The sequence below is a fragment of the Aquipuribacter sp. SD81 genome (assembly GCF_037153975.1).
In the GTDB taxonomy this organism is placed as follows: domain Bacteria; phylum Actinomycetota; class Actinomycetes; order Actinomycetales; family JBBAYJ01; genus Aquipuribacter.
This window is the reverse complement of sequence record NZ_JBBAYJ010000027.1, coordinates 1-54,688: the sequence shown is the minus strand read 5'-3', so window position 1 is coordinate 54,688 and position 54,688 is coordinate 1. Positions and strand designations below refer to the sequence as shown.

Here is a 54,688-nt window from a genome sequence, read left to right as displayed (position 1 = left end):
GCCCGGGTGGTGCTGCCGTGCGGGCCGGTGGAGGAGTGGCTGCACCACCGCCTCGCGGCGTGACCGGGTGCGGTCAGGCCGGCCGCTCGTCGGCGGGCAGGTCCTGGACCGACCGGGAGAGCAGGCAGAACTCGTTGCCCTCCGGGTCGGCGAGCACTACCCACGTCGAGTCCGCCGACTGGCCGACGTCGACGCGCCGGGCGCCGAGCGCCTCGAGCCGGGCCAGCTCGACCTCGGTGCTCGTGCCGTCGGCGCGCAGGTCGAGGTGGAGCCGGTTCTTGACCGTCTTGGCCTCCGGCACGGCGAGCACGTCGATCCGGGGCCACGACCGGTCCGGCGGGGCGATGCCGACGCCCTCCTCGTCCACCTCGACCACGCGCCAGCCGAGCACCTCGCACCAGAAGTCGGCGACCCGCCCGGGGTCGGTCGCGTCGATGGCCACCACGGCGATCCGGCTCGTCATGGCGCCGATGGCACCACGGGCCTACGACAGCCGCTCGTACACGACGGCCATGCCCTGGCCGCCGCCCACGCACATCGTCTCCAGGCCGATCGAGCCGTCGGTCACCCGCAGCGCGTTGAGCAGCGTCGTCGTGATGCGGGCGCCGGTCGCGCCGAACGGGTGGCCGTAGGCGATGGCCCCGCCGTGCACGTTGAGCCTCTCCTCGTCCACGCCGAGCTCGTCGGCGCTCGCGAGGACCTGGGAGGCGAACGCCTCGTTGATCTCCACGAGGTCGACGTCGGCCATCGTGAGGCCGGCGCGCTGCAGCGCCTGCCGCGACGCCTCGACCGGGCCGAGCCCCATGATCTCCGGGCTGAGCGCCGACACGCCGGTGGACACCACGCGCGCGAGCGGGGTGAGCCCGTGCGCGTGCGCGAAGTCGGAGGAGACGACGACCAGCGCGGCGGCGCCGTCGTTGAGGGCGCAGCAGTTGCCCGCCGTCACGGTGCCCGTCGCGCGGAACACCGGCTGCAGCGAGGCGACCTTCTCGTACGTGACGCCGGGTCGTGGGCCGTCGTCGGTCGTGACGACCGACCCCTCCGGTGTCGTCACCGGTGTGATCTCGCGGGCGACGTGGCCGGCCGCGATGGCCGCCTCCGCGCGGTTCTGGCTCGTGACGCCCCAGTGGTCCTGCCGCTCGCGCGAGACCCCGCGCAGGTGGGCGACGTTCTCCGCGGTCTGCCCCATGGCGATGTAGACGTCCGGCAGCTCGCCGTCCTCGCGCGGGTCGTGCCAGTCCGCGTCCATCTCGGCGGTGCGCGCGGTGCGGTCCCGGGCCGGCGTGAAGCGCGGGTTCATCGTGTCGTCGCCGAACAGGTCCGACCCGGCCACGCCCCGGTAGCGCGAGACGCACTCGACCCCGGCCGACACGAACGCGTGCCCCTCACCCGCCCGGATCGCGTGCATCGCCATGCGCGTGGTCTGCACCGAGGAGGAGCAGAACCGGTTGACCGTCGTGCCCGGCAGCCCGTCGTGACCGAGCAGCACGGCGACGACGCGCGCGAGGTTGGTGCCGTGCTCGCCGGACGGCTCGGCGCAGCCGAGGAGCAGGTCGTCGAGGTCGTCGGCCGACATGCCGGGGACCGCCTCGAGCGCGGCGCCGACGACCTGCGCGGCGAGGTCGTCGGGACGGACGTCGACGAGCGAGCCCTTGCGGGCGCGTCCGATCGGTGAGCGGGTCGCGGAGACGACGACGGCGTCGGTCATGCCGCGAGCCTACCCGCGGGGTTACCGACCGGTAACCAGCGGCTGGTGCGTGCCCGTGAGGAGCGCGACGGCGACCGGGACGACGTGCGCCATGACCCGCCGGTACCCCTCGGCCGAGGGGTGGAACCGGTCCTCGGCGAACAGCGGCGCCGGGTCCCGGCGCAGGTCGTCGGCGAGCAGCGCGCGCAGGTCGACGGGGTGACCGCCCGCGAGCAGCACGGATGCCGTCTGCGCGGCGGCGAGCTGTCGCGACCAGCGCCCGCCGAGCGCCCGCAGCGGCTGCGCGACCTGGGCGATGGTGCCGAGGTCGGGCGTGGTGCCGACCACGACGTGGGTGCCGAGCGCGGTGAGCCGGGCGACCGTCTCGCGCAGGAGCCGGGCCGCGGTCGGCGCCGGCACCCGCCGCTGCACGTCGTTGCCGCCGACGATGACGAGGACGACGTCGGGCCGCGGCGCCCGCGCGAGGAGCACGTCGGCCTGGCCCTCGAGCTCGGCGGAGATGCCGCCCGGGCGGGTGGACACCGTCAGCTGCACCTGCCGACCGAGCGCCCGGGCGACCCCGGTCGCGAGCAGGACGCCCGGTGTCCCGGCGGGGGAGTCGGCGCCGACGCCGGCGGCCGCGGAGTCGCCGAGCACCCCCACCTGGACGGGGTCGGTCTCGAGCAGGCCGTCGTCCGGCACGGGACCGGCGGCGTCGTACCGACCGTCCAACGCGTGCGGCGCGGGCATGCGCGGCTCGATCCACCGCTTGGCCAGGTGCGCCTCCGCGACGAGGACCCCCACGCCGGTCACGCCGAGCAGCGTGAGGCCGCCGCCGCCGATCGCGACGGCCTGCGTGAGGCGTCGGAGCCCCGGGCGCACGCTGCCCATGCCGGTCTCCATCGGCACGGCGGGACCGTGACGTGAGCCCGACCGCTCAGGATCGCTCCGGGAGAGCAGCCACCTCACGTCTCCCCGGGTCACGTCCCCAGCCTAGGAACGGCCACGGTGGGGCGCCCACCGGGTCTGGGCCCTCGCAGGGCTCTGCCACGATGGGCCCGTGCGCTACGCCAGCTCCGTCGTCGACCTCGTCGGCGGCACCCCGCTCGTCCGGCTGAACTCGGTGACCGCGGGCCTGTGGGAGGGCGCCGGTTCCGGGCGCGGCCCGCTCGTGCTCGCCAAGGTCGAGTACCTCAACCCCGGCGGCAGCGTGAAGGACCGCATCGCGCTCAAGATGGTCCAGGCGGCCGAGGAGTCCGGCGCGCTGCGCCCGGGCGGCACGATCGTCGAGCCGACGAGCGGCAACACCGGGGTCGGGCTCGCGCTCGTCGCGCAGCAGCGGGGCTACCGCTGCGTGTTCGTGTGCCCGGACAAGGTGAGCGAGGACAAGCGCAACGTGCTGCGCGCGTACGGCGCGGAGGTCGTCGTGTGCCCCACGGCCGTCGAGCCGAGCCACCCGGACTCGTACTACTCCGTCTCCGACCGGCTCGCCCGCGAGCTGCCCGGCGGCTGGAAGCCCGACCAGTACTCCAACCCCGCCGGCCCGGCCAGCCACTACGAGAGCACGGGCCCCGAGGTGTGGGACGACACCGAGGGCCGCGTCACCCACTTCGTCTGCGGCGTCGGCACGGGCGGCACCATCACCGGCACCGGCCGCTACCTCAAGGAGCAGAGCGCGGACCGTGAGGGCGGGCCCGTGCAGGTGGTTGGCGTCGACCCGGAGGGCAGCGTGTACTCCGGCGGCACCGGTCGGCCGTACCTCGTCGAGGGCGTGGGCGAGGACTTCTGGCCGAGCGCGTACGACCCCGAGGTGCCCGACGAGATCGTCGCGGTGTCCGACGCGGACTCCTTCCACATGACCCGCCGCCTCGCCCGCGAGGAGGGCCTGCTCGTGGGCGGCTCGTGCGGCATGGCCGCGGTCGGCGCGCTCCGCGTCGCGCAGCGCCTGGCGCGCGAGGGCCGCGACGACGCGGTGGTCGTCGTGCTGCTGCCGGACTCCGGCCGTGGCTACCTGTCGAAGATCTTCGACGACCGCTGGATGTCGTCGTACGGGTTCCTGCCCGCCGAGGGCGGCCGCACCGCGGGCGACGTGCTGCGCGCCAAGGCGGGCGACCTGCCGGCGCTCGTCCACACCCACCCGAACGAGACGATCCGCGACGCGATCGGAATCCTGCGCGAGTACGGCGTCTCCCAGATGCCCGTCGTCAAGGCCGAGCCGCCCGTCACCAGCGGCGAGGTCGCGGGGGCGGTGACCGAGGAGCACCTGCTCGAGCTGGTCTTCACCGGCCGGGCGAGCCTGGCCGACCCCGTCGAGGCGCACATGGACTCCCCGCTGCCGCTCATCGGGGCCGGGGAGTCCGTCGACGCGCTGCGCGAGGCCCTCACCCTCGGCGACGCGGTGCTCGTGGTCGACGACGGCAAGCCCGTCGGCGTGCTCACGCGCCTGGACCTGCTCGGCTTCCTCGCGCGGTGACGGCCGGCGTCGAGGGCCGCGCGGGCGCCCTGCTCCTGCGGCCGCACTCGCGGGGCGAGGAGCCGCGACCCGGGCCGTCGCGCACGAGCGGGCTCGCCGCGACGCGCCACGCCGACCTCGTGGCGGGCACGCAGGTGCTGCACGCCGACCTGCACAACCACAGCGACCTGTCCGACGGGGCGGGCCACGCCGACGACGCCTTCGCGTGCATGCGCGCGTCCGGCCTCGACGCCGCGGCCCTCACCGACCACGCGGGCTTCGCCGACCCCGACGCGCTCGAGCGGGTCCGCGAGGTGGTGCCGTGGGCGGGCATGCCGGTCAAGACGATCGAGCAGGCGGACTTCCTGCGGGCGACGGAGATCGCCGAGCGCTTCGACGACCCGGGCGGCTTCACGGCCGTGCGCGGCTTCGAGTGGACGACCCCGCACCTCGGCCACGTCAACGTGTGGTTCAGCGAGGAGTGGCTGCCGCCGGACGACCGGCTCGGCGTCGCCGGGCTGCACGAGTGGCTCGTGGCCTCTCGCTCCGGCGACGACGCCCTGTTCGGCTACAACCACCCCGGTCGGGAGCCGCTGCGCTTCGACGCCTTCCGCCACGAGCCGCGCCTCACCGAGCGCATGGTGAGCCTCGAGGTCTTCAACCGCGACGACGACTACCTGTTCGAGGGCTACCGGCTCGGCCAGGCCAGCCCCCTGCTGGAGTGCCTGGACGCGGGCTGGCGGCCCGGGCTGCTCGGGGTCTCCGACGAGCACGGGCGGCGCTGGGGCTTCGAGCCCGGGCGCGGCCGCTCCGGGCTGTGGGTGCGCTCCTGGGACCGCGCGGGCGTGCGCGAGGCGCTGCTCGCGCGGCGCTTCTTCGCCACGCGCGAGCCCGGCCTGCGGCTGGACTGCGTCGTGGAGGCCGGCGACGGCTCCGCGCCCGGCGCGGGCGCCGTCCGGATGGGCGGCGCCCTCGACGTGCCCGGCGGCACGACGTCGCTGACCGTGTCGGTCGACGTCGAGACCGGACCCGAGCACACCGGCCGCGAGCTCGAGGTCCAGGTCCTCACCCGGGGCCTCACGGTGCCGACCGTCCTCGCCGTCGCGCCCGCCCGCTCCGGTCAGGTGGCGGAGGTCGCTGTCGACCTGCAGGGCGGCTGGGACGCCGAGGAGGTGCCGTGGCTCGTCGTGCGGGTCGCGGACCCGACCCTCCGCAACCTGCAGCCGGGACCGTCCGGTCACCCGAGCAACAACCGGGCGCTCGCCTACGCCAGCCCCGTCCGGCTCGTCACGCCCTGAGGTCACGCCGTCCCGGGTCGCGCCGATTCCCTCAGCATGCTGAGAATTGGAGATGACGGACCGCACGCCCGCCGCCGCCCACGTCGTCGGCACGCCGCACGAGCCGGAGGTCGACCCGGCGCACGACACGACGGGGTCCCTCGCGCACCTGCGGCGGGACAACGTCGTCGCCGCCGTCCTGCACGCCGTGCAGGCGGTCGTCGTGCTCGCGCTCGCCACCGACTTCACCCTGCCGGTCACGGCGTCGTACCTCGCGGGCCCGCCGGGGGCCGGACGGTACGAGACCGTCACGCTGTTCGACTCCCCGCTCGCGCTGGGCGTCGCGCTGTTCCTCGCGCTGTCGGCGTCCTTCCACGTGCTCGTGTCGCTGCCGCGGGTGCACGAGCGCTACCTGCGCGGCCTCGCCGACCACCACAACTTCTATCGCTGGGTGGAGTACGCGCTGTCGTCGTCGGTCATGGTCGTGCTCATCGCGCAGCTGACCGGCATCGCCGACGCCGCCGCCCTCATCGGCCTGTTCGGCGTCAACGCGTCGATGATCCTCTTCGGCTGGCTGCAGGAGCGCTACGAGGAGCCCGGCAGCGGCCGGTGGCTGCCCTTCGTCATGGGCTGCGTGGCCGGGGCCGTGCCGTGGCTCGCGATCCTGCTCTACGTCGTCGCGCCAGGGGCGACGTCCGGCGCCGAGCCGCCGACCTTCGTCTTCGCGATCATCATCTCGCTCTTCCTCTTCTTCAACTCCTTCGCCGTCGTGCAGGGGCTGCAGTACGCCCGCGTCGGCCCGTGGCGGCGCTACGTGGTGGGGGAGCGGACGTACATCCTGCTGAGCCTCACGGCGAAGTCCGCGCTCGCGTGGCAGGTGTTCGGCGGGACGCTCGCCGGCTGAGCGGCCCGCCCCGGGCACACTGCGCCGGTGACCGAACCCGGCGTCCAGGCGCCCGTCCGTCCCGAAGCGCCCGGGGCGCACCTCGGCCGCGGGTGGACGCTCGTCCTGCTCGGCATCGCGCTGTTCGTCGTCAACGCCGGGGTGTCGCGGCTCGCGCTGACCAACGGCGTCGACCCCGTCCCGCTGGCGGCCGTCCGGATCGCGGGCACGGCCCTGGTGCTCCTGCTCGTGCTGCTGGCCACCGGGCGCGCCTCCCGGCTCCGGCTGCGCGCCCGGGAGGTGCCGCTGCTGCTCGCCTACGGCCTCGGCGGGGTGGGACTCGTGCAGGTGAGCTACTTCGTCGCCATCCAGCGGCTGCCGATCGGTCTCGCCCTGCTGCTGGAGTACCTCGCGCCGCTGCTCGTGGCGCTCGTCGCCCGCTTCGTGCTGCGCGAGCGGGTCAGCGCCCTGCTGTGGCCCGCCCTCGCCCTCAGCCTCGGCGGCCTCGCCCTCGCCCTCGGGCTCGGCGGCGACGTCGAGCTCGACACCGTAGGGGTGGTGGCCGGGCTCGTCGCGGCCGGGTCCTTCGCGACGTACTTCCTGCTCGGGGAGCGCATCGTCCGCACCCGCGACGCGCTGTCGACGACGTTCTGGGGCTTCGCCGTGCCGGGGCTGCTCTCGCTCGCCTTCGTGCCGTGGCGCTCGCTCGGCGGCTGGACGGGGCAGCCGGTCGCGCTGCCCGACGCGCTCGGCGCAGGTGAGGTGGCGCTCGTCCTCGTGGTCGCGTGGGTCGTCGTCCTCGGCACGCTCTCGCCCTTCGCGGCCGAGACGGCCGCGCTGCGGTGGATCCCGGCGACCCTCGTGACCGTCGTCGCCACCCTCGAGCCCGTCGGGGCCGCCGTGCTCGCGTGGTGGTGGTTCGGCGAGGCGCTCACCGCCCTGCAGGTCGTCGGTTTCTGCCTCGTGCTCGGCGGGGTGGTGCTCGCGCTCGTCGCGCGGTCGTCGGCGGGGACGGGGGACCGGCCCGACGCCGTCCGGGGCGGAGGTGAGGGAACGCCCTTCGGGCGCGGCGCGCCTCGACTACGGTCCGCGAGGAGGTGGGGGACATGCGTGGTCTCGTGGTGCGCGCGCTCGTCGCTGCGCTGCTGCTGCCGGCTGCCGTCGCGGTGGGCCTGGTCGGCCTGGTGGGACCGGCGACGGCCGACGTCGGCGCCGCGCTCGCCACCGACGGCGACCGCGAGCAGCCGCGCCCCCGCGTCTCGCACGTGCTCGGGGGGCGGCTCGGCGACGGCGGGCCGGCGACCGAGGCGCTGGTCACACCCGCCCCACGCGCGCTCGCCGTGGAGCCCGACGGCACGCTCCTCGTGCAGGAGCAGTCGACCCGCCAGCTGCGCGCGCTGGACCCGCGCGCAGGGACCGTCGACGTCCGCTACGGCACGCCCGGGCCCGACGTGGCGGCGTCGGGCACCACGTGGGACGTGCCGGTACCCCCCACGTGGGACGCCCGGGACGTGGGACTGCCGGCTGCCTCGCAGCTGACGCGTGCGGACGACGGCGTCCTGTGGCTGCTGCGCGGCAACCAGTACGTCGCCACGATCGACTCCCGGCACCGGCTGAGCGTCCGCCGCCCGCCGCAGGTCGGTGCGGCCTGGTGGGTCGACCCGAGGCTCGTCCTGCGCGACGGCTCCATGGTGGTGGACATCCGGCGCGGCCCCGACGGCCGCAGCGGGACGACCGGCCTGCTGCCGCCGGGGTGGGTCGACGGGACCGTGCCGGCCCCGCTGTCCGGCACGTCCGCCGGCACGTTCGCGGAAGGACCCGACGGCGCGCTGTACGAGGCGCGCATCTTCGGCATCTACCGCCACGACCGGACGGCCGGGCTCCCCCCCGTCCTGGTGGCCGGCAGCGGTCCCGGCGGTGGTCGGTACCCGGAGCCCGGCGAGGCGACGGACGGTCCCGCGCTCGGTGCCCCGATGCACGCGGCGGCGCTCACGGCCGGTGACGGCGTGCTCGCCTACCTGGACGAGACCGCCCTCGCCCCCAGGGAGCTCTCCGTCCGGGTGGTCGACGGCGGTTCCGTGCGCACCGTCGCGGACCACGCCGACCTGACCGGCGACCGGTCCGACAGCGACTGCGGCACCGCCGCCCTGGCCGTGCGCGGGGACGACGTCGTCGTCGCGTGCGACCACGCGCTGCGGGCCTTCGCGGTCGACGGGTCCGACCTCGGGACGGGCGGCCGGGTCCTTCTCGGCCGTCACGACCTGCACCGCTTCGGCTCGCCGGACGGCACCCCCTCGGCCCGGGTCGGGCTGCCGGAGGGCGTCCACCGGCTCGTGCACCACCCGCTCGACGGCGACCTCGCGGTCGTGAGCGCCGTGGACGTCCGTCGCGAGGTGCCCACGCCCTCAGGCCCGGTCGTCGAGGTCGTCGCCGACGTCCGGGACGCGGCCCGCGGCCTCGGGATCGAGGCCACCTACCTGCGGGACCGGGTGCAGTGGACGGCCGACCTCGCCCCCGACGGTCGGGTCGTCGCGGTGCTCTGCGGGCCGCAGGAGTGCTGGCTGCGGGCCCAGCAGCCGGACGGCACCTGGCGGACGCTCGCCGGGGGCGGGGCGGAGCTGCCCGTCGCGGGCGCCGCGGGAGCCGCCACCCGGCTGCAGCCCGTGGAGTTCCTCAGCACGACCCGCCGGCAGCCCATGGTCGTCGACCGGGAGCGGGGCGAGGTCGTCCTCGTCACCCGGGTCCGCGGCGGACAGGGGGCCCGGCACGCCGTCGTGGTCGTCCCCCTCGACGGTACGCCGCTGCGGACCCCCGTGCTGCCCGGCTCCGGCGACGTGCCGGACGTCGACGCGTGGCTGCAGACCGGTCCGCTCGCGGTGTCGCCCGCCGGGCTCGTGCAGCTGAGCGCGCCGTCGTCCGCGCAGCGGCTGCGCACCGTCGACACGCAGCGGGGGCTGCTGACCGAGTCCGCCACCTTCCTCGTCGGCGGGGCCTCGGTCGCGGAGGCCGACGACGGGACGCTGTGGTCGGGGCAGCCGACGTGGTCCGGTCGCGCCGCGGCGCTGGACCGCTACGTCGTCGGCACCGGCCGGGGAGCCGGGGGAGCGAGCGCCGACGTGCTGCAGCGTGGCGGTGCCCGCGCCGACGGCGCCCTGCTCCCGGTGCCCGACGGTGTGCTCGTCGCCGGTCAGCAGGTCCCAGGGGCCGTGCACCTCGTCGACGTGTCGCCCCTGCCGCCGCTCGCCCCGCCGGGCGTCACCGCCGTGGCGGGCGACGAGCGGGCGACGGTGAGCTGGCAGGAGGCCGACGGCGAGGGCCTGAGCGTGACCGGCTACACCGTCACGGTCGAGCCGGGAGGGCGGAGCCTGCAGACCGGGCCCACCGCCCGGTCCGCCGTCGTCACCGGGCTGACGAACGGCACCGCGTACCGCTTCGTCGTCACCGCGACCAACGCCGCCGGGCCCGGGGCGCCGTCGGCGCCGTCGCCCGCGGTCACCCCGGTCGACACGACGCCACCCGGCCCCGTGCGCGGGCTGTCGAGCACGCCGGGCTGGGGCAGCGTCGCGCTGCGCTGGTCACCGCCGGCGGACCCCGACTTCGCCGGGGTGACGGTCGTGACGCGCCCGGGCCGGACGGCGCCGTCGTCGCCGAGCGACGGGCGGGTCGTCTACCGCGGCAGCGCGACGCAGGTGACGGTCACCGGTCTTGCGCAGGGCGGCTACCACGCGGTGGCGGTCTTCCCCCGCGACGCGGTCGGGAACACCGGTCGCCGGGCGGTCGGGGTGTGGCACGGCAGCAGCGTCACCAGCACCGCCACGCGCCGGTCCGCGGTGTACGGGCAGACCGTCGCCGTCGACGCCGTCGCGCGGCGGACCGACGGCACGGCCCTGGCCGGGGTCCCCGTCGAGCTGCACGTGCGGAAGCGGGGCGCGACCGGCTGGACGAGGGTCGCGACGGCGACGACGTCGGCGTCGGGCACCGCGCGGCTGCAGCACCGCCCGTCGTGGCACGCCGACTACCAGGTGCGGGTGCCCGGCCGGGGCTCCGTCCTCGGCTCCGGCGGGCCCGCGCACCGGGTCGACGTCGCGACGGCGGTGTCGAGCGCGCTCAGCCGCGCGACGGCTCCCCGGGGCGGCACCGTCGAGGTCGCCGGCACCGTGTCGCCCGCGCACGCCGGGAGCACGGTGCACCTGGAGCGCCGGGTCGCCGACGGCTGGCGCCGGGTGACCTCCCAGACCCTGTCGGGCACGAGCGGCTACCGCTTCCAGGTGCGTCGCACGACCGCCGGCAGCGAGGCCTACCGCGTGGTGGCGCCGGGCGACGCCGACCACGCGACCGGCACGAGCGCCGTCCGCACCGTCCGCTGGACCTGACGGGTCAGGCCTCGGGCAGCTGCGCCCTCGCGACCTGGCCGTGCGCGGCCATGTCGTAGCCGACCTGGCAGAAGCCGTGGTTGCAGTACCCGTTCGGGTTCCGCTGCAGGTACTGCTGGTGGTAGTCCTCGGCGTAGAAGAACTCGCCGGCCTCGGCGGCGGGACGGATCTCGGTGACGACCTGGCCGTAGCCCTCGGCGCTCAGCGCCCGCTGGTAGCGCTCGCGGGACTCCCGCGCGGCCGCCAGCTGTGCGTCGGTCGTCGTGAAGACGGCCGAGCGGTACTGCGTGCCGACGTCGTTGCCCTGCCGGTTCGGCGTCGTCGGGTCGTGGTTCTCCCAGAACTCCTTGAACAGCCGCTCGAGCGACACCACGGCCGGGTCGTACACCACCATCGCCGTCTCGGTGTGCCCGGTGCGCCCGGTGCACGTCTCCTCGTAGGTGGAGTTGGGCGTGTAGCCGCCCATGTAGCCGACGGCGGTGGTGTGGACGCCGTCGAGGCGCCAGAAGATGCGCTCGGCGCCCCAGAAGCAGCCCATCGCCACGTACAGCACCTCGTGGCCCTCCGGCCACGGCGGTGTGAGCGACGTGCCCTTGACCACGTGCCGGCCGGGCACGGTGACGGGCGTCGGGCGGCCGGGCAGGGCCTGGTCGCGGGTCACGGGGGTGGCGGTGCGGGAGCCGAACAGCATGCGTCCTCCTCGGTCGCGCGTGGGCCGCGCGTCGGTGTCACCAGGCTCAACAGGCGCGCGGGCCGTGTCGTTCCCGTGTGGTGGGATGAGACGGTGACCGGGGCGAGGGCGGTGACCGGCGGGGGTGGGACGGCGCGCGGCCCGGCGGGCGGTGGCCCGCCGGCCGCGTGGGTGGCCGTGCCCGCGCTCCTCGGCCTCGCCGCCGTCCTGCTCGCGGTCGGGCTCGGGCCCGTCCCGCTGTCCGGCGACAGCCCCGCCGACCGAATCCGCCCGCTCGAGGTCGCGCAGCCGACGGCGGACCCCGCGGGCGAGCGCGTCGTCGACGTCGACCCGCCCCGCTACGGCGACGCCGTCGCGGGTGTGCCGCTGGAGGTCGCCGCCGCCGTCGTGGCGACGAGCCTCGCGCTCGCGCTGCTCGTGCGCTCGCTGCTGAGCGCCCGCCGGGACGCGCCGGCCGACAGCGCGGACGGCGAGGACGACGGGGGCGGCCCGCCCGACGAGGCCGTGACGGCCGACCCGGACGCCGCCGCCCTCGCCGCCGCGGCCCGCAGCGGCCTGCTGCGGCTGGCCGACGTCCCGCCCGGGCACCTCGCGGACGTCGTCGTCGCGTGCTGGGCGGAGCTCGAGCGCGCCGCCACCGGCACCGGCGCGGCCCGCCGCTGGACCGACACCCCCACCGAGTTCGCCGCGCGGCTGGCCCGCAGCGCGCCCGGGCTCGACCGCGCCGCCCTGGAGGGGCTGCGGCGCACGTACTCGCGGGTGCGCTTCGCCGCCCCGGGCACGCCGGCGCGCGAGGTGACGCCGGCGGAGGCCGACGCGGCCCGTGCCGCGCTCGCCTCGCTGCTGCGAGCCGTCGAGGTCGGCGCGTGAGCCCCGTCGCGTGGCCCGTGCCGAGCCTGCGGCGACGGCTCGGCGCCCTCGCGCTGGCGGCGGCGACGGGCGGGCTCTGCTGGTTCGTCGGGATAGGTGCCGGCCGCGCGGTCGGGCTGTGCGTGCTCGTGGCGGTGCTCGCCCTCGCCGTCCGGTTCGAGGAGCCGCTCGAGCAGCGCTGGCCCGACCGGCCCGCCCCGCGCACGCGCCCGGGCCGGCAGGAGGTCGCCCTCACCGCACGGCAGGTCGAGGGCGCCCGGACCGACGCGGGGGACCGCGCCCTGCTCGCCGAGCGGCTGCGCCGCCTCGACGCGCGGGCCGGGGCTCCCTCCGCCCTCGACGACGTCCGGCGCGCGGCCGGGCTCGCCCGCCGCGGCACGACCGGCACCCCGAGGAGCAGCCCGTGACCGACCCCGCCCCGCAGCCCCTGCCCGCCGGAGAGGTCACCCGGCTCGCGACCGGCGTGCTCGACGCCGTCGGCACCGCCGTCGTCGGCATGCGCGAGCCGCTGCGCGTCGCGCTCGCCGCCGTGCTGGCCGGGGGCCACGTGCTGTTCGAGGACGTGCCCGGGCTCGGCAAGACCCTCGCCGCCCGCAGCCTCGCGGCCGCGCTCGGGCTGCAGTTCGCCCGCCTGCAGTGCACGCCGGACCTGCTTCCGTCGGACGTCACCGGCTCGTTCGTCTGGGACCCGGCCACCCGCGACTTCGCGTTCCGTCCCGGCCCGGTGTTCACCGGGCTGCTGCTGGCCGACGAGATCAACCGGACGAGCCCGAAGACGCAGGCCGCGCTGCTGGAGGCGATGCAGGAGGGACAGGTCACCGTCGAGGGGCGCACCACGCCCCTGCCCCGGCCGTTCCACGTCCTCGCCACCGCCAACCCCGTCGAGTACGAGGGCACGTACCCGCTGCCCGAGGCGCAGCTCGACCGGTTCCTCGTCCGCCTCGCCGTCGGCTACCCCGACGCGGCGCAGGAGGGCGACGTGCTGCTGCGGCGGGTCGGCCGCCGGCAGGAGGCGGTCGAGGTCCCCCGCGTCGTGGACGCCGGCACGCTGCGCCGGATGCAGGCCGGCGTCGAGCAGGTCGACGTCGAGGCGGACCTCGCCGCGTACTGCGTCGCCCTCGCCGCGGCGACCCGGGCCCACTCCGCGGTCGAGGTCGGCGCGTCGCCGCGCGGGAGCCTCGCGCTGCTGCTCGTGGCCCGGGGTCTCGCGGTCCTCGACGGCCGCACCGTCGTGCTGCCGGAGGACGTCAAGGCCGCGGCGCCCGCGGTCCTGGGGCACCGCCTCGTGCTCGGGGTGCAGACGTGGTCCGGCGGCGTGACCTCCGCCGCGGTCGTCGAGGAGGTGCTCGGCTCCGTCCGGACGCCCGCGACGGTGCCGACCCGGTGACGGCGTGACGGCCCGCTGGCGCCCCACCGCGGCCCTGCGCCGCGCGGTCGCCCTCGGGCTGGGCGGCCTCGGTGCGGGGGCCGTGCTCGGCTCCCCGGAGGCGGCCGCGCTCGCCGTCCCCCTCGCGCTGACGGCCGCGCTCGCCCTGCGCCCGCGCGAGGCGCCGGCCACGGTGGTGGCGGACGTCCGGGTGCCGCGGACGGGGGCCGTGGGCGAGGGCGTCGACGTGCGGCTCGAGGTGCCCGCGGTGCCGGGGGGCGACCTCGCCGTCGTCGTCGCGCCGGACGGTCCGGTCGCGCTCGCCGTCGGCCGCCGCCCGCGCACCCTCACGGGCCGGCTCGACCCGGGCACGTGGGGCCGGCACGCCGTCACGCGGCCGGACACGCTGCTCGTGGCCGCCGACGGCCACCTCGCCGTCGGTCCGAGCGCCGGCGCCGTCCGCGACGTGCTCGTCGTGCCCGCCGTGCCGCCCGCCGCCGCGGGGCCGCTGCCGCCCCGCGGCACGACGGTCGTCGGCCCGCACCGGACGCGGCGCGCGGGGGACGGCAGCGACCTGCACGCCGTCGACGAGTTCCGGCCCGGCGACCGGCTGCGGGCGGTCGACTGGCGGGCCACCGCCCGGCGCGGGCAGCGCCCTGACGGCCTGCGCCTTCACGTGCGGCGCACGTCCGTGGACGCCGACGGCGACGTCGTGCTCCTGCTCGACACCCGCGGCGACCTCGGTCGCGACGTCGCCTCGTGGTCCGTGCCCGTCGTCCTCGCCGGTGGGGCGGTGGAGCCCGGCAGCAGCCTCGACCTCACGGTGACCACGGCGGCGGCGCTCGCGGCCGCGCACCTGCACGCCGGGGACCGGGTCGCGACCGTCGACCTCACCGTGCCCGCCGCGTCCGTCCGAGCCGGCGCCGGTCGCCGCCACCTGCGCCGGCTCCGCGTCGCGCTCGCGGGCACCACCGCGAGCGGGACGGCCGTCGGCGGGCGGGCCGGGTACGCGGCCACGACGCTGCCCCGCCGGCTGCTCGAGCAGGTGCCGGGACGCGCGCTCGTGGTCGTCCTGTCGCCGTTCCTCGACGACCGGGTCGGCGACCTCGCGCTCGCGCTGCGCCGGCACGGGCGCACGACCGTCGGCGTCGACTGCATGCCGGAGGACCTCGTGGCCGACCGGCGGGGCCCCGCCGGTGCGGCGGCCCTCGCGCTCGTCCTCGCCGAGCGGCGTGCGCGGCTGGCCGCGCTCGCCCGGGCCGGCGTCCCGGTGCTGCCGGCGGGCGCGGACCTGCCGCTCGCCACGCGTCGCCTGGTGCGCGAGCGCGTCCGGGCGGGGGCCGGGTGAGCCCCGCACCCGCCGGCACCGGGCGGACGGTCTCCGGCCTCGTGCCGCGCCTCGTCCTCGTGCTCGCGGCCGCGCTGGGCGCGGCGGCGCAGGTGGCGGGCCGCGACTGGCCCGGCGGCTCGCCGCTGCCCGCCCTCCTGCCCGTGCTGCTCGCGCTGGCGGTGGCGTGGCGCCCGTCGCTGCCGCTCGCGACCCCGGTCGTGCTCGGGCTCGGCCTGCTCGCCGTCCTCGCGGGCGGCGGTCTCGACGCCCGCGACGCGCTCAGCCTGCTCGCCGTGCACGCCACGCACCTCGCCGCGTCGCTGTCGGCGGTGCTCCCGCGCGGGGCGCGGCTGGAGGTCGCCGCCGTGCGGGCGACGTGGCGCCGGTCCGTGCTCGTGCAGGCGGTCGGCCAGGGCGTGCTGCTCGTCGGCGCCGCGGTCGGGTGAGGGCCGCCCGACCGCACATGAACTACCGTCTCGCCACGTGCCGGACGCCCCGCCCCCACCGAGCCGGCTCGCGCGCGCCCGCCGGCTCGCCGGGGACGAGCGCGTCCTCTTCGTCGGCGTCGGCGCCGTCAACACGCTCATCGGGACCGTCGCCTTCGTCGGCCTGCAGCTCACGCTCGGGCGGGTCGCCCACTACCTCGTCGTGCTCCTCGCCGCGCACGTCGTCAGCGTGCTGTGCGCCTTCGTGCTGCACCGGCGCCTCGTGTTCCGGGTGCGGGGCAACGTGCTCCTCGACCTGCTGCGCTTCGAGACCGTCTACCTCGGGGCGCTCGGGGTCAACCTCCTCGCCCTGCCGCTGCTCGTCGAGGTCGCGGGGCTGCCGGTGATCCCCAGCCAGCTGCTCGTCGTCTTCGTCACCGCGCTCATGAGCTACGTGGGGCACAAGTACTTCTCCTTCCGCAGGAAGCAGGCCGCGTGAGCACCGACCCGCTCGTCTCCGTCGTCGTCCCCGCGTACCGGAACGCCCGCTACGTCGCCCGGACCCTCGACTCCGTGCTCCGGCAGACCTACCGCCACCTCGACGTCGTCGTCGCCGACCACTCCTCCGACGACGGCACGTGGGAGCGGCTGCAGCCGTACGCCGACGACCCGCGGGTCAGGCTGCTGCGGACCGAGGCCGGCGGCGGCGCGGAGCGGAACTGGAACCGGGTGACCGACGAGGCGCGGGGGGAGCTCGTCAAGCTCGTCTGCGGCGACGACCTGCTCGCCCCGACGTGCCTGGAGCGCCAGGTGGCGGCGCTGCGGGCCGAGCCCGGCGCCGTCCTCGCCGCGTGCCGGCGCGACCTCGTGGACCCCGCGGACCGGGTGCTCGTGCGTGGTCGCGGGCTCGGCCCGCTGCGCGGGCGGGTGCCCGGCGCGCAGGCCGTCCGCGCGACGGTCCGGGCCGGCACGAACCTGCTCGGCGAGCCCGCGTGCGTCCTGCTGCGCACCGACGTCGTGCGGGCCGTGGGGGGCTGGTCGGCCCGCGACCCCTACCTCATCGACCAGGACCTGTACGTGCGCGCGCTGCGCCACGGCGACCTCGTCGCCCTCGACGAGGTCCTCGCCGCCTTCCGCGTGAGCGCGACGCAGTGGAGCGTCGCCCTGGCCGGCGAGCAGGCCCGGCAGGCGGCCCGCCTGCACGCCCGCGTGCACGCGGACTGGCCGGAGGCCGTCTCGGCCGCCGACGCCCGGCTCGGGTCCCTGCGCGCCGTCGGCACGGCCGGCCTGCGCCGGGCGGCCTACCTCGTGTGGTCCCGGCGGATGCGCGCGGCCCCCGGGTCCGGCGGCGGGGTCACGGACCTGCCAGGCGGCCGGTGACGTTGAACTCGTTGTAGACGAACAGCGACCCCGCCCACCGCGGGAAGGGGAAGGAGTAGCGCCGCTCGACCGCGAGCCCGTGGTCGCGCAGCAGCGCCTCCACGACGTCGAAGTCGCAGAAGCGCACGTGCGTGGGGTCGAAGGCCTGGCCGCGCTCCTGCGGGGTGACGACGTGGACCGCGCCGCCCGGGCGCACGTACGGCAGGTACGTGCGGAGGATCTCGTCGGCGGTGGCGGCGTCGACGTGCTCGACGACGTGGGCGAGGAGCAGGCTGTCGAAGCCGCCGCGCACCGCGTCCGGCGAGCCCGCGAACTCCTCGGTCGTCCACGCCCGCAGGCCCAGCGAGCGGCAGTGGGCGACGAAGGCGGGGTTGTGGTCGACGCCCACCCCGTTGCCGTCGAGGTGGGTGAGGTTGCGGCCCAGGCCGCAGCCCACGTCGAGGACGCGCCCCAGGCGCAGACGTCGCACGTTCCACCGGTACGGCGCCTGGACCGGCAGGACCCGCTTCCACCACACCGTCTGCAGGGCCACCAGCCGCTCGGTGTACGCCGCGCCCCGCGTGTCCGCCCCGTCCTGGCCCGGCTGCTCCATGTCGTGCCCGTCTCCCGTCGGCCGCTGCGTCCGCGGCCCATGCTAGGCACCCCCGCCCGCGGGGGGGCGGGACGCGCGCGGTGCGTGTGTACCCTCGCAGCCCATGGCCAGGGAGCCGGACGGCGGGTTCGTCCACGAGGTCTCGGTGGCCGTCCCGGTCTACCAGGGGCAGACGAGCCTCGTGCCCGTCGTCGAGGAGCTGCTGTCCCACGTCGAGCCGGCCACGACGCCGGACGGGCACGTGTGGCGCGTCGCGGAGGTGCTGCTCGTCCACGACAACGGCCCGGACGACTCGGCCGGCACCATCCGGGCGCTCGCCGCGCGCCACGACGTCGTCCGCCCGGTGTGGCTCAGCCGCAACTTCGGCCAGCACGCCGCCACGCTGGCCGGCATGGCGTCCTCCGGCGGGGACTGGGTCGTCACGATGGACGAGGACGGCCAGCACGACCCGGCCGACATCGCCCGCTTCCTCGACACCGCGATGCGGGAGCAGGCGGCGCTCGTCTACGCCCGCCCGACCAACCCGGCCCCGCACGGCAGCCTGCGCAACAGCGCGAGCCGGGCCGCCAAGTGGGTGTTCTCGAAGGTGCTGAGCCCCGACGCGCCCGTCCACTTCCAGAGCTACCGCCTCGTGCTCGGCGAGGTCGGTCGCAGCGTCGCGGCCTACGCCGGGGCGGGGGTGTACCTCGACGTGGCCATCGGCTGGGTGGCCAACCGGACGGCCTACTGCCCGGTGGTGCTGCGCGAGGAGCACGGCCGCCGCTCCGGCTACTCCTGGCGCAGCCTGCTCGCGCACTTCTGGCGCCTCGCGCTGTCCTCGGGCACCCGCGGGCTGCGCGTCGTGAGCGTGCTGGGGGTCCTCCTCGCCGTGCTCGGCGTCGCCCTGGCCGTCGTCCTCGTCGTCGCGAGGCTCGCGGGCGACGTCCCGGTCCAGGGCTGGACCTCGGTCATGGTCGTCACGCTCATCGGCACCGGGTCGGTCCTGCTGTGCCTGGGCGTGGTGGCGGAGTACGTGGGTGTGGCGGTCGGCATGGCGATGGGACGGCCCCTGTTCCTCCTCGTCGGCGACCCGGCCGCGGGGCCGCTCGGCGCGGCGCCCGCGGGACGGGACGGGCGGTGAGCGCACCCCTCACCTGGGTGGTGGGGGCGGGTGGCCTGCTCGGCTCGTCGGTCCTGGCGGCGGCGTCGGCCCGGGGGCCGGTGTGGTGGCCGCGCGAGCCGGTGCCGTGGGGCACGCCCGGGTGCGCCGACGCGCTCGCGGCGCAGGCGGCGGCCTTCGCCCGGGCGGCGGCGGGAGCCCCCTGGCGGGTCGCGTGGTGCGCGGGGACGGCCGTCCCCGGCTCGCCGGAGGAGCAGCTGCACGAGGAGGAGGCCGTCGCCGCCCGCCTGCTCGAGGCCCTCGCGCGCGTGCCCGGCGCGGGTGCGGTGTTCCTCGCCTCCTCCGGCGGAGGCGTGTACGCGGGCTCGAGCGGCCCGCCCTTCACCGAGCGCACCGAGCCCCGGCCGCTCGCGCCGTACGGCCGCAGCAAGCTGCGCCTGGAGGCGCTGGCGGAGCGGTGGGCCGCGCGCACCGGGCACCCCGTCACGCTCGGGCGGCTGTCGAACCTCTACGGCGCCGGGCAGGACCTCGACAAGCCGCAGGGCCTGGTCTCGGTGCTGTGCCGGGCCACCCTGCTGCGCCGGCCGGTGCCGCTGTACGTGTCGCTGGACACCGTGCGGGACTACCTGTGGGCCGACGACGCCGGCCGGACCGTCGTCGCGGCACTGGACGCCGACGCGGGCGCGGCCGGCCGCGCGGTCGTGCGCGTCATGTCGTCGGACCGCCCGACGACCGTCGGCCTGCTGCTGCGCGTGCTCGAGCGGGTCGCCGGGCGCCGCCCGCAGGTCGTGCACGCGACGTCGCCCGCCGCCCGGTGGCAGACCCGCGACCTGCGGCTGCGCTCGGTGCTGGCCGGCGGGCTCGACCTGGCGCCGCCCACGCCCCTGCCGGTCGGCGTGCTCCGCGTCTACCAGCACCTGCTGCGCCTGCAGCAGCAGTCCCGGCTCGCCTGAGCGGGGGCCGGCGCAGCGGCGTCCATAGACTCCCGGCATGCCGCCCGGACCCGTGCCCGGACCCGCGCCGAGACCCGCGTCCGAACCCGCCCCCGACGGCCGGTCGTCCTGGCGGGGCCGTGGCGCCGCCGTCGTCCTCGCCACCGGCGTGGTCCTCGGCGGCGTCCTCGTCCTGCTGTGGCCGGTGCTCGCCGCCCCCGTCAACGCCGACGACCGGTACTGGTACCTGCAGGCCGGGCCGCGGTCGGGGGGCACGTGGTACGGCCTGCTCGTCTACGGCTGGCAGGAGCTGCCGACGGCGGCGGCCAGCGGCCGCCTCGCGCCGCTGTCGTCGGCCTCGCGCCGGCTCGCCCAGCTCGCCGTCATGGAGGTGGGCGTCGCCACCGGCACGCCGGTCGTGGTCCTGCAGGGCGTGGTGAAGCTCCTCACCCTCGGGCTCGTCGTCTCCGTCCTCGTCGCCTTCCTCGCGGCCCTGCGCAGCCGCGGGCCCGACGGCTCGCTGCACGCGCTGCCGCGGCGCCACCTCGCGTGGGTCGCCCTCGCCGGGACCGCGCTGGCCGCTGCGGGCTCGCAGGCCCAGGCCCAGTTCCGCAACGGCTGGACGAGCTACGCGGTCCTCACGTGGGGGTCCCTCGTCGTCGTCGTCGGGGTCCTCGCCCTGCTGCTGGTCCTGCTGCGGCTCGTGGCCGCCCGCCCGCGGGCGGCGACCGTGCCGGTCGTCGTGCTCCTCGTGCTCGTGGCGGCGTTCCTCAACCTCAGCTACGAGCTCGTCCTCGTCACCGCGCCCGCCGCGCTGCTCGTGGTCCTCCTGCAGCCGGTCGGCGCACCGGGGGGGCGCCGCGCGGCCCTGCGCGCGCGGGCCGTCGTCGGGGGGTCGTTCCTCGGCGCCTTCACCGTCCTCTTCGTCGGCATCCGGGTGTGGCTGTCGGGGCTGTGCGAGGGCGCCGCCTGCTACGCGGGCACGCAGCCGCAGCTCGGTGCCGCGGCCGTGCGGACGATGCTGCTCAACCTCGTCGGCGCCGCGCCGGTGGGCCGCGCCGGCGAGCTGGAGCTCGACCTCGAGCGGGCGGGGCTGCCGACGGCCGTGCCGGGCGCCGCCGCGTGGTCGGTGCTGCTCGGCCTCGCGGTGGGAGCCGGGCTGCTCGTCGCGTGGTGGGCGTGGGTCGTGCGCCCCGCGGGCGGCGCCGCCGGGACGCGCCCCGGCCCCGGTGGTGAGCCGGTGCCCGGTCGCGTGCACGCGCGCACGCTCGTCGTCGGCGCGACGGTCCTCGCGGTCGTCGGGGTGGGGGAGGCGGTGCTCATGGGGCTGTCGGTGCAGGCGGCCGAGCTCATCGGCTCGCTCGGCCGGCCCTACCGGCACACCATGATCACGTGGACGACGGCCTCGTTCGCGCTCGCCCTGCTGGCCGTCGCGTGCCTCGTGCTGCTCGGCCCCCGGCGCGCGCGGGGCGCCGGCTCCGTCGGTGCGGTCGTCGTCGCCGTGGCGGTCGCGGTGCTCGCCGCGGCCGTGACGCCGGCCAACGTCGCGGCGACCCGGGCGACGCGGCTGCAGGGCAGCGTGCTCGCCACGGAGCAGGTGCACACGGAGGTGGTGCTCGGCGACGTCGGCGCGACCGCCGACGCCCGGCGCTGCGAGGTGCTCGGGCGCCTGCTCGACGGCGGCGGCGACCGGGCCGCGGTGGCGACCGCGGAGTGGGCGGACCGGTCGTTCCGGTACTACCACGACCGGCCGTTCTGCACCGCGGGCCCGCCGTGAGCGCCGCCCGGCCGGGTGCCGGGGCGGCCCGCGCGGGTGGCTAGCCTTCGGTGGTGACGTCTGACCGGGCCCCGGGCTTCTCCACCCGCGCGATCCACGTCGGCTCCGAGCCGGACCCGGCGACCGGGGCCGTCATCCCGCCGATCTACCAGACGTCGACCTTCGCGCAGGACGGCGTCGGCGGGCTGCGCACCGGGCTGGGCGTCGGCTACGAGTACAGCCGGTCCGGCAACCCGACCCGGACCGCGTTCGAGCGGGCCTTCGCCGCGGTCGAGTCCGCGGGCGGGGAGCCGACACGGGCGCTCGCGTTCGCCTCGGGCCTCGCCGCGGAGGACGCCGTCATCCGCACCCTCACGCGCCCGGGCGACCACGCGGTCCTGCCCGGGGACGCGTACGGCGGCACGTACCGGCTCTTCGCGCGCGTCGCCGAGCCGTGGGGGGTGGCGTCCACGACCGCGGCCGGCGGCGGACCCGACGCCGTCCGGGCGGCGCTGCAGCCCGGCCGCACGCGTCTGGTGTGGGTGGAGACGCCCACGAACCCGCTGCTCGGCATCACCGACGTCGCCGCGGTGGCGGAGGTCGCGCACGAGGCGGGCGCCCTGCTCGTCGTCGACAACACCTTCGCCACGCCCTACCTGCAGAACCCGCTCGAGCTGGGCGCGGACGTCGTCGTGCACTCCACGACCAAGTACGTGGGCGGGCACAGCGACGTCGTGGGCGGCGCGCTCGTCACCCGGGCCCCGGAGGCCGCCGACGCGGTGCGCGACCCGTACTCCGAGGAGCCGCTCGCGGACCGGCTCGCGTGGCACCAGAACGCGATGGGGGCGGTCGCGGGGCCCTTCGACGCGTGGCTCACGCTGCGCGGTCTCAAGACCCTCGCGGTGCGCATGGAGCGCCACAGCGCCTCCGCGGCGCGCGTCGCGGAGTTCCTCCTCGGGCACGACGCCGTCTCCGAGGTGCTCTACCCCGGGCTGCCGGAGCACCCCGGGCACGAGGTGGCCGCGCGGCAGATGCGCCTCGGCGGCGGCATGGTGAGCTTCCGGCTGCGCCGCGGCCGCGAGGCCGCGCTCAAGGCGTGCGCCGGGACGACGGTCTTCACCCTCGCCGAGAGCCTCGGCGGCATCGAGTCCCTCATCGAGCACCCGGGCGCCATGACGCACGCCTCGGTCGCCGGCTCGCCGCTGGAGGTCCCCGACGACCTCGTGCGGCTGTCCGTGGGGCTGGAGGACGTCGAGGACCTGCTCGCCGACCTCGACGCCGCGCTCGCGGCCGCCTCCGCCTGAGTGCCCCCGCGCACGCCGTGACCTCGCTGCGGGTCTGCGTCGACGTGGGGTCGACGTGGACGAAGGGGCTGCTCGTCGACGCCGGCGACGCCGGGCCGGCCGCGCTGACGGACGGTCTCGAGGTGGCGGGCGGGTGGCTGCGCGCACCGGCCGTCGTCGCGACGGCCCAGCACCGGACGACCCTCGACACCGACGTCGCGGACGGTGTCGCGGGGGTCGTCGGGCTGCTGGGGGAGCGCGCGGGCGTGCACCCCGTCGCGCTCGGGCAGCCGCTCGTGTGCTCCTCCGCCGGCGGCGGGCTGCGGCTCGGGGTCGTGGGCTACGAGCGCGCCGTGACGGCCGAGGCGGCACGGCGCGCGGCGGTGTCGGCGGGGGGCCGGGTCGTCCACCTCGCCGCGGGGCGGCTGGGCGCCGCCGAGGTCGACGGGCTGCTCGGCGCCCGGCCCGACGTCGTCGTGCTCACCGGCGGCACCGACGGCGGCGACGGCGAGGTCCTGCTCGCGAACGCGGCCGTGCTCGCGGGGCCGCTCGCGGCGGCCGCCCTGCCCGTCGTGCTCGCCGGCAACGCCGACGTCGCGCAGGTCGCGGAGGGCTCCCTCGCGACCGCGGGCGTGGCCGTGACGCGCGTGGGCAACGTCCTGCCCCGCATCGGCGACCTGCGGCCGGGGCCCGCGCGCGACGCGGTGCGGCGCGCGTTCCTGCGCCACGTGATCGGGGGCGAGCGGCTCTCGCGCGGCCGGGGCTTCGCCCGGCTCGTCCTCGCCGCCACGCCCGACGCGGTCCTCGCCGGCGTGGAGCAGCTGGCCCGCGGCTTCCCGGGCGGCGTGCTCGTCGTCGACGTCGGCGGTGCGACGACCGACGTGTACTCCGTGCTGTCGCAGGCCGCGGCCGACGCCGCCGAGGACGACGTCGCCGGGCTGGAGGTCGCCTCCCGGACGGTGGAGGGCGACCTCGGGATGCGGTGGTCGGCGCCGGGGGCGGTCGAGGCGGCGCGGGCCGAGCGGCTCACCGCGTCGCACGGGCTCGCGCTCGACACCGACGGGGCCGCGGCCGCCGCCCACGAGCTCGCCCGACGGCCCGACGCGCTCGCCGAGGACCCGCGGGCGCGGCGGCTGGACGCCTCGCTCGCGACCGCGGCCGCGCTCACGGCCGTGCGCCGGCACGCGCGCCCGCAGGTCCCGGGGGCACCCGGCCGCCCGCTGCGCGACGTCGAGCTGCTCGTCGGCTCCGGCGGCGTGCTGCGCCACGGCGGCGACGACCTCGCGCACGGCGTGCTCGGGGCCGTGCTCGCCGACCACGCGGGTGCGTGGCACGTGCCGGACGGGGCGGTCCCGGTCGTGGACCGGGAGTACGTGCTGTGCGCGCTCGGGCTGCTCGCGCTCGAGGCCGCCCGGGACCGGACCGGCCCCGCCGAGCAGCCCGCCGGCTGACCCGGCGCGCGGCGGGCACCGGCTGCACCGGGCCGGAGGCACCCGACGGCTATGGTGGCGGACGGCCAGACGACGGAGAACGGAGACGGTCGTGGACAGCGGGTCCGACGACGTGGCGCCCGCGGACGCGGCGGCGGGCGGGGGGCGCGGCCCGCGGTCCGAGCCCGGCCACCGCCGCGGCAGCACGTTCGTGCGCTGGTGGACCGGCCCGACCAAGGCCGGCCTCGACGCGGTCGTCCTCATCGGCGCGACGCTCCTCACCGTCACGGCCCGCCTCGACCTCACCGCCTTCCGCACCGTCGACCCCGTCGGCCTCGTCTGGTACCTGCTCGTCGTGGTCGTGGTCCTGCTGGCCGTCGGCACGGCGGTCGTGTACCGCGGGCAGTACCGCTACGGCTCGTTCGAGGAGATCAGCGTCCTGGCGGTCGTCGTGGGCGTGTCCGCCGTGGCCGGGCTCGCCTTCACCGTCCTCGTCACCGCCTCCGACGGCCTGCGCGTCGTGCCGCTGTCGGTGCCCGTCGTGTCCGCCGCGATCGCGCTCATCGGCATGGCCGGGCTGCGCTGGATCGGGCGGCGCGCCATCGACGCGCAGTCCGCCCCCGGGTCCGACACCGAGCGGGTCCTCGTCCTCGGGGCGGGCGAGAGCGGCTACCAGGTGATCCGGGCGATGCTGAAGGACCCTTCGAGCCCCTACCGGCCCGTCGGGCTCGTGGACGACGACCCGGGCAAGAAGAACCTCCGCATCGAGGGCGTGCGCGTCCTCGGCACGAGCGCGCAGCTCGCCGACCTCGCGCGGCGCACGGGGGCGAGCACGGTCGTGCTCGCCGTCCGCACCGCGTCGGCGGCGGACGTCCGCCAGCTGACGGCGACCAGCCGGGCGGCGGGCCTGCGGCTGCTGAGCGTGCCGAGCACGAGCCGCATGCTCGGCAGCCAGATCGAGCTCGGCGACATCCGGGCGCTCACGGTCGAGGACCTGCTCGGCCGGCACCAGATCTCCACCGACGTGCACGAGATCGCGATGTACCTGACGGGGCGCCGGGTGCTCGTGACCGGGGCGGGCGGGTCGATCGGGTCCGAGCTGTGCCGGCAGATCCACGCGTTCCACCCGGCGGCGCTCGTCATGCTCGAGCGCGACGAGTCGGCGCTGCACGCGGTCCAGCTGAGCATCGAGGGCCACGCGCTGCTCGAGGACCGCAACCTCGTGCTCGCCGACATCCGCGACCCCGAGCGGCTGCGAGAGGTGTTCGCCGAGCACCGCCCGGACGTCGTGTTCCACGCCGCCGCGCTCAAGCACCTGCCGCTCGTGGAGGCCCACCCCGGCGAGGCGCTGCAGAGCAACGTGTGGGGCACCCTCAACGTGCTGCGGGCCGCGAAGGACGCGGGCGTCGAGCGGTTCATCAACATCTCCACCGACAAGGCCGCCGACCCCACGAGCGTGCTCGGCTGGTCCAAGCGCGTCGCGGAGCGGCTCACCGCCGACTTCGCCCGCGACGGCTCGCTGTACATGAGCGTGCGCTTCGGCAACGTGCTCGGCAGCCGCGGCTCGGTGCTCCACACCTTCGCCGACCAGGTGGCCCGCGGCGGCCCGGTGACCGTCACCGACCGTCGCGTCACCCGGTACTTCATGACCGTGCCGGAGGCCGTCGAGCTCGTCATCCAGTGCGGCGCGATCGGCGGGGCGGGCGAGAGCCTCGTCCTCGACATGGGCGAGCCCGTCCTCATCGCCGAGATCGCGGCGCGGATCGCCGACCTCGCCGGCGCGACCGTGCAGGTCGTCGAGACCGGGCTGCGCCCGGGGGAGAAGCTGCACGAGGACCTCATCGGCGCGGCCGAGGTCGGCACCCGCCGCTCGCACCCGCTCATCACCCACGTGCCGGTGCCGCCGCTGCCGGCCGACGCCGTCGTCCACCTCGACCCGCACCGGCCCCGCACCGAGGTCGTCGCGGCGCTGCGCGCGGCCTCGGAGTCCGGGCTCGTCGGCGCGCCGCGGCGCCCGGGGAGCGAGGTCGGCGCCACGTGAGCGACCTCGGCGCCTCCCTCGTCGTCGCCGCGGTCGCCGCCGTCGTCACCGCCGTGGTGTCCCTCGCGCTGCCGGACCTGCTGCGCCGGGCGCACCTGCTCGACGCCCCCGGCGACCGCTCGTCGCACACGGTGCCGACGCCGCGCGGCGGTGGCATCGCCGTGCTGCTCGGCGTCGTCGCCGCCGCTCTCGCCGCGCTCGCGCTCGCCCCCGCGGCGCCGGTCCTCGGCGGCGGCTGGCTGCCGTCGCTCGCGGGGGTGGCCGTGGCCGCGGGGCTCGTCGGTCTCGTCGACGACGCACGGGGCGTGCCGCCCGCGGTGCGGGCGGTCCTGCAGCTCGTCGTCGGCGCGGGGGCGGGCCTGCTCGTCGTCGCCCTGGACGACGTCAGCTGGGTGTGGGTGCCGGTGGCGGCGGTCGCGACCGCCGCGTACGTCAACGCCGTCAACTTCATGGACGGGCTCAACACCATGACGGGCCTGCACTGCCTCGTCGCGGGCGCCGGCTTCGCCGTGATGGGCGTCGTCACCGTCGACCGGTCCCCGGCGGACACGGGCTGGCTCCTGCCCGCGGGCCTCGTCGTGGCCGCGGCCGGGGCCGCGTTCCTGCCGTTCAACGGCGCCTCGGGCGGGCCCGCGCGGCTGTTCCTCGGCGACGTCGGCTCCTACGGGGTCGGGGCGATGGTCGCGTTCCTCGCCGGCGCGGGGTTCCTCACCGGTCTGCCGCTGGAGATGGCGCTCGCGCCGCTGGTCGTGTGGCTCGCCGACACCGCCCACACCCTCGTGCTGCGGGTCGCGGCGGGGGAGCGCTGGTACCTGCCGCACCGCACCCACGCCTACCAGCGGCTCACCGACGCCGGCTGGTCGCACCGGCAGGTGTCGCTCGCCGCCGCCGGCGCCACCGCGCTCGCCGTCGCGCTCGCCACGGCCGTCGCCGAGCAGGCGCTCGTGTGGCGCCTGGCCGGGGGCGTGCTGCTGGTCCTGCTCGGCTGGGCGTGGGTCAAGCTGCCCGCGTGGCTCGGCCACCCCTCCCCGTGGGGTGCGGTCGCGCGCGCCCGGCGCGCCTGATGCGCGTCACGCTGCTCACCCACTACTACGAGCCCGAGGTGGGCGCGCCGCAGCGGCGCTGGACCGCCTTCGTGCCGCGGCTGGTCGCCGCCGGGCACGAGGTGACGGTCGTGACGACCGTCCCGCACTACCCCGTGGGCCGCGCGGCGGCGGGCGCGCCCCGGCCCGGGCGGCACACCGGCCGGCACGGCGAGACCGTCGTGCGCGTGCCGTACGTGCCCTACGACGGCGGGCGCGGGCGCCGCGCGCTCGACCAGCTGCGGGTCGCGGTGGGCGGGCTGCCCGCCGGGCTCCGCTCGCGGCCCGACGTCGTCGTCGCGACCGTGCCCGGCCTGCCGACGCTCGTCGTGGGGCGCCTCGTCGCGAGCCTCGCCCGCGCCCGGCTCGTGGTGGAGATGCGCGACGCCTGGCCCGACCTGCTGCACGACGCCGGCGCCGGCCCGGCCCCGGTGCGGGCGGTGCTGGCCCGGGCCGTCACCGCGCTGCAGGTCGGCGCGGACGCCGTCGTGGCCGTGAGCGCCCGGTTCGCCGGGACGCTGCGCGGGCGCGGCGCGCGCCGCGTCGTCCACGTCGCGAACGGCACCGAGCTCGCCGCCACCCCGCCCCTGCCGCCCGTGACGGCGCCCGGCGCGGAGGAGCCGCTGCGGGTGCTGTACGCCGGGACGGTCGGGGAGAGCCAGGCGGTGCACGTGGCGGTGCGGGCGCTCGCGCTGTGCCCGCCCGGCACCGTCACGCTCACCGTCGTCGGGCACGGCGCGGCCCTGCCGCAGGTGCGTGCCGAGCGCGCGCGGCTGCCCGAGCCGGACCTCGTCCGGGTGCTGCCGCCGACGGACCCCGCCGGGGTGCGGGCCCTGCTCGTGGAGCACCACACCGCGCTCGTCACGCTGCGGGACTGGCCCTCGTTCCGGGCGACGGTGCCGTCGAAGCTCTACGAGCTCCTCGCGGCGGGCCGGCACGTGAGCGCCGCCGTGGCCGGGGAGGCCGCCGACACCGTCCGGGCGGCCGGTGGCGGGGACGTCGTGCCGCCGGAGGACCCCGCCGCGCTCGCGGCGCTGTGGCGGGACCTGCGCGCGGCGCCGGAGCGCCTCGACGTCGGGGGCGCCCCCCGGGCGTGGGTCGCGGCCGAGGCGGACGACGCCGTGCTCGCCGGGCGCTGGCTCGCGCTGCTCGAGGACCTCGCGTGAGCCGCTGGGTGGTCCTCGGCGGCAGCGGGTTCGTCGGCCGGGCCGTGCTGGCCGCGGCGGCGGCCGCGGGCCACGACGCCCGTGCGCTGCCCGCGCCCCGGCTGAGCGCACCCGTGGGGAGCACGCCCGAGCAGCTGCTCGACCTCGCCCGGCTGCCCGCGGAGCGCCTCGCCCCGGCCCTGGCGGGCAGCGACGTGGTCGTCAACGCGGCGGGGCTCGCGGCGCCCGGCGCCGCCGCCTCGCCCGGCCTCACCGGCGCGGACGCCCTGCTGCCGGTCGTCGTGGTCCTCGCGGCCCGCCGGGCGGGCACGCCGCGGGTCGTGCACGTGTCCTCGGCCGCCGTGCAGGGCGAGCGCGCCGTCCTCGACGCCTCCGACGAGCTCGACCCCCGCAGCCCCTACGCCGCGGCCAAGGCGGCGGGGGAGCGCACCCTCGCCCTGCTCCGGCCCCACACCGCGCCCCGCGTCGTCGTCGCCCGCGCGACGAGCGTGCAGGGGCCCGACCGGGCCACGACCCGCCGGCTCGAGCGCCTGGCCCGCTCCCGCCTGTCCAGCGTGGCCGGCGCGGGGGAGGACCCGGTGCCCGTGACGAGCGCCGAGGGGCTCGGGGCGTGGGTCGTCGCGCTCGGCGAGGACCCCGACCCGCCCGACGTCGCGCTGCAGCCGTGGGAGGGCTGGACGACGGCGTCGCTGCTGCGCGCCCTCGGCGGCCACGAGCCGCGGCACCTGCCGGTCGGGCTCGCCCGCGCGCTCGTCGGCGCGGGCTACGGCGTCTCGCGCGTGCTCGGCGGGCGCGGGCGCGCCGCGGTGCGCCGGGTCGAGCTCGTGTGGTTCGGCCAGCGGCAGGAGCCCGAGCGCCCGACCCGGACGTGACGACGGCTCAGCCCCGCTGCCAGCGGTCGTCCTGCGGGTCGGCGTGCACGGCCCGCAGCTGCTCGTCCAGGCCGAGCACGGGGCCCGGCAGCGGCGGGTCCGACCGGCCCTCCGCGCGGGCGAGCTTCCGCTGCGCGAAGTAGTTGCGGTAGCGCTTGACGACGTAGTCCGTCGGCCCGTCGAGGCGGAGCACGCCGTTGTCCATCCACACGACCCGCGAGCAGGTCTGCTCGACCGTCGCCATGCTGTGGCTCACGAGGAACACCGACCCCGCCTGGGCGCGCAGCTCGTTGATCCGCGTCTCGGAGCGCTCGCGGAAGTCGGCGTCACCGGTGTTGAGGGCCTCGTCGACGAGGAGGATGTCGGGCACGCGCGCCGTCGTGATGGCGAAGCGCAGCCGGGAGCCCATGCCCGAGGAGTAGGTCGACATGGGCCGGTACACCGCGTCGCCGATGCCCGCGAAGTCGACGATGTCGTCGAAGGCCGCCTGCGCCTCGCGCCGGGTCATGCCGAGCGCGAGGCAGCCGAGCACGATGTTGCGCGCGCCGGACAGCGCGGGCACGAGCGCGGCGTTCACGCCGAGCAGGGTCGGGTCCGACGCCGCCCACACCCGCCCGCCCGTGACGGGCGCGAGCCCGGCGATCGCGCGCAGCAGCGTGCTCTTGCCGGAGCCGTTCTTGCCGATGACGCCGACCGCCTCGCCGCGGCGCACGACCAGCGACATGCCGCGCACGGCCTGCACGGTCGTCACCCGGTCCGGGCGGGCACCGTCGGCGCCCTTGCGACGCCCGTCGACGTTGACGCGGAACGTGACGGACACGTCGTCGAGGACGACCGAGGGCGGGGCGTCCGGGGTCGCGGGGGTGACGGCGGGCGCCGCCTGCTCGCGCGTGTCAGTCACGGGTGTACTTCTCCTCCGCCGCCCAGAACACGACGAAGCCGACCACGAGGAGCACGAGCGCCCACGCGGCGCCCGTCAGCCAGTACGACGGCGGGCTCGTCTCGCCGTACAGCAGCGAGTCCCGCACGAGGGTGAGGTACACGTGCATCGGGTTGGCCTGAACGAGGGCGAGGGCGGTCGGGTCGTCGAAGCGGTCCTCGAAGGAGAAGAAGACCCCCGAGGTGTACAGCCAGATGCGCGTGAGGAACGGCAGCACGTTGGTCACGTCGCTCACGTGCGCGGTGAGCCGGGCCGTGAGGAGCACCGCCCCGAGGTTGAAGACCGTCACCATGAGCACGAGCACCGGCAGCAGCGCCCACCGCCACGACAGGACGGGGTCGGTGAAGGCGATGATCGCGAGCATGATCCCCAGGGCGGGGAGGAACTCCCACGCCTGCCGCAGCACCGTGGAGATCGGCAGCACCGCCCGCGGGAAGGCGAGCGCCTGGATGAGCTTGCGGTTGCTCGTCACCGACTTGGAGCCCTCGAGGATGCCGCGCGCGGTGTACTGGAAGAAGAAGATCCCGATGATGAGGAACCCGACGAAGTTCTCCACGCCGTCCCGGGTGTCGAGCACCACCCCGAAGACGAGGTAGTACGCGGCGCCGGCGAGCAGGGGCGTGAGCGCGAGCCACAGCACGCCCAGCCGGTCCGAGGCGTTCTTCGCGCGCAGCCGGCCCGCGGCCATCGCCGCGAGGAACGAGCGCCGCCCCCACAGCCGCTGCAGGTAGGTGCCGAGGCCGGGGCGGCGCCCGACCAGGGACAGCCGCGCCCCGGTCGCGAGCTCCTCCAGCCGCGCGGACCGGTCGCGGTCCAGCACCGGTGCACTCATCCCAGCACCTCCTCGTACACCTGACGATAGGCCCGCCCGTTGGCCGACCACGTGCGCGTGGCCAGCACGCGCCGCCGCCCCGCCTCGCCCGCGGCGGCCCGGCGGCCCGGGTCGACCAGCCGCGCCAGCGCCCGCGCGAGGGCGCCCGGGTCGCCGGGCGGCACGAGCAGGCCCTCGACGCCGTCGTCGACGAACTCGCGCAGCGCCGGCAGGTCGCTCACCACGAGCGGCAGCGCGGCGGCCATCGCCTCCGCGGGCTTCAGCGGGGTGACGACCCGGGTGACGGTCGAGTCGGTCCGCGGCACGACGAAGACGTCGAGGGCCGCCAGGTGCGCCGGCACGTCCTCGGCCGCGACCCGGCCCGGCAGCAGCAGCCGCCCCGCCGGCAGCGCGGCCGCCCGCTCCCGCAGCCGCGGCAGGTCGGCCCCGTCCCCCACGACGAGGCCGCGGACGCCGGCCGGGGCCCCCGGCGCGGCGAGCGCGTCCGCGAGCACGTCGAAGCCCTCGTAGCCCACGACGCTGGACACCGACCCGACGAGCAGCTCGTGCTCGGCCACGCCGAGGCGCTCCCGGGTGCGCGCCCGCACGGCCGCGCGGTCCGGCCGGGCGAGGGCCTCGAGCAGCTCGGCGCCGACGGCGTTCGGCACGAGCCGGACGTCGACGCCGGGGGCGGCCGCGAGCACGCGCGCCCGCATCGCCTCGCCGAGGGTGAGGACGACGTCGGCCGCGCGCCACGCCTCCGCCTCGCGCTCGCGGTGGACCCGGTAGCGCTCGGTGTCCTCCGCGCCGGGCCCGCGCCCGTGCGCCCACGTCTCGTGCAGCAGGCCGCGCACCTCGTAGACGACCGGCAGGCCGAGGCGCCGCCCCACCTCCAGCGCGAGGGCGGCGTTGGGGTGGTGGCTGTGGGCGTGGAGCACGTCGGGGCGCTCCCTGCGCACGACGTCGGACAGCAGCCGGACCGCGGCGTCCCGCTCCGCGGCGACCTCGTGCGGCCAGCGCCGGGGGAGCAGCAGGTGGTGGGGGACGCCGTCGACGACGACCGTGCCCGGCGGGGGCAGCCGCAGGATGGTGGCCGGGTACCCGAAGGCCGCGGCGACCGCCACCTGCACCCCTGCGTCCCGCTGCGCGCGCAGCACCTCGCGGGTGCGGGCGGTGTAGCCGCTGCGGGTCCACGGCAGGCAGTTCGTGACGAGGTGCAGCACGCGCGGCTCCCCGGCCGGTCGCGACAGGCCGGGTGGGCGCGGCGCCGCCGGAGGGACCGGACCGGGCAGCGGGTGCAGCTGCGCGTCCCGTTCCGCGGCCAGCCGGCGGTGCAGCCACGACCCGGCGGGGGCGGCGGCCACCGCCTCGTCCCAGCGGCCGAGCTGCCACAGCGTCGCCGCGCGCAGCCGGGAGACGGCGGCCGGGCCGCCGTCGCTGCCGCCGCCGCGGGAGAGCCGGTCGGCGAGGTCCGCCCGGCCCGCGGCCAGCGCCGCCCACACGACGAGCCCGCCGCGACCGGACGTCACCTCGGCGCCGCGCAGGACCGCCACCGCGTCGGGTGCGACCGGCCGCAGCGCGCGCAGCGCGACCGACACCACCCGGCCCTGCGCCCCGCGGCGGGTGAGCAGCCACCGGCCCGCGAGCGACGGGTCGGTCCGGGCGCGCGTGAGGGCCGCCCGCACGAGCAGGAGCAGCCGTGTCGGCAGGGACAACGCAGGCATGGGGCGAGCAGTCTGGCGCATCGGGGCGCCCCAGTACCATCGGCCCCTGCTCGACAACCCCCGACGGACGGACACCGAACGCATGAGCAGTGGCGCGAGCCGCGACAGCCGACCCCGCCGGTCCGTGGGCCGGGCGCTGCGACGCCGGGCTCTGGAGGTGCGGCGGCTGCTGTGGCACGTCCGCCGCGACCCGTCGCGGCTGCGCTCGCTGCCCGCCGGCGTCGTGCGGGCCGTGCGCCCGTCCGCCACGCCCCGCCCGGTGGTCGCCGCGGGCCGCGACGCGCCGTCGGTGGCGCGCGGTCCGTCGCTGCCGGAGCTGCCCGAGGCGCCGGAGCGCTCGGCCCGCCCGCGCGACGTGCGGGTGGCGACGCTGCTCGACGAGTTCTCGCAGACGGCGTTCGCGCCGGAGTGGCACGGGGTCCCCGTGACGCCGCAGTCGTGGCAGCAGGTGCTCGACGAGGGCGTCGACCTGCTGTTCGCGGAGTCGGCCTGGCGCGGCAACGGCGGCGCGTGGAACTACGCGATGACGGGCACGAACGCCCCGTCCGCACCGCTGCGGGAGATGGTCGCGGCGTTCCGCGCCAAGGGCGTGCCCACGGTGTTCTGGAACAAGGAGGACCCGCCGAACTACGAGCGCTTCGTCGACACGGCCAGGCTGTTCGACCACGTGCTCACCGTCGACGAGGACTGCGTGCCCCGCTACCGCGAGGACCTCGGCCACGACCGGGTCTCCGTCATGCAGTTCGCGGCCCAGCTCGCGGTGCACAACCCCGCCAACGGCGGGGCGCGGCACCGCTACGACGTCGCCTTCGCCGGGACGTGGTTCGCGGAGAAGCACGAGGACCGCCGCCGCCAGCTGGAGATGCTGCTGGGGGCGGCGAAGGCCGCCCGCGCCGACCTCGACATCTACAGCCGGATGCAGGGGGAGGACCAGCGCTACTGGTTCCCGCCGCGCTGGCAGAAGCACGTGCGCGGCTCGCTGCCGTACCGCTCCATGCTGTCGGCGTACCGCGCGTACAAGGTGTTCCTCAACGTCAACTCCGTGACCGGCTCCCGCACCATGTGCGCCCGGCGCGTGTTCGAGCTGACCTCGTGCGGCACGGCCGTGCTGTCGACGCCGTCCGCCGGCATCGAGGCGACCTTCGGCGACCTCATCGCGACCGCGGACGACGCCGACTCCGCGCGGGACCTGCTGCGCCTGCTGCTCGCCAGCCCCGAGTACCGCGAGCGCGCCGTGCACAAGGCGATGCGCTTCGTGCACCGCCACCACACGTACTCCCACCGCGCCGAGCAGGTGCTCGACCTCGTGGGCGTCCCCACGACGCCGGCCCCCGAGGGCGTCACCGTCGTGATCCCCACCATGCGGCCGCAGAACCTCGAGCAGATCCTGCGCCTCATGGGCGCGCAGACCTACCGCCCGCTGGAGGTCGTGGTCGTCGCGCACGGCTTCGAGGTCGACGACGAGCGCCTCGAGCAGCTGCGCGAGCTGTCGGGCCTCGACGTGCGCGTCGTCCCCGTCTCCGCCGACCGCACGCTCGGGCACTGCATGAGCGTCGGCCTCAGCGCCGTCCGCATGCCGTTCTTCGCCAAGGTCGACGACGACAACTACTACGGCCCGGAGTACCTCGCCGACCTCATGACGGCCTTCGAGTACACCGACGCCGCCGTGGTCGGCAAGCTCGCCCACTACGTGCACCTGCGCAGCGACCAGGCCAACATGCTGCGCTTCGCGGCGCGCGAGCACCGCTTCGTCGACCTCGTGCAGGGCGGCACGATCGTGGGCCGCACCGACGTGTCGCGGGAGGTCGGGTTCTCCGACATCCCCCGTGCCGTCGACACCGACTTCCTCACCCGGCTGCGGGACGCGGGGCACCTCGTGTACTCCGCGGACCGCTACAACTTCCTCAGCTACCGCTCCAGCGACGCCAGCGAGCACACGTGGACCATCGGCGACCGCCAGATCCTCGCCCGCAGCTCGCAGGTCCTCTTCTACGGCGACGGCGAGCTGCACGTCACGGTGTGACCTCCCGGTCGCACCGACGGGCGCGGCTACAGTGTCGCGCGCACCGGGGGCCGACACCCCCGGGACAACCCCGAGCACGGAAGTGAGACCTCTCGCGTGACAGATCTTCAGACCGTGGCGGTCGTGGGGCTCGGCTACATCGGCCTGCCCACCGCGGTCGCGATCAGCGACCGGGGCACGCGCGTCGTCGGCGTCGACGTCAACGAGGCGACCGTGGCCGCCGTGAACGCCGGCGAGGCACCGTTCGTGGAGCCCGACCTCGCCGAGGTGCTCGAGCGCGCGGTGCGCGCCGGCAACCTGTCCGCGACGACCGAGGTGCCGGAGGCCGACGCCTACATCATCGCGGTGCCGACGCCCTTCCTCGCCGACCGCACGGCCGACCTGTCCTACGTGCGGGCGGCCGCCGAGGCCGTCGCCCCCCGCCTCCGCGGCGGGGAGATCGTCATCCTCGAGTCGACGTCGCCGCCCGGCGCGACCGAGCAGATGGGGCGCTGGCTGCTCGCGGCCCGCCCGGACCTGGCCGTCGCGGGTGCGGGCGACGGGCGACCCGAGGTGAGCCTCGCCCACTGCCCCGAGCGCGTGCTGCCCGGACGCATCATGGTCGAGCTCGTCGAGAACGACCGCGTGATCGGCGGGCTGACGCCCGCGTGCGCCGAGCGGGCCGCCGACGTCTACCGGACGTTCTGCGAGGGCCAGCTGTTCCTCACCGACGCGGTGACGGCCGAGCTGTGCAAGCTGGTCGAGAACTCCTTCCGCGACGTCAACATCGCCTTCGCCAACGAGCTCGCGGGCATCTGCGACCACCTGGGCGTGGACGTCTGGCGCCTCATCGAGCTGGCGAACCGCCACCCGCGCGTCAACATCCTCAAGCCCGGACCGGGCGTGGGCGGGCACTGCATCGCGGTGGACCCGTGGTTCATCGTGGCCGCGGCGCCGGACCGCAGCCACCTCATCCGGCAGGCGCGCGAGATCAACGACGCGCGCCCCGAGCAGGTCGTCGCGAAGGCGCTCGCGACGCTGCCCGCCGAGGGCCCCGTCACCGTGGCCGCGCTCGGGCTGGCGTTCAAGGCCGACATCGACGACCTGCGGGAGTCCCCCGCGCTGCACGTCGCCGAGCGGCTCGCCGACGAGCTCGGCGAGCGCGGCACGGTCCTCGCGGTCGAGCCGCACGTGGAGGCGCTGCCCCGCTCGCTGGCCAACCGGCGCAACGTGCGCCTCGTCGACCTCGACACCGCGCTGGCCGACGCGCAGTCCTTCGTGCTGCTCGTCGACCACAGCGCCTTCGCCGCGGTCGACACCGCCCGGCTCGGCGAGCGGCCGGTCGTCGACACACGGGGGCAGTGGCGGCACCTCGTCGACGCCGCGGGGACGCCTGCGTGAGCGCGGAGCGCAAGGTCCTGCTCGTCTACGGCACCCGGCCCGAGGCGATCAAGGTCGCCCCGCTCGTGACGGCCCTGGAGCAGGCCGAGGGCCTCACCCCCGTCGTGGCCGTCACCGGCCAGCACCGCGAGATGCTCGACCAGGTCAACGACCTGTTCGGCATCCGCCCCGCCCACGACCTCGACATCATCCAACCGCGGCAGACGCTGGTCGACGTGACCGTGCGGTCGCTGGAGGGCGTCACCCGCATCCTGCAGGAGGAGCGGCCGGACGCCGTGGTCGTGCAGGGCGACACCACCACCTCCACGGTCGCCGCGCTCGCCGCGGCCTACGAGAAGGTGCCGGTCGTGCACCTGGAGGCAGGGCTGCGCACCCACGAGCGGTACAACCCGTTCCCGGAGGAGATCAACCGCCGGGTGACGGGGCAGCTGACGTCGGTGCACCTCGCGCCCACGGCGACGAGCCGGGCCAACCTGCTGCGCGAGGGCGTCCCGGCCGCCGACGTCGCCGTCACCGGCAACACGGTCATCGACGCGCTGCTGTCGGTGGTGGGCGCCGACTCCGCCCTGCGCAGCGAGGAGCTGAGGCACCTCGACGACGACCCCCGGCAGGTGCTGCTCGTCACCACCCACCGCCGGGAGTCGTGGGGCGCGCCGATGGCCGAGGTGGCGGGCGCCGTCGCGGACGTGGCGCGCGAGCTGCCCGACCTGCTCGTCGTCCTGCCGCTGCACCGCAACCCGGTGGTGCGCGAGGCCGTCCTCCCCGCGGTGGGGGACCTGCCCAACGTGCTGCTCACCGAGCCGCTGGAGTACGCGGAGTTCGCCCGGCTCATGAACCGCGCCCACGTCGTGCTCACCGACTCCGGCGGCGTGCAGGAGGAGGCGCCGAGCCTCGGCAAGCCCGTCCTCGTCATCCGCGAGAACACCGAGCGGCCCGAGGCGGTCGAGGCGGGCACGGTCCGGCTGGTCGGCACCGACCGGGCGCGGGTCCGCGAGGCGGTGCTCGAGCTCTTCCGCGACCCCGCGGCCCACGCCGCGATGGCCAACGCCGTCAACCCCTACGGCGACGGGCGCGCGGCGGCCCGCTGCGTCGCGGCCATCCGCCACTTCCTCGGCGACGGCGAGCGGGAGCCCGACTTCACGCCGTGAGCGGGTCGGTGCCGGACGGCGCCGCCTCGCCCCGGCCGGTGCCGGCCAGCACCGCGTCGAGCTCCGGCACGGGCATGCCGAGGTCGTGGTCGAACCGGGCCCGCGCGTTGCCCACGAGCAGCACGTCGGCGAGGTCCTCGCCGAGCGCGCGCACCCCGGTGGCCCCGGCCGCGTGCAGCGCGACCTCGCGCGCGAGCGGCCCGCACGCCCGCAGCGCGCGCTCGTCGACCGTCGTGACGGCCGGGAAGGCCCGGCGGCCCCAGGTACCGGTCAGCACCGCGAGGTTGTCCCGGGCGGCCCGGCCCAGGTCGACCACGACGCCGCCCTCGCGCACCTCGTGCAGCGCGTGGCAGAACCCGGCGAAGTGCGAGCGCGTGCCGATGGCCGGCGCGAAGGGCCCGCTGCCGTGCCACGCGACGCGGTCGCCGGTCGCGCGGGCGGCCGCGACCAGCTCGAGGACGTGCGGTGACCGGGCGAGCAACCGGTCGAGGTCGAGCCCGGTGACGAGCGCGTCCGGCCGGCCGGCGGCGGCGGCCGAGGACAGCGCGAGCAGCGCGAACTCCGTGCACTTCGGGCACGCGCCGCAGAAGCGGCGGCGCGCCCTGGTCCGCATGCACATGACCATGCCCGCGTGGGCCTCGGGGTGCAGGCGCTGCAGCGCCCGGAACGAGACGGTCTCGGTGACGGCGTAGTGCGTGCTCTCGACGCCGAGCGGCACCCCCAGCACCGAGGCGTAGTAGCGGGACAGCGCGAGGAGGCGCTCGGGCCGGCCGGACGCGTTGGCCCACACGCGGGTGCCGTCCGGGGCGTCGCGCACGGTGTAGCCGCCCGCGGTGCGGCTGACGGTGACCGCCCCCACGCCGTGGTGCAGCAGCGCCGGCAGCAGTGCGGCGGTGTAGAGGTTGACGTGGGGGCGGACCGCCCGCCCGGCCGGGGTGAGCGTGCTGAGGAAGTCGATGCGCACCACCTGGACCGGTGACCCGGTGGCCCGTCGGGCCGGCGCCAGGACCGTGCGGCGGCTGCGGGCCTCGGTGCGGAGGCGGCTGACGGGGCGCGAGCTGAAGTGCTGAACGACGTGCAGCAGCAGCACGTCCTCCGCCGGGCGCGAGGCCAGCAGGGCGTGGGCCGCGAGGGTGCTGTCCTTGCCGCCGCCGTAGCTGACCGCCACGGCCCCGGCGCGCAGCGGGGGGCGGCGCCCGACGAAGGGCTCGTGACCGCCCGCCGGCGCCGGCGGGCCCTCGAAGGTGACGTGCGACGCGCCGTGCCAGGCCCGCCACCAGTCGAGGACGACCGACGGCACGGGCTCGGCGAGGCGGACGACGACCCGGTCGGCGAGTCGCGCCCACACGGGCAGCTGGAGGGTGAGCAGGACGTCGTGCAGGACGGCGCGGTGCAGGCGGTCGAGGGGGACCCCGTCCAGGCGCATCGACCACCGCCGCCGCAGCTGCAGCGCGTCCGGGTGGTCGCCGTCCCACGCGAAGTCGACCCGGTCGCCCCGCACCACCGGCGGGAGAAGCCGCACCACCGCCCGCGCCGGCCGGGCGGCACCGCCCTCGACCCCGTGCGACCCCACGCCCAGAGCCTGCCCCACCATGGGCGGAGGTGGCCCGGGGGCGCGCCGTGACGGGCGGGGGCCGCGCGCCACTACGCTCGGGACGGCTCGGTGGCGGAGGACGGGAGAGGTCGGCATGCACGACGCAGGTCCCCCGACCGCGCCGCGGCGACCGCTGCGCGTCGCCACGCTCCTCGACCCCTGGCTGCGCGCCGCGATCGACCCCGAGTGCCGCCAGGTGCCCGTGTCCGCCCGCCGGTGGCGCCTGCCCGCGCGGCGCCCGGACCTGCTCCTCGTCCAGGCGACGGCCGTCCGAGGCGCCCCGTGGTCGCGCGGTCCGGCCGGGAGCCAGGAGCCGGCCCCGGCGCTGCGCCGCCTGGTCCGCGGGCACGCCGCCGACGGCGTCCCGACGGTGCTGTGGCTCACCGACCCCGACGGGTGGCGGCACGACCTCGCCACGGCCCGGCTGTTCGGCACGGTGCTCACCGTCGACCCGGCCTCGACCGCCGAGCTGGCCGAGAGCCTGGGGCACGAGCGGGTGCACGTCATGGCGATGGCCGTGCAGCCCCGGACCGTCAACCCGCTCGTCGCGCCCGTGCCGGCGGCGCGCCGTGCGGTGCTGCTCGGGGCCGCGCTCGCCGACGACGTCGAGGGGCCCGACGAGTGGCTCGCGACGCTCGTCGGCGCCCGCAAGGACAACCGGCCGCAGCTCGTGAGCGTCGTGCAGGACGACGCGGCCGGTCCGGTGGCCGACCCCGGCCCCGACGTGCTCCACGCGGCGGTGGCCGCCGGGAAGCCGGCGGTGGACCCGGCGGCGGACCTCGCGCCGGACCCCGGCGCCGGGCCCGAGCGGCTGCACGGCCTGCGGCACGCGTCCGTGCCCGCGCACCGGCTCCCGGGTGTGTACCGGGCGCACGAGGTCGTGCTCGCCCGCGGCGGGCCCGGCCTGCCCGACCTCGCGCTGCGGGCCGCGGTCGAGGCCAGCGCCGCGTCCGTCGCGGTCGCGGTCCCGGACGCCGCGGCGCTGGAGGCCCAGCACGCGGGCCGCCTCACGCTCGTGCCGGCCGGCGAGGCCGGGGCCGACGCCCTCCGCGCGCTGCTCGGCAGCCCGGAGCTGCGGGACCGGCTCGCGCACCGGGCCATGCGCCACGTCCTCGCGCACCACACGTGGGCCCACCGGGTCGACCAGCTCGCGCGCCTGCACGGGCTGCCCGTCACCGAGCGCCGGCGGTGCGTCACCGTGGTGGTCCCCGCGACCCGCGGCCACCGCCTGGCCCGCGTCCTGCAGCAGGTGGGCGCCCAGACCCACCGCGACGTCGAGCTCGTCGTGCTGGACCGCGGCGCCGGACTCGACCCGGCCGACCTCGTCGCCCGCGCGCGCCGGGCCGGCCTCGCGCCGCCCGCACTCGTGCCGTCCTCGACCGCCGAGGCGCTGCCCGACGCGCTGCACCGGGCCGCGGACCACCTCACCGGTGACCTCGTGGCCGTGCTCGACGAGCTCGGGCACTACGCGCCGCGCTACCTCGCCGACCAGGTGGCGGCCGCGCAGTGGGCGCCGGGCGCGGTGCTGGGCAAGCGGGCCCACTACGTGCACCTGGAGGCGACCGGCGCGACCGTCCTGCGCCACCCCGGCGAGGAGCACCGCACGGTCGAGGCGCTCGAGCCCGGCACCCTGCTGCTGCCGCGGGCGCTGCTCGCCGACCTCGTCGCACCCCCGGCGGAGCCGGGAGCGGACGCCGCGACCACGCGCGACGAGCCGGCCGCGGACCTCGTGGGGCGGGCGCGGGCGGCGGGGGTCGACCTCGTCGCCACCGACCGCTTCTCCTTCCTGCGGCGGCGGGAGACCGACGGGCTGCGCCCCGAGCTGCTGCCGGGGACCTCGCTCGTGCAGTTCTACGGACCCGCGGAGGCCCACGTCGATGTCTGAGCCGAACGACCTGCCCCCCGTCGCGGAGCAGCGGCGCGCGCTCGAGGCCGCGGGGACGACGACGGCCCGGCCGCTGCGGGTGGTCTTCGTCGGCCGCTTCGACAACGGGGCCACCGACATCGTCGCCGGCCTGCTGCGCTCGCTGCGCGAGCTCGGCCACGACGTCGTCCACGTGGACCCCTCGGCGCACCCGCAGGTCCTGGCGGACCCCGAGCGCTACAACGGCGGCTACGGCCCGGTCCTGCTCGACCTCGACACCCTCGAGCCGGTCCTCGCCCGTCACCGCCCGCACCTGCTCGTGCTGTGCGCGGGCGGGGTGGTGCTCACCGCGGAGCAGTCCGACCGGCTCGCCGAGCGCGGCGTGCTGAGCCTCGGCATGACGCTGTCGGACCCCGACGTCCGCGACAGCGTCGTCGACCACGTCGACGCGTTCGACTGGCACACGACGAACGCCGTGCTCGCGCTGGAGGCCTACCTCGCCGACGGGCACGTGCGCACCTCGCTGTTCGGCTTCGGCATCGACCGCGCCTTCGCCGTCCAGCACGTGCCGCGCGCCCCGGAGCTGCGTCACGACGTCATCTGCGTCGGTCACGCGGTGCGGCGCCCCGAGCGCAACGCCGCGATGAGCGCGCTGGCCGAGACCCTCGACGTCGGCGTCTACGGCAAGGGCTGGGAGCTGCCCGGCGTCGGCACCGTCGCGGGCAGCCGTCTCGTCCAGGCGATGCGCGAGGGCGCGGTCCACGTCAACTTCCCCGGCACGAAGGCCGGCTACGTGAACGTGAAGTGCGGCGTGTTCGAGTCCGTGGCCGCCGGGGCGGTCGTGGCGACCGAGACCTTCGAGGAGATGCGCCGGTACTTCGCCTACGACGAGGAGGTCCTCGGCTACACCGACGTCGCCGACCTGCAGGTCCGGGTGCGCGACCTCGTCGCCGACCCCGACCGCCTGGAGCGCATGCGCCGCGCCGCCTTCGCCCGCCTCGTGCGCGATCACCTGTACGAACGGCGCTGGGAGGCGCTGCTCGAGCAGCTGCTGGGCGGTCCGCTGCCGCAGGCCGACCCGCGCAGCGCCCGCATCGAGCAGTGGCGGCAGCGCGTCGCCGACGGCCCCGCCGCGCGCACCCGGCGGGTCGCGGTCGCCGGCTGGTACGGCGCCGGGAACGTCGGCGACGACCTCCTGCTGGAGTCGGTGGCCGGGGCGCTGGAGCGGGCCGGCGCCGCCGTCGAGGTGGTGGGCCACGACCCCGCCGCGGTACTGCGCCGTCACGGCCTGCCGGCGGTGTCGCGGCTCGACCTGCCCGGCGTCGAGCAGGTGCTCGGCCGTTGCGACGCGCTCGTGCTCGGCGGCGGCGGCCTGCTGCACGACTACACGTTCCAGGCCAACGGCGGCGTGGTCGGCACCTTCGCCTCCTCCCACGGCTCGCCGAGCTCCCTGCTGCCGCTCGCGCTCACCGCCCGCATCCTGCGCCGGCCGTTCCACCTGTACGGCATCGGCGCCGGACCGCTCACGGACCCCGGCGCGCGCGACCTCGTCGACCACCTCGTGCAGCTCGCCGACAGCGTCGACGTGAGGGACGAGGAGTCCGCGCAGCTGCTGCGCGACGTCGCCGCCCCGGGGCGCCGACCGGCCGTCGGGACGCACCCGGACCCGGTGTACGGGCTGCCCGTCGCCGACGTCGCCCCGCGCGTGGCGCCGGGCGCGGTCGCAGTCAACGCGCGGCCGTGGCCCGCGGCGCCCGAGGGGTTCCGGCCCGCCCTCGTGCGGGTGCTGCGCGACCTCGTCGCGCGCGGCGAGCGGCTCGTCGGGCTGCCGATGGCCCCGCAGGACGTCGCCGTCACCGCGGCGCTGCTCCGGGAGGTGACCGGCGCCGAGGACGTGGAGATGGTGCCGCTGGGCGGCGGCACCGACGCCTTCGTCGCCGACGTCGGCGCGTCGCGGGCCGTGGTCGCCATGCGGCTGCACGCGTGCCTGCTCGCCCACCGCCGGCGCGTCCCCGTCGTCGGGCTGTCCTACGACCCGAAGGTGCGGCGCCACTTCGCCGAGCTCGGTCGCGACGACCTCGTCGTCGACCTCGAGGCGGTCGCCGCGGACGACGGTGCCGCGCTCGCCCGCGCCGTCGACCGGGCGCTCGCCGAGGGCGGCACGCTGCCCGAGCCGGCCGCGCAGGCCGTCGCCCTCCTCGAGGCCGGCTCGACGGAGGGGCTGCTGGCCCTCGCCCGTCGCGTCGTCGAGGCCCCCGCCGCCCCGCGACGGGCCGAGACCATCCGCTTCCCCGGCCGCGCGCCCACGAGCGGCGCGCCGGCGCCCACGGCCCCGACCGGGCCGACGGGACCCGCCGGCATGACCGCGGCCGAGCTCGCGACCGTGGTCCCCGTGTCCTCGGGTCGGCTCGTGGTGGGCGGCGGCGCGCCGGACCGCACGCCCGGCGGCGACCTCCGCGAGGTCCGGGGCAGCGTCCGGGTGCACCTGACCGACGGCGCACCGCGTCGCGGCGACCACGCGGGTGTCGAGTTCGACGTCGCCGGGGGCGCCCCGGTGCGGGCCGAGGTCGTCCTGCAGTCCCGCTTCGCCGAGCGGCGCGCCCGTCGCGGACGGATGGCCGTGCAGGTCCTCGTCGACGGGACCGTCGTGTGGCAGGAGGACGTGGCCGGCTGGGACGAGCGGTGCACCGTCTGGTGCGCGTGGACGCCGCCGGCGGACGGCAGCCGTCTGGAGGTGCGCAGCACCGCGCTGCGCGACTGCGAGGACTGGGGGTGGGGGCGCGCCGGGGCGGTGCTCGTGCACTCCCTGCGCGTGCCGCCGTGGCCCGAGGGTGCCGGCCACGGTGCCGGCGACGGTGTGCTGGTCGGCGGCGGGGTCCCGGCCCGGGACGCGCCGGACGGACCGGACGACGCCGAGGGTCCCGTCGAGCCGGAGCCGGTCTCCGCCTCCCCGCGTCCCGCGGCGGCGCTGCCGTCGCCGACGGCGGGGCGTCGCGCGCTCGGGGTCGTCCGCCGCGTCGCGGGACGGGTGGTCCGGTGAGGATCGCCTTCGTCGACGACATCCTCGAGCGGCACGTGCTCTCCAGCCTCGAGCGGGCGCTGCGGGCCCGCGGGCACGAGGTCCTCACCACCGGGGCGCTGTGGCACGGTGACCGCGCGCCGAGCGACCCCGAGGACGTCGCCCGCGTCGACGCGGCGCTGGAGGACGTGCTGGCGTGGCGCCCGGACGCCGCCCTCACCCCGCGCGTCGCGACCCTGTCGCAGGCGCAGGTCGCCCGGCTGCGCGCGCGGGGCGTCGTCACGGTCGGCTGGTTGCCCGACGACCCGGTGCTGTTCCGCGCGAGCACGGGGAGGCGGGCGCCGTGGTACGACGTCACCCTGCACACCGGCGGCGAGGCCGAGCTCGAGCTGTACGCCGGCGCGGGCGTGCACGGTGTCAGCTTCCCGTTCTTCACCGACGAGGTCGCCTTCCCGCCCGTCGGCCTGGCCCCCGGCCGCTACCGCGGCGCCGGGCCGGAGCTCGGCACCGTGTTCCTCGGCAACACGCACACCCGCGTCAAGCGGTGGCGCCACGAGTGGCTGCGCGCCTCCGGCGCGCCGGTGACGGTGGTGGGGCAGACCGCCGAGGACCAGTCGGGGCTGCCCAGCACCCTGGCCGCCGACGACCGGGAGGTGGCCCGCGTGCTGGCGCGCGCCCGCTACGGCGTGACGATGAGCCAGCGCTTCGCCGACTACGCGGGCACCCGGTACGACTTCCCCGGCCTCGCCGACCTCGGGGTGTTCGCCGTGCCGTCCCGCGTCGTGCAGCTCGCGGCCAGCGGCGTGCCGATCATCGCGAAGGTCGACGACGAGGTGCCGCCGTTCCCGTGCGTGGTCGTGCGGGAGCCGGCGGAGCTGGGTGCGGCCGTGGCGCGCCTGGACGCCGACCCGCGCGCGGCCCGCGACCTCGCCGCGCGGGCGCACGCGTGGTTCCGCTCCGGCTTCCACGCCGACGGGCGCGCCCTGCTGCTCGAGCAGCTGCTCGCCGACCCGGGCTGGGTGCGGGGCACCCCCGCCTCCCACCGCGCCCGGCTGTACCGCACCGTGACCGGGGGTGCGCCGGGGCGGGTGGGCCGGCGGCGCTCCTAGTCGACGCGGTCGCCGAGCACGTCGGCGTCGCCCGTCGCGAGCCACTCGTCGACGGTGCCCGCGCGCATGGCCGCCCACAGCCCGTCCGCGCCGGCCTCGTCGAGCACGACGATCGACTGCCCGTCGGCGCTGCGGGCGGTGCCGTCGGTCGGCACCGTGAGGAACGTCAGGTCGTCGCGGCGCAGCCCGCGCAGCTCCACGGCGAGCTCGCGCAGCTCGCCGCTGCCGAAGCCCTCGTCGAGGGCGACCGAGCGGGTCGTGGCGAGGAGGAACGCGTCGAGCGTCGAAGGGCTGGTGAGGGTGTCGCGGCTCAGCGCCTCCCCGAGCACGGCGCGGATCCAGTTCTGCTGGCGGCGCACCCGGTCGAAGTCGCCGCCGTCGAGCCCGTAGCGCTGGCGGACGTAGTCCAGCGCCTGCTCGCCGTCCATGGTGTACGTGCCGGCGGGGAACTCCGCCCGCATGTCCCGCGTCGTCTCGGGCACCGTGACCTCGACACCGCCGAGCGCGTCGGTCATGGCGACGAAGCCCTCGAAGTCGACGACGCCGAGGTGGTCGACCCGCAGGCCGGTCAGCTGCTCGACCGTCTGCACCATGAGCGCCGGCCCACCGTAGGAGAACGCGGCGTTGATCTTGGCGTCGCCGTGCCCGGGGACCGCCACCCACGTGTCGCGCGGCAGCGACACGACGTACACCGCGTGCCGGTCCGCCGGCACGTGCACGAGCAGGATGGCGTCGGTGCGCTGCGCGCCGTACTCCCACTGCGACGCGTCGCCCGCGGAGATGCGGCTGTCGCTGCCGAGCAGCAGGTAGTTCCGCGCGTCACCCGGCACGGCCGGGTCCTCGACCGCGGGCGGGCGCTCCGCCTCCGGGAGGGCGACGAAGGGGTCCTCGAAGCGCTCGATGTTGCGGTCGTAGCGCTGGCGGAGCGCGACGTCGCCCGCCGCGACGCCCACGCCCAGCAGCACCGCGAGCACGACGAGGACCACGACGGTGCGGCGCAGCAGCCGGGCGGTCCGCGAGCGACGGCGCGGTGCGTCGGCGCCGTGCCCGGGGACGTCGCCCGTGCGCATGACGACCTCCCTCCCGCGCGGCCACCGGGACCGGGGCGGGTGTGCCCGTCGCGCCGGAGCGTGCGGCTCCCGCCAGGGTAGGACGCCTGCTCCGGACGCGGGGCGGGTTCGGGGGAGCGGGGCCCTAGCGGCGGCGCCGGGCCCGCACGTAGCTCGCGACGACCGCCCCGCCGAGCCGGTCGGGGTCCGCGGACAGCACGCGCCCGCCGTTGCGCCGGGCGATCGCGTCGACGAAGCGCACGAGGCCCGGGTCGTCGCCGAGCATGACCGTGTCGACCGGCACGCGCATGCGGGTGAGGGCGTCGACCTCGCGGACGGTCGCCTCCACCGTCTCCGGCAGCGGCGGCCAGCTGAACACCGCCTCGCTCTGCACGCCGCCCGTGCCGTCGGCCCACGTCTCCAGGTGCGCGGTCGGCTCGCCGTCGGTGACGACGAGGACGACGGGGGTCGCGTCGGGGTGGCGCCCGACGTGCCGGCGCGCGAGCGACAGCGCGTGGGCGAGGTTCGTCCCCTGCACGAACGCCGGCTCGACGTGGGCGAGCTCCGTCGTCGTCATCTCCCGCGCGTACCGGTCGAAGCCGATCACCTGCAGGGCGTCACGGGCGTAGCGGGTCTCGACGAGGTGGCCGAGCGCGAGGGCCGTGCGCTTCATGGGCGCCCAGCGGCCCTCGCTCACCATCGAGAACGACAGGTCGACGCACAGCGCGACCGCGGCGCGCGTGCGGTCCTCGGTCTCGACGACCGCCATGTCGACCGGCGCGAGCCGGACGGCGCCGCGGGGGGCGCCGTCCTCGCCCGGCGGCTCGGCCGCGGTCCGCAGCACGGCGTTCGTCACGGTGCGCACGACGTCGAGCGGCTGCTCGTCGCCGAAGCGCCACTCCCGCCAGGCCCCCGTGGGCTCCCCGGCGCTGCCGGCGCGCGCGTCGGCGTGCTCACCGGCCGCGCCGCCGCTCAGCCGGTCCTCCACCGCGCGCAGCGCGCTCTGACCGAGCCGCCGCATCGCCTTGGGCGACAGCCGCGCCTCGGACGCGGGACCCGTCAGCCAGCCCTGGTCGCGCAGCGCCCGCTCCAGCTCGCGCAGCGCCTGCACGTCCTCCGCGGCGGTGCGGCCGAGCGCGCGCTCGACCTGGTCGACGTCGACGTCGTCCAGCGTCGCGCCGGGGTGGCGCTGGCCGAGGGAGTCGAGGAGGTCGTCGAGGTCGGCGATCTCCGCGAGCGCACCCGCCGCCTCGCCGTACCCGGACCGCCCCTGCCCGCGCAGCGGTGTGCGGGGCCCGGCGAGGTCCGGCCGCAGCTCGCTGAGCCGCTGCCCGAGCGAGGCCATCGCCTCGGCGAGACCCGGGTCGCGACCGAGGGCCTGGTCCATGAGGGACGACAGCTCCGCCCGCTGCTCCGGCGAGAGCTGGTCGAGCAGCGCACGCGAGGCCGCGGCGCGACGCGCGAGCTCGTCGACGAGCTCCTCGGTGCTGCGCGGGTCGCCGGGCACGAGGTCGCCGTGCTCGGCCATGAAGCGCTCGAACTGCTCGGTCGTGTCCTCCCCGCGCGCGTGCGCGGCGAGCAGGTCGTCGAGGTCGCGGAGCATCGCGCGCAGCGCCTCCTGCGCGGCGCCGTCGCCCCCGCCCTCGCCCAGCTGCCGCAGGGCCTCGGACATGCCGCGGAACTGGTGGTCGAGGACCTCCTCGCGCAGCTCGTCGAGGACCTGCCGGTACAGCTGCTCGGCCTCCGACGACGCCCAGGCGTAGTCGGACAGCTCGGCGACGGCGCGCGAGGTGGACCGGGGGAGGGAGTCGAGACGGGCCTCGGCGAAGCGGGCGTCGTCGTCGTCCCGGGCGCCCAGCTCCGAGCGCTCGGCGGCGAGCGCCTGGTCGAGGCGGGCCCGGGCCCGGGTGAGCGCGCCCTCGGCGTTGCTGCGCCGCGCGAGCTCGGCCCGTCGCCGGGCGGCGTCGGCGCGCAGCCGGTCCAGCCCGGGACGGCGCCCGTCCCCGGGCCCGTCGCGCAGCAGGTTGCGCAGCGCCTCCGCGGCGCCCTCGCCGTGCATGATGCGCTCGCCGAGCTCGTCGACCGCCGCCCGCACGTCGACCGGCGGCGCGAGCGGGTCGGCGCCGCCGCGCCACGCGCCGTAGCGGTACCCGCGACCGGGCCGGGGGTCGCGCGCGGGCACGGCGCTCAGCCGTCCTCGCCGACGGCGCGGGGGCGCTGCCGGGCGCTGAACCGGGCCCGGCCGTCGCCGACCGGGTCCTTGGCCAGCCGCCGGGTGAGGTGCAGCCCCTCCAGGACGAACTCGACGACGGCGGCGAGCTCCGCGGGCTGCGGGGCGTCCTCCACCCCCAGCCGCGCGCACAGCGCCCCGAGCCCCGGCACGGCGCCGAGCCGGGCGAGGAGGTCGTCGACCCGCACGTCGTCGCCGACCTCGACGGGCTCGCCGTCGGCGACCCGGTCGAGGACGCCGGTGAGGTCGGCGCCGCCCAGCCGGTCGCGGTACGTCTCCGCGGTCGCCACCTTGAGCAGGTGGGCGAGCACCTCGACCTCGCGGCCCTCCTCGCCCGCCTCGAACTCGACCTTCCCGCGCAGCGTCGCGACGGCGGCCTCGAGGTCGCCGGCGCGGGCGACGACGGGCCCGTCCTCGCCGAGGACGGCGGCGCGGCGGTCCGCGGCGGCCGCGACCGTCTCGACCGCGGCGACGGCGAAGCGGGCCGACACCCCCGAGCGGGCGTCGACGCTGGGGGACTCGCGCACGGCACGGGTCCAGCGGGCGACGACCTCGACGAGGTGCACGGGCACCCGCGCGACACCGCCGCGGCCCACGGCCGCCTCCTGCGTGACGAGGTCGACCTCGGCCTGCACGTCGACGGGGTAGTGGGTGCGGACCTCCGCGCCGAAGCGGTCCTTGAGCGGGGTGATGATGCGGCCGCGGTTCGTGTAGTCCTCGGGGTTGGCGCTCGCGACGAGCAGCACGTCCAGCGGCAGGCGCAGCGCGTACCCGCGCACCTGCAGGTCGCGCTCCTCCAGCACGTTGAGCAGGCCGACCTGGATGCGCTCGGCGAGGTCCGGCAGCTCGTTGACGGCGAAGACGCCCCGGTTGGTGCGCGGCAGGAGCCCGAAGTGGATGGTGTCGGGGTCCCCGAGCGAGCGGCCCTCGGCGACCCGGACGGGGTCGACGTCGCCGATGAGGTCGCCGATGCTCGTGTCGGGGGTCGCGAGCTTCTCCCCGTAGCGCTCGCTGCGGTGCCGCCACCCGACGCCCAGCTCGTCGCCGAGCTGCTCCGCGAGCGCCCGGGTGGCCGGCAGGACGGGCGCGAACGGGTCCTCCCACAGCGGCGAGCCCGCGACGTGCGGGCTCCACTCGTCGAGCAGCCCGGCCAGCGTGCGCAGGAGCCGGGTCTTGCCCTGCCCGCGCTCCCCGAGCAGGACCACGTCGTGCCCGGCGAGCAGGGCGCGCTCGAGCTCCGGCAGGACGGTGTCGTCGAACCCGACGACACCCGGCCACCGCTCGGCCGCGGGGTCTCCGGCGCGCATGCGGTCGAGCAGGTTCGCGCGGAGCTCCTCGCGGACGGTGCGCGAGGTCCACCCGCTCCGGCGGAGCTCGCCCACGGTTCGCGGGGAGCCCGCCGGCGGCGCGGGCGGCAGCAGGGAGGCAGCGGACATGGGGCCACGGTAGGCATGCCGGGCGCCGGGGCGCGCGGGGTGGAGGATGTGCCCATGGCGACCCCTCCCACCGCGGACGCCCCGCCGCCCGAGCCGCACCGGGCGCCCCGCCGCGTGCGGGTGCCGTGGGCGCTGGAGATCGCCACGGCGTGGGGGTGGCGGCTGCTGGTCGTCGCGGCGGCGGTGTACGTCTTCGCCTTCCTCGTCCTCGGGCGCATCGACGTGGTCGCGGTGCCGCTCGCGCTGGCCGTCCTCGTCGCGGCCCTCCTCAGCCCGCTGTACCGGGGGCTGGTCCGGGCCCGCACGCCGCGCTACGTCGCCGCGGGGGCGTCGGTCTTCGTCTTCGCGACCCTCCTCGTGCTCGTCGTGACCGTCGTGTCGCAGCAGATCGCGAGCCAGATCGGTGACTTCGGGGCCTCGGCCTCCGACGGCCTCGAGCAGGCCCTGTCGTGGGTGGCCGACCTCGTCGGCGTCCCGCTGTCGTCGGTGGAGGAGACGATCACCGCCGCGGTCGCCTCGCTCACCGAGCAGTCCGCCGGCATCGCCTCGGGCGCCCTCGTCGCCACCGGCGGCGCGATCAGCGTGCTCACCGGCCTGCTGCTCACGCTCTTCGCCGTCTTCTTCTACCTCGCCGACGGCCCGCGCATCTGGACGTTCCTCGTCTCGCTGCTGCCGCGCGAGGGCCGCGAGCGCGCCGACGTCGCCGGACGCCGCTCGTGGGGCACGCTCGCGGGCTACGTGCGGGCGGTGCCGGTGGTGGCCGCGGTGGACGCCGTCGGGATCGGTCTCGGCGCCGCGCTGCTCGGGGTGCCGTTCGCCATCCCCATCGCCGTGTTCACGTTCCTCGGGGCCTTCGTGCCCCTCGTCGGCGCCATCGTGACGGGCGCGCTCGCGGTGCTCGTCGCGCTCGTCACCCAGGGGTGGGTGACCGCCCTCATCCTGCTCGGCGTCGTCATCGCCGTGCAGCAGCTGGAGTCCTACGTCCTGCAGCCGCTCCTGCTCGGCCGCGCCGTCGAGCTGTACCCGCTCGCCGTGGTCACGGCCATCACGACGGGCATCGTGCTCGCGGGCATCGTGGGCGGGGTGCTCGCCGTGCCGCTGCTCGCGATGACGGTCACCTTCGTGCGCTCGCTGGCCGCGCCGCAGGCCGTGCCGGTCGAGGACCCGCCGGTCGCCGCCGCCCCCGACGCCGCCGCCGGCCCCGTCCCGGCGCCCGAGGAGGCCGCCCGGTGAGCGCACCCGCCCCCGTGCCCGGCCGCGACGACGTCCGCGCGGCCCGCGAGGCGCTCGCCGGCGTCGTCCGCCGGACCCCCGTCGTGCGCAACCGCGCCCTGTCCGACCTCGTCGGCGGCGACGTCTGGCTCAAGTGCGAGAACCTGCAGCGGGCCGGCTCCTTCAAGATCCGCGGCGCGTACACGCGCATCTCGCGGCTGTCGCCCGCCGAGCGCGCCCGCGGCGTCGTCGCGGCGAGCGCGGGCAACCACGCGCAGGGCGTCGCGCTCGCCGCGTCGCTGCTCGGTGCCCGCGCGACGGTCTTCATGCCGGTCGGCGCGGCGCTGCCCAAGGTCGCGGCCACGAAGGCGTACGGGGCCGACGTGCAGCACGTCGGCCGCAGCGTCGACGAGGCGCTCGTGGCCGCGGGCGGGTTCGCCGAGCGCACCGGCGCGGTGCTCGTGCACCCCTTCGACCACGCCGACGTGGTGGCGGGGCAGGCGTCGCTCGGTGCCGAGGTGCTCGAGCAGGTGCCGGACGCCCGGACCCTGCTCGTGTGCACCGGCGGGGGAGGGCTGCTCGCCGGGGTCGCGCTCGAGGTGGCCGCGGCGCGCGCCGCCGGGCGGGGCCTCCGCCTCGTGGGGGTGCAGGCGGCCGCGGCCGCCGCCTACCCGCCGTCGCTGGACGCGGGCCGGCCCCTGGCGCTGGAGCGCATGTCGACCATGGCCGACGGCATCGCCGTCGGCCGTCCCGGCGAGGTGCCCTTCGGAATCGTCGCCGACCACGTCGACGAGGTGCGCACCGTGTCGGAGGAGGACCTGTCCCGTGCGCTGGTGCTCCTGCTCGAGCGCGCGAAGCTCGTCGTCGAGCCCGCGGGCGCGGCGGCCGTGGCGGCCGTCCTCGCCGAGCCCACCGCCTTCGAGCCGCCGGTCGTCGCGGTCCTGTCCGGGGGCAACATCGACCCGCTCGTGCTGCACCGGGTGCTGCAGCACGGGCTGGTCGCCGCCGGGCGGTACCTGCGGCTGCGGGTGCGCATCGCCGACCGCCCCGGCGAGCTCGGCCGGCTGCTGGAGGAGGTGGGGCGCAGCGACGCGAACCTCGTCGAGGTGGGGCACCGGCGGACCTCCGCGCGCCTGCACGTCGACGAGGTCGAGGTCGCCCTGCAGCTGGAGACCCGTGGCGGCGAGCACCGCGACGGCGTCATCGCCGCGCTGCGCGGGGCGGGCTACCCCGTCACGCTGGAGTGACCCGGCCCCCAGCGAGGACCCCGCTCCACCAGCCCGACGAGGTAGTCGCCGTAGCCCGACTTGAGCAGCGGCTCGGCGCGGGCACGCAGCTCGTCGTCGCTGAGCCAGCCGTTGCGCCACGCCACCTCCTCGGGGCAGCCGATCTTGAGCCCCTGGCGCTTCTGCACCGCCCGCACGAACTCGCCGGCGTCGAGCATGTCGTCGAACGTCCCGGTGTCGAGCCACGCGGTCCCGCGCGGCAGCACCTCCACGTGCAGCTCGCCGCGGTCCATGTAGTGCCGGTTGACGTCGGTGATCTCCAGCTCGCCCCTCGCCGACGGCGTGATGCCCGCGGCCACGTCGACCACGTCGGCGGTGTAGAAGTACAGCCCCGGGACGGCGAGGTCGCTGCGCGGTCGCTGCGGCTTCTCCTCGATCGACAGCGCCCGGCCGTCCGGGCCGACCTCCACCACGCCGTAGGCGCGGGGCTCGCTCACCCGGTAGGCGAAGATCGTGCTGCGCTGCAGCGGGTTGAACCGGCGCAGGTGCAGGCCGAGCCCGGGGCCGTAGAAGATGTTGTCCCCCAGCGCGAGCGCGGCCGGCTCGCCCGCGAGGAACTCGCGTCCGATGACGAAGGCCTGCGCGAGCCCCTCGGGGCGCGGCTGGACGGCGTAGGAGATGCGGACCCCCAGCCGGTCGCCGTCCCCGAGCAGGCGCTGGAACGACTCGGAGTCCTGCGGGGTCGTGATGACGAGCACGTCCCGGATGCCCGCGAGCATGAGGGTGGACAGCGGGTAGTAGACCATCGGCTTGTCGTAGACCCCGAGCAGCTGCTTGGACGTGCCGCCGGTCAGCGGGTGCAGCCGTGTGCCGGAGCCGCCTGCCAGGATGATGCCGCGCATGGGTCGATCCTGCCGAACACCGCGCCCGGTGCGCGGGAGGTCGGGTGTGTCAGGCCCCGTCGGGGGCGAACACGGGGAGGGCGCCCGCCGCCAGCGCCGCCGATAGCGACGGGGCCGCCTCGTCCTTGGGTGACAGCAGGGGGCGCAGCGGCTCCCCGGCCTCGTCCGTCGTGGGCCAGTCGATCGCGAGGTCGGCGTCCAGCGGGTGCACGCCGTGCTCCGCCCCGGGGCTGTAGCCCGTCGAGCACGCGTAGACGACGGTCGAGCCGTCCTGCAGGGACAGGAACGCGTGACCCAGGCCCTCGGCGACGAACACCGCCCGCTGGGTGACCGCGTCGAGGAGGACGGCCTCGTGGCGGCCGAAGGTCGGTGAGCCGACGCGCAGGTCGACGACCACGTCGAGGACGGCGCCGGCGACGCACGTCACGTACTTGGCCTGCCCCGGGGGCACGTCGGCGTAGTGCACGCCGCGCAGGACGCCGCGGTGCGACACCGACAGGTTCGTCTGCGCGAGGTGCAGGTCGCGGCCGGTCGCCTCCTGCAGCGACGTCTGCGTGAACAGCTCGAGGAAGTGCCCCCGGTCGTCGGCGAAGCGGCGCGGGGTGAAGACCCAGTGCCCGGCGATACCGCTCTGCTCGACGTCCACGGGGGGAGCCTAGGGGCGCCCCGGTGCTCCGCGGACGGCGTCCGCCCTCAGGTGCTACGAATGGCCCACGGCGCCACACGGGGTGGGCCGCTCGCAGCACGGTCGGGTCGGGGGTCGGGACATGCCGGTGACGGACGAGACGGGACCCACGGCACCTCCGCCGGCAGCGCCCGGCCGCTGGCTGGTGACCGGGGCGTCCGGGATGCTCGGCAGCGAGGTCGTCCGGCGTCTCACGGCGCTCGGCCACGACGTCACGGCCGCCACCCGCGCCGACCTCGACGTCACCGACGAGGCCGCCGTGCGGGCGGCCGTCGGCGCCCACGACGTCGTGGTGAACGCCGCGGCCCACACGGCGGTGGACGCGGCGGAGACCGAGGAGGCCTCGGCCTTCGCGGTCAACGCCACGGGACCGCACCTGCTGGCCCGGGCGTGCGCCGGCGCCGGCGTGCCGCTTCTGCACGTGTCGACGGACTACGTCTTCGCCGGCGACGGCACCGTGCCGTACCCGGAGGACGCCCCCGCCCGCCCGGCCTCGGCGTACGGACGGACCAAGGCCGCGGGGGAGTGGGCGGTCGCCGCCTCGGGCGCCCGGGCCTGGGTGCTGCGCACGGCCTGGCTGTACGGCGCAGGGCACCCGTGCTTCCCGCGGTCGATCGCCCGTGCCGCGCGGTCCCGCGACGTCCTGCAGGTGGTCGACGACCAGGTCGGCCAGCCGACGTGGGTCGGCGACCTCGCGCAGCGCGTCGTCGACACGGTGGTGGCGGGCGTGCCGTTCGGGACGTACCACGCGACGGCCACCGGGCAGGTGAGCTGGCACGGGCTCGCGCTCGCGGTCGTGGCGGCGGCGGGGCGCCCCGACGTCGTGGTCGAGCCGGTGTCCTCGGCCACGCTGGCCCGCCCGGCCCCCCGCCCGGCGTGGTCGGTGCTGGGCCACGACGCGTGGCACGGGACGCCGCTCGGTCCCATGCGGGCCTGGGAGACGGCGTTCGCCGAGGCGGTCGCGGGAGGCCTCCTCGAGTAGCGACACGCGTGCGTGACCGGTTACCGACGCAGTGTGACGAAACGCCGGACACGGGCGGGTCCGTCGTGGTCCCATCAGGGAGGGCCACGGCCCCGTCGGGGGCCCTGGGCCCACGACGCCCGACGGTCGGCTCCGGACACCGGAGGCCACCGGACCGTCGGACCCCACCTCGACCTACCTCGGCCGCGAGGCCGTCCCGAAGGGTGCCACACCATGCGAAGGACCGTCCTGGGCGCGACCGCCGTCGCCGTCCTCACCACCAGCCTCGTGGCGGCGCTGCCGGGCGCCACGGCCGCGACGGACCCGGCGCCGTCGGCGGGCGGCACGGGCGCCGCCGCCGAGGCGCCGGCGGCGGCCGAGGCGCTGG

Annotated in this window: 44 protein-coding genes; 30 read left to right on the top strand and 14 right to left on the bottom strand. The window is 77.2% G+C overall.

Going from position 1 to position 54,688, the window contains the following annotated elements; translation table 11 throughout:
- Positions 1-73 precede the first annotated feature (73 nt).
- From WAA21_RS15230 to WAA21_RS15220, 3 genes are read right to left on the bottom strand one after another with little or no spacing between them, the layout of a single operon-like run.
- The gene (locus WAA21_RS15230) at positions 74-463 is read right to left on the bottom strand and encodes a VOC family protein (RefSeq protein ID WP_336923680.1); all 390 of its coding nucleotides are present in this window, start codon (positions 461-463) and stop codon (positions 74-76) included.
- A 21-nt stretch (positions 464-484) separates the two neighbouring features.
- Positions 485-1,708 carry an acetyl-CoA C-acetyltransferase gene (locus WAA21_RS15225; protein WP_336923679.1) on the bottom strand — a complete coding sequence of 408 codons (1,224 nt, stop codon included), beginning with the start codon at positions 1,706-1,708 and terminating at the stop codon, positions 485-487.
- A gap of 21 nt (positions 1,709-1,729) precedes the next feature.
- The gene (locus tag WAA21_RS15220; RefSeq protein ID WP_336923682.1) at positions 1,730-2,590 is read right to left on the bottom strand and encodes an SGNH/GDSL hydrolase family protein; all 861 of its coding nucleotides are present in this window, start codon (positions 2,588-2,590) and stop codon (positions 1,730-1,732) included.
- A 157-nt stretch (positions 2,591-2,747) separates the two neighbouring features.
- Here WAA21_RS15220 and WAA21_RS15215 point away from each other — a divergent pair, with 157 nt between their 5' ends.
- The 5 genes from WAA21_RS15215 to WAA21_RS15195 all read left to right on the top strand — a co-directional run bounded on the left by WAA21_RS15215 (position 2,748) and on the right by WAA21_RS15195 (position 10,672).
- Positions 2,748-4,160, top strand: a complete 1,413-nt coding sequence (locus WAA21_RS15215; protein ID WP_336923678.1) for a cystathionine beta-synthase — start codon at positions 2,748-2,750, stop codon at positions 4,158-4,160.
- A complete protein-coding gene (locus tag WAA21_RS15210) occupies positions 4,157-5,437 on the top strand; it encodes a CehA/McbA family metallohydrolase (protein ID WP_336923677.1) in 1,281 nt (426 codons plus the stop codon). Before WAA21_RS15215 ends, WAA21_RS15210 begins: the two co-directional genes overlap by 4 nt.
- Positions 5,438-5,489: 52 nt before the next feature.
- Positions 5,490-6,320 carry a heliorhodopsin HeR gene (gene heR / locus WAA21_RS15205; RefSeq protein WP_336923676.1) on the top strand — a complete coding sequence of 277 codons (831 nt, stop codon included), beginning with the start codon at positions 5,490-5,492 and terminating at the stop codon, positions 6,318-6,320.
- Positions 6,321-6,347: 27 nt separating this feature from the next.
- A complete protein-coding gene (locus WAA21_RS15200; protein ID WP_336923675.1) occupies positions 6,348-7,838 on the top strand; it encodes a DMT family transporter in 1,491 nt (496 codons plus the stop codon).
- Positions 7,839-7,987: 149 nt separating this feature from the next.
- Positions 7,988-10,672 (top strand): fibronectin type III domain-containing protein, encoded by a 2,685-nt coding sequence (locus tag WAA21_RS15195; protein WP_336923681.1) that lies wholly within the window; start codon positions 7,988-7,990, stop codon positions 10,670-10,672.
- Between the two features lie 4 nt (positions 10,673-10,676).
- On the opposite strand, the gene msrA is transcribed toward WAA21_RS15195, so the two are convergent.
- Positions 10,677-11,363 carry a peptide-methionine (S)-S-oxide reductase MsrA gene (gene msrA / locus WAA21_RS15190; RefSeq protein ID WP_336923674.1) on the bottom strand — a complete coding sequence of 229 codons (687 nt, stop codon included), beginning with the start codon at positions 11,361-11,363 and terminating at the stop codon, positions 10,677-10,679.
- A gap of 93 nt (positions 11,364-11,456) precedes the next feature.
- Here msrA and WAA21_RS15185 point away from each other — a divergent pair, with 93 nt between their 5' ends.
- From WAA21_RS15185 to WAA21_RS15155, 7 genes are read left to right on the top strand one after another with little or no spacing between them, the layout of a single operon-like run.
- The gene (locus WAA21_RS15185; RefSeq protein ID WP_336923673.1) at positions 11,457-12,233 is read left to right on the top strand and encodes a DUF4129 domain-containing protein; all 777 of its coding nucleotides are present in this window, start codon (positions 11,457-11,459) and stop codon (positions 12,231-12,233) included.
- On the top strand, positions 12,230-12,640 hold the full coding sequence (locus WAA21_RS15180; protein ID WP_336923672.1) for a hypothetical protein: 411 nt from the start codon (positions 12,230-12,232) through the stop codon (positions 12,638-12,640). Before WAA21_RS15185 ends, WAA21_RS15180 begins: the two co-directional genes overlap by 4 nt.
- Positions 12,637-13,620, top strand: coding sequence for an AAA family ATPase (locus WAA21_RS15175; protein ID WP_336923671.1), 984 nt, complete (start codon positions 12,637-12,639; stop codon positions 13,618-13,620). The genes WAA21_RS15180 and WAA21_RS15175 overlap by 4 nt, the downstream gene beginning before the upstream one ends.
- A 4-nt stretch (positions 13,621-13,624) precedes the next feature.
- Complete coding sequence (locus WAA21_RS15170) at positions 13,625-14,947, top strand: DUF58 domain-containing protein (protein WP_336923670.1); 1,323 nt, start codon at positions 13,625-13,627, stop codon at positions 14,945-14,947.
- Positions 14,944-15,375, top strand: a complete 432-nt coding sequence (locus WAA21_RS15165) for a hypothetical protein (RefSeq protein WP_336923669.1) — start codon at positions 14,944-14,946, stop codon at positions 15,373-15,375. Before WAA21_RS15170 ends, WAA21_RS15165 begins: the two co-directional genes overlap by 4 nt.
- 37 nt (positions 15,376-15,412) lie before the next feature.
- Positions 15,413-15,853, top strand: a complete 441-nt coding sequence (locus WAA21_RS15160; RefSeq protein ID WP_336923668.1) for a GtrA family protein — start codon at positions 15,413-15,415, stop codon at positions 15,851-15,853.
- Complete coding sequence (locus WAA21_RS15155; protein WP_336923667.1) at positions 15,850-16,734, top strand: glycosyltransferase family 2 protein; 885 nt, start codon at positions 15,850-15,852, stop codon at positions 16,732-16,734. Before WAA21_RS15160 ends, WAA21_RS15155 begins: the two co-directional genes overlap by 4 nt.
- Here the strand turns inward: WAA21_RS15155 and WAA21_RS15150 are convergent.
- Positions 16,709-17,326 (bottom strand): class I SAM-dependent methyltransferase, encoded by a 618-nt coding sequence (locus WAA21_RS15150; RefSeq protein WP_336923666.1) that lies wholly within the window; start codon positions 17,324-17,326, stop codon positions 16,709-16,711. The genes WAA21_RS15155 and WAA21_RS15150 overlap by 26 nt on opposite strands.
- A 103-nt stretch (positions 17,327-17,429) precedes the next feature.
- On the opposite strand from WAA21_RS15150, the gene WAA21_RS15145 reads away from it, so the two are divergent.
- The 9 genes from WAA21_RS15145 (at position 17,430) to WAA21_RS15105 (ending at position 28,987) form a co-directional block, all read left to right on the top strand.
- Positions 17,430-18,446 (top strand): glycosyltransferase, encoded by a 1,017-nt coding sequence (locus tag WAA21_RS15145; protein ID WP_336923665.1) that lies wholly within the window; start codon positions 17,430-17,432, stop codon positions 18,444-18,446.
- Positions 18,443-19,378: an NAD-dependent epimerase/dehydratase family protein gene (locus WAA21_RS15140; protein ID WP_336923664.1), complete on the top strand. Its 936-nt coding sequence runs from the start codon at positions 18,443-18,445 to the stop codon at positions 19,376-19,378. The genes WAA21_RS15145 and WAA21_RS15140 overlap by 4 nt, the downstream gene beginning before the upstream one ends.
- 37 nt (positions 19,379-19,415) lie before the next feature.
- Positions 19,416-21,134: a hypothetical protein gene (locus WAA21_RS15135; protein ID WP_336923663.1), complete on the top strand. Its 1,719-nt coding sequence runs from the start codon at positions 19,416-19,418 to the stop codon at positions 21,132-21,134.
- Positions 21,135-21,187: 53 nt separating this feature from the next.
- A complete protein-coding gene (locus WAA21_RS15130) occupies positions 21,188-22,417 on the top strand; it encodes a cystathionine gamma-synthase (protein WP_336923662.1) in 1,230 nt (409 codons plus the stop codon).
- 17 nt (positions 22,418-22,434) lie between these two features.
- Complete coding sequence (locus tag WAA21_RS15125; protein ID WP_336923661.1) at positions 22,435-23,847, top strand: glutamate mutase L; 1,413 nt, start codon at positions 22,435-22,437, stop codon at positions 23,845-23,847.
- Positions 23,848-23,938: 91 nt separating this feature from the next.
- The gene (locus WAA21_RS15120; RefSeq protein ID WP_336923660.1) at positions 23,939-25,867 is read left to right on the top strand and encodes a nucleoside-diphosphate sugar epimerase/dehydratase; all 1,929 of its coding nucleotides are present in this window, start codon (positions 23,939-23,941) and stop codon (positions 25,865-25,867) included.
- On the top strand, positions 25,864-26,931 hold the full coding sequence (locus WAA21_RS15115; RefSeq protein ID WP_336923659.1) for a UDP-phosphate glycosyltransferase: 1,068 nt from the start codon (positions 25,864-25,866) through the stop codon (positions 26,929-26,931). The genes WAA21_RS15120 and WAA21_RS15115 overlap by 4 nt, the downstream gene beginning before the upstream one ends.
- Positions 26,931-28,115 (top strand): glycosyltransferase family 4 protein, encoded by a 1,185-nt coding sequence (locus tag WAA21_RS15110; RefSeq protein WP_336923658.1) that lies wholly within the window; start codon positions 26,931-26,933, stop codon positions 28,113-28,115. Before WAA21_RS15115 ends, WAA21_RS15110 begins: the two co-directional genes overlap by 1 nt.
- Positions 28,112-28,987 (top strand): NAD-dependent epimerase/dehydratase family protein, encoded by an 876-nt coding sequence (locus WAA21_RS15105; RefSeq protein WP_336923657.1) that lies wholly within the window; start codon positions 28,112-28,114, stop codon positions 28,985-28,987. The genes WAA21_RS15110 and WAA21_RS15105 overlap by 4 nt, the downstream gene beginning before the upstream one ends.
- Before the next feature lie 7 nt (positions 28,988-28,994).
- On the opposite strand, the gene WAA21_RS15100 is transcribed toward WAA21_RS15105, so the two are convergent.
- The 3 genes from WAA21_RS15100 to WAA21_RS15090 are packed head-to-tail and all read right to left on the bottom strand — an operon-like array spanning position 28,995 to position 32,462.
- Entirely contained in the window at positions 28,995-29,888 is an 894-nt protein-coding gene (locus WAA21_RS15100; protein WP_336923656.1) for an ABC transporter ATP-binding protein, read from the bottom strand.
- Positions 29,881-30,759 carry an ABC transporter permease gene (locus WAA21_RS15095; RefSeq protein WP_336923655.1) on the bottom strand — a complete coding sequence of 293 codons (879 nt, stop codon included), beginning with the start codon at positions 30,757-30,759 and terminating at the stop codon, positions 29,881-29,883. The genes WAA21_RS15100 and WAA21_RS15095 overlap by 8 nt, the downstream gene beginning before the upstream one ends.
- Positions 30,756-32,462 carry a glycosyltransferase family 4 protein gene (locus tag WAA21_RS15090; protein WP_336923654.1) on the bottom strand — a complete coding sequence of 569 codons (1,707 nt, stop codon included), beginning with the start codon at positions 32,460-32,462 and terminating at the stop codon, positions 30,756-30,758. Before WAA21_RS15090 ends, WAA21_RS15095 begins: the two co-directional genes overlap by 4 nt.
- 82 nt (positions 32,463-32,544) lie before the next feature.
- Here WAA21_RS15090 and WAA21_RS15085 point away from each other — a divergent pair, with 82 nt between their 5' ends.
- The 3 genes from WAA21_RS15085 (at position 32,545) to wecB (ending at position 37,013) form a co-directional block, all read left to right on the top strand.
- Entirely contained in the window at positions 32,545-34,485 is a 1,941-nt protein-coding gene (locus WAA21_RS15085) for a glycosyltransferase family protein (RefSeq protein WP_336923653.1), read from the top strand.
- Positions 34,486-34,581: 96 nt separating this feature from the next.
- The gene (gene wecC, locus WAA21_RS15080) at positions 34,582-35,865 is read left to right on the top strand and encodes a UDP-N-acetyl-D-mannosamine dehydrogenase (protein ID WP_336923652.1); all 1,284 of its coding nucleotides are present in this window, start codon (positions 34,582-34,584) and stop codon (positions 35,863-35,865) included.
- Positions 35,862-37,013 (top strand): non-hydrolyzing UDP-N-acetylglucosamine 2-epimerase, encoded by a 1,152-nt coding sequence (gene wecB / locus WAA21_RS15075; protein WP_336923651.1) that lies wholly within the window; start codon positions 35,862-35,864, stop codon positions 37,011-37,013. Before wecC ends, wecB begins: the two co-directional genes overlap by 4 nt.
- Here wecB and WAA21_RS15070 read toward each other — a convergent pair.
- The gene (locus WAA21_RS15070) at positions 37,003-38,586 is read right to left on the bottom strand and encodes a hypothetical protein (protein WP_336923650.1); all 1,584 of its coding nucleotides are present in this window, start codon (positions 38,584-38,586) and stop codon (positions 37,003-37,005) included. The genes wecB and WAA21_RS15070 overlap by 11 nt on opposite strands.
- A 115-nt stretch (positions 38,587-38,701) precedes the next feature.
- Here WAA21_RS15070 and WAA21_RS15065 point away from each other — a divergent pair, with 115 nt between their 5' ends.
- Genes WAA21_RS15065 through WAA21_RS15055 form a run of 3 tightly spaced genes read left to right on the top strand, consistent with a single transcriptional unit; the run spans position 38,702 to position 44,599 of the window.
- Positions 38,702-40,492, top strand: a complete 1,791-nt coding sequence (locus tag WAA21_RS15065) for a glycosyltransferase family protein (RefSeq protein ID WP_336923649.1) — start codon at positions 38,702-38,704, stop codon at positions 40,490-40,492.
- Positions 40,485-43,511 carry a polysaccharide pyruvyl transferase family protein gene (locus WAA21_RS15060; RefSeq protein WP_336923648.1) on the top strand — a complete coding sequence of 1,009 codons (3,027 nt, stop codon included), beginning with the start codon at positions 40,485-40,487 and terminating at the stop codon, positions 43,509-43,511. The genes WAA21_RS15065 and WAA21_RS15060 overlap by 8 nt, the downstream gene beginning before the upstream one ends.
- Positions 43,508-44,599, top strand: a complete 1,092-nt coding sequence (locus WAA21_RS15055) for a glycosyltransferase family protein (RefSeq protein WP_336923647.1) — start codon at positions 43,508-43,510, stop codon at positions 44,597-44,599. The genes WAA21_RS15060 and WAA21_RS15055 overlap by 4 nt, the downstream gene beginning before the upstream one ends.
- Here the strand turns inward: WAA21_RS15055 and WAA21_RS15050 are convergent.
- The 3 genes from WAA21_RS15050 to WAA21_RS15040 form a co-directional block, all read right to left on the bottom strand.
- Complete coding sequence (locus WAA21_RS15050) at positions 44,596-45,669, bottom strand: LCP family protein (RefSeq protein ID WP_336923646.1); 1,074 nt, start codon at positions 45,667-45,669, stop codon at positions 44,596-44,598. The genes WAA21_RS15055 and WAA21_RS15050 overlap by 4 nt on opposite strands.
- Positions 45,670-45,793: 124 nt before the next feature.
- A complete protein-coding gene (locus WAA21_RS15045; RefSeq protein WP_336923645.1) occupies positions 45,794-47,830 on the bottom strand; it encodes a hypothetical protein in 2,037 nt (678 codons plus the stop codon).
- Positions 47,831-47,835: 5 nt separating this feature from the next.
- Complete coding sequence (locus tag WAA21_RS15040; protein ID WP_336923644.1) at positions 47,836-49,314, bottom strand: magnesium chelatase; 1,479 nt, start codon at positions 49,312-49,314, stop codon at positions 47,836-47,838.
- Between the two features lie 54 nt (positions 49,315-49,368).
- Between WAA21_RS15040 and WAA21_RS15035 the strand changes: the two genes are divergently transcribed.
- Together WAA21_RS15035 and ilvA are read left to right on the top strand one after the other, a co-directional pair.
- The gene (locus WAA21_RS15035; RefSeq protein ID WP_336923643.1) at positions 49,369-50,547 is read left to right on the top strand and encodes an AI-2E family transporter; all 1,179 of its coding nucleotides are present in this window, start codon (positions 49,369-49,371) and stop codon (positions 50,545-50,547) included.
- Positions 50,544-51,773, top strand: a complete 1,230-nt coding sequence (gene ilvA / locus WAA21_RS15030) for a threonine ammonia-lyase (protein WP_336923642.1) — start codon at positions 50,544-50,546, stop codon at positions 51,771-51,773. The genes WAA21_RS15035 and ilvA overlap by 4 nt, the downstream gene beginning before the upstream one ends.
- Here ilvA and rfbA read toward each other — a convergent pair.
- A complete protein-coding gene (gene rfbA / locus WAA21_RS15025) occupies positions 51,752-52,654 on the bottom strand; it encodes a glucose-1-phosphate thymidylyltransferase RfbA (protein ID WP_336923641.1) in 903 nt (300 codons plus the stop codon). The genes ilvA and rfbA overlap by 22 nt on opposite strands.
- 49 nt (positions 52,655-52,703) lie before the next feature.
- Complete coding sequence (locus WAA21_RS15020; RefSeq protein WP_336923640.1) at positions 52,704-53,300, bottom strand: dTDP-4-dehydrorhamnose 3,5-epimerase family protein; 597 nt, start codon at positions 53,298-53,300, stop codon at positions 52,704-52,706.
- Between the two features lie 121 nt (positions 53,301-53,421).
- On the opposite strand from WAA21_RS15020, the gene rfbD reads away from it, so the two are divergent.
- Positions 53,422-54,321, top strand: coding sequence for a dTDP-4-dehydrorhamnose reductase (gene rfbD, locus WAA21_RS15015; RefSeq protein ID WP_336923639.1), 900 nt, complete (start codon positions 53,422-53,424; stop codon positions 54,319-54,321).
- Positions 54,322-54,688 lie beyond the last annotated feature (367 nt).

Excerpts from the sequence above, each read along its gene's own strand:
- WAA21_RS15230 (WP_336923680.1), bottom strand. The coding sequence starts at position 463 with ATGACGAGCCGGATCGCCGTGGTGGCCATCGACGCGACCGACCCCGGG.
- WAA21_RS15225 (WP_336923679.1), bottom strand. The coding sequence starts at position 1,708 with ATGACCGACGCCGTCGTCGTCTCCGCGACCCGCTCACCGATCGGACGC.
- WAA21_RS15220 (WP_336923682.1), bottom strand. The coding sequence starts at position 2,590 with ATGGAGACCGGCATGGGCAGCGTGCGCCCGGGGCTCCGACGCCTCACG.
- heR (WP_336923676.1), top strand. The coding sequence starts at position 5,490 with ATGACGGACCGCACGCCCGCCGCCGCCCACGTCGTCGGCACGCCGCAC.
- WAA21_RS15195 (WP_336923681.1), top strand. The coding sequence starts at position 7,988 with ATGGTGGTGGACATCCGGCGCGGCCCCGACGGCCGCAGCGGGACGACC.
- msrA (WP_336923674.1), bottom strand. The coding sequence starts at position 11,363 with ATGCTGTTCGGCTCCCGCACCGCCACCCCCGTGACCCGCGACCAGGCC.
- WAA21_RS15150 (WP_336923666.1), bottom strand. The coding sequence starts at position 17,326 with ATGGAGCAGCCGGGCCAGGACGGGGCGGACACGCGGGGCGCGGCGTAC.
- WAA21_RS15145 (WP_336923665.1), top strand. The coding sequence starts at position 17,430 with ATGGCCAGGGAGCCGGACGGCGGGTTCGTCCACGAGGTCTCGGTGGCC.
- WAA21_RS15135 (WP_336923663.1), top strand. The coding sequence starts at position 19,416 with ATGCCGCCCGGACCCGTGCCCGGACCCGCGCCGAGACCCGCGTCCGAA.
- WAA21_RS15110 (WP_336923658.1), top strand. The coding sequence starts at position 26,931 with ATGCGCGTCACGCTGCTCACCCACTACTACGAGCCCGAGGTGGGCGCG.
- WAA21_RS15095 (WP_336923655.1), bottom strand. The coding sequence starts at position 30,759 with ATGAGTGCACCGGTGCTGGACCGCGACCGGTCCGCGCGGCTGGAGGAG.
- WAA21_RS15090 (WP_336923654.1), bottom strand. The coding sequence starts at position 32,462 with ATGCCTGCGTTGTCCCTGCCGACACGGCTGCTCCTGCTCGTGCGGGCG.
- WAA21_RS15085 (WP_336923653.1), top strand. The coding sequence starts at position 32,545 with ATGAGCAGTGGCGCGAGCCGCGACAGCCGACCCCGCCGGTCCGTGGGC.
- WAA21_RS15065 (WP_336923649.1), top strand. The coding sequence starts at position 38,702 with ATGCACGACGCAGGTCCCCCGACCGCGCCGCGGCGACCGCTGCGCGTC.
- WAA21_RS15060 (WP_336923648.1), top strand. The coding sequence starts at position 40,485 with ATGTCTGAGCCGAACGACCTGCCCCCCGTCGCGGAGCAGCGGCGCGCG.
- WAA21_RS15050 (WP_336923646.1), bottom strand. The coding sequence starts at position 45,669 with ATGCGCACGGGCGACGTCCCCGGGCACGGCGCCGACGCACCGCGCCGT.
- WAA21_RS15040 (WP_336923644.1), bottom strand. The coding sequence starts at position 49,314 with ATGTCCGCTGCCTCCCTGCTGCCGCCCGCGCCGCCGGCGGGCTCCCCG.
- WAA21_RS15035 (WP_336923643.1), top strand. The coding sequence starts at position 49,369 with ATGGCGACCCCTCCCACCGCGGACGCCCCGCCGCCCGAGCCGCACCGG.
- rfbA (WP_336923641.1), bottom strand. The coding sequence starts at position 52,654 with ATGCGCGGCATCATCCTGGCAGGCGGCTCCGGCACACGGCTGCACCCG.
- rfbD (WP_336923639.1), top strand. The coding sequence starts at position 53,422 with ATGCCGGTGACGGACGAGACGGGACCCACGGCACCTCCGCCGGCAGCG.